Source organism: Streptomyces longwoodensis, from assembly GCF_001514125.1.
Taxonomy (GTDB): domain Bacteria; phylum Actinomycetota; class Actinomycetes; order Streptomycetales; family Streptomycetaceae; genus Streptomyces; species Streptomyces longwoodensis.
In genome coordinates, this window is the sequence record NZ_KQ948556.1 from 228,353 (window position 1) to 272,351 (window position 43,999).

General features: G+C 69.1%; 26 protein-coding genes (1 of these 26 only partly in view). 16 read left to right on the plus strand and 10 right to left on the minus strand.

The annotated features are described in order from the left end of the window. The 4 genes from AQJ30_RS22575 to AQJ30_RS22590 form a co-directional block, all read right to left on the minus strand. Positions 1-283 carry the beginning of an FtsW/RodA/SpoVE family cell cycle protein gene (locus AQJ30_RS22575; protein WP_067237030.1) on the minus strand. 1,082 nt of this gene lie to the left of the window's left edge, so 283 of the gene's 1,365 nt are visible here — the first part of the coding sequence; its start codon is at positions 281-283; its stop codon lies off the left edge, out of view. A gap of 79 nt (positions 284-362) precedes the next feature. Beyond that, positions 363-986, minus strand: a complete 624-nt coding sequence (locus AQJ30_RS22580) for an SH3 domain-containing protein (RefSeq protein WP_342671636.1) — start codon at positions 984-986, stop codon at positions 363-365. A 114-nt stretch (positions 987-1,100) separates the two neighbouring features. Beyond that, the gene (locus AQJ30_RS22585) at positions 1,101-2,282 is read right to left on the minus strand and encodes an ATP-binding protein (protein WP_079084216.1); all 1,182 of its coding nucleotides are present in this window, start codon (positions 2,280-2,282) and stop codon (positions 1,101-1,103) included. 98 nt (positions 2,283-2,380) lie between these two features. Beyond that, complete coding sequence (locus AQJ30_RS22590) at positions 2,381-3,268, minus strand: hypothetical protein (RefSeq protein WP_107119670.1); 888 nt, start codon at positions 3,266-3,268, stop codon at positions 2,381-2,383. A 320-nt stretch (positions 3,269-3,588) separates the two neighbouring features. On the opposite strand from AQJ30_RS22590, the gene AQJ30_RS22595 reads away from it, so the two are divergent. Then, positions 3,589-4,395, plus strand: a complete 807-nt coding sequence (locus AQJ30_RS22595; protein WP_067237337.1) for a nuclease-related domain-containing protein — start codon at positions 3,589-3,591, stop codon at positions 4,393-4,395. Between the two features lie 215 nt (positions 4,396-4,610). On the opposite strand, the gene ligD is transcribed toward AQJ30_RS22595, so the two are convergent. Further along, entirely contained in the window at positions 4,611-5,492 is an 882-nt protein-coding gene (ligD, locus tag AQJ30_RS22600) for a non-homologous end-joining DNA ligase (RefSeq protein WP_067237037.1), read from the minus strand. Between the two features lie 88 nt (positions 5,493-5,580). Here ligD and ku point away from each other — a divergent pair, with 88 nt between their 5' ends. Beyond that, on the plus strand, positions 5,581-6,645 hold the full coding sequence (gene ku / locus AQJ30_RS22605) for a non-homologous end joining protein Ku (RefSeq protein WP_067237040.1): 1,065 nt from the start codon (positions 5,581-5,583) through the stop codon (positions 6,643-6,645). Between the two features lie 106 nt (positions 6,646-6,751). On the opposite strand, the gene AQJ30_RS22610 is transcribed toward ku, so the two are convergent. Then, complete coding sequence (locus AQJ30_RS22610) at positions 6,752-7,522, minus strand: isoprenyl transferase (protein ID WP_371558109.1); 771 nt, start codon at positions 7,520-7,522, stop codon at positions 6,752-6,754. A gap of 274 nt (positions 7,523-7,796) precedes the next feature. Between AQJ30_RS22610 and AQJ30_RS22615 the strand changes: the two genes are divergently transcribed. From AQJ30_RS22615 to AQJ30_RS22635, 5 genes are all read left to right on the plus strand, one after another. Continuing rightward, positions 7,797-10,442, plus strand: coding sequence for a beta propeller repeat protein (locus tag AQJ30_RS22615; protein ID WP_067237043.1), 2,646 nt, complete (start codon positions 7,797-7,799; stop codon positions 10,440-10,442). A 62-nt stretch (positions 10,443-10,504) separates the two neighbouring features. Continuing rightward, a complete protein-coding gene (locus tag AQJ30_RS22620) occupies positions 10,505-10,816 on the plus strand; it encodes a hypothetical protein (RefSeq protein ID WP_067237342.1) in 312 nt (103 codons plus the stop codon). 82 nt (positions 10,817-10,898) lie between these two features. Continuing rightward, entirely contained in the window at positions 10,899-11,417 is a 519-nt protein-coding gene (locus AQJ30_RS22625; RefSeq protein ID WP_425424168.1) for a DUF3761 domain-containing protein, read from the plus strand. Between the two features lie 850 nt (positions 11,418-12,267). Then, positions 12,268-12,960, plus strand: coding sequence for a DUF3800 domain-containing protein (locus AQJ30_RS38030; protein ID WP_107119663.1), 693 nt, complete (start codon positions 12,268-12,270; stop codon positions 12,958-12,960). A gap of 135 nt (positions 12,961-13,095) precedes the next feature. Beyond that, a complete protein-coding gene (locus AQJ30_RS22635) occupies positions 13,096-15,363 on the plus strand; it encodes a hypothetical protein (protein ID WP_079084204.1) in 2,268 nt (755 codons plus the stop codon). Positions 15,364-15,939: 576 nt separating this feature from the next. Here the strand turns inward: AQJ30_RS22635 and AQJ30_RS22640 are convergent. Beyond that, on the minus strand, positions 15,940-17,298 hold the full coding sequence (locus tag AQJ30_RS22640; RefSeq protein ID WP_067237051.1) for an SRA domain-containing endonuclease: 1,359 nt from the start codon (positions 17,296-17,298) through the stop codon (positions 15,940-15,942). Positions 17,299-17,880: 582 nt separating this feature from the next. On the opposite strand from AQJ30_RS22640, the gene pglW reads away from it, so the two are divergent. Next, a complete protein-coding gene (gene pglW / locus AQJ30_RS22645) occupies positions 17,881-22,320 on the plus strand; it encodes a BREX system serine/threonine kinase PglW (protein ID WP_245727018.1) in 4,440 nt (1,479 codons plus the stop codon). A gap of 47 nt (positions 22,321-22,367) precedes the next feature. Here pglW and AQJ30_RS22650 read toward each other — a convergent pair whose 3' ends face one another. From AQJ30_RS22650 to AQJ30_RS22660, 3 genes are read right to left on the minus strand one after another with little or no spacing between them, the layout of a single operon-like run. Beyond that, entirely contained in the window at positions 22,368-23,816 is a 1,449-nt protein-coding gene (locus AQJ30_RS22650; RefSeq protein WP_067237055.1) for a hypothetical protein, read from the minus strand. Next, a complete protein-coding gene (locus tag AQJ30_RS22655) occupies positions 23,813-25,216 on the minus strand; it encodes a ParA family protein (RefSeq protein WP_067237058.1) in 1,404 nt (467 codons plus the stop codon). The genes AQJ30_RS22650 and AQJ30_RS22655 overlap by 4 nt, the downstream gene beginning before the upstream one ends. Continuing rightward, on the minus strand, positions 25,213-25,725 hold the full coding sequence (locus tag AQJ30_RS22660) for a hypothetical protein (RefSeq protein ID WP_159052350.1): 513 nt from the start codon (positions 25,723-25,725) through the stop codon (positions 25,213-25,215). Before AQJ30_RS22660 ends, AQJ30_RS22655 begins: the two co-directional genes overlap by 4 nt. 163 nt (positions 25,726-25,888) lie before the next feature. Here AQJ30_RS22660 and pglX point away from each other — a divergent pair, with 163 nt between their 5' ends. From pglX to AQJ30_RS38460, 8 genes are all read left to right on the plus strand, one after another. Then, positions 25,889-29,641: a BREX-2 system adenine-specific DNA-methyltransferase PglX gene (gene pglX / locus AQJ30_RS22665; RefSeq protein ID WP_067237063.1), complete on the plus strand. Its 3,753-nt coding sequence runs from the start codon at positions 25,889-25,891 to the stop codon at positions 29,639-29,641. A gap of 24 nt (positions 29,642-29,665) precedes the next feature. Beyond that, positions 29,666-29,770 carry a DUF397 domain-containing protein gene (locus tag AQJ30_RS37105; RefSeq protein WP_079084205.1) on the plus strand — a complete coding sequence of 35 codons (105 nt, stop codon included), beginning with the start codon at positions 29,666-29,668 and terminating at the stop codon, positions 29,768-29,770. A 215-nt stretch (positions 29,771-29,985) separates the two neighbouring features. Continuing rightward, positions 29,986-33,963 carry a BREX-2 system ATPase PglY family protein gene (locus AQJ30_RS22670; protein ID WP_067237065.1) on the plus strand — a complete coding sequence of 1,326 codons (3,978 nt, stop codon included), beginning with the start codon at positions 29,986-29,988 and terminating at the stop codon, positions 33,961-33,963. Next, positions 33,963-36,785, plus strand: a complete 2,823-nt coding sequence (gene pglZ / locus AQJ30_RS22675) for a BREX-2 system phosphatase PglZ (protein WP_067237067.1) — start codon at positions 33,963-33,965, stop codon at positions 36,783-36,785. Before AQJ30_RS22670 ends, pglZ begins: the two co-directional genes overlap by 1 nt. Beyond that, entirely contained in the window at positions 36,782-38,113 is a 1,332-nt protein-coding gene (brxD, locus tag AQJ30_RS22680; protein WP_067237070.1) for a BREX system ATP-binding protein BrxD, read from the plus strand. Before pglZ ends, brxD begins: the two co-directional genes overlap by 4 nt. After that, complete coding sequence (locus AQJ30_RS22685) at positions 38,110-40,233, plus strand: DEAD/DEAH box helicase (protein WP_067237073.1); 2,124 nt, start codon at positions 38,110-38,112, stop codon at positions 40,231-40,233. The genes brxD and AQJ30_RS22685 overlap by 4 nt, the downstream gene beginning before the upstream one ends. An 826-nt stretch (positions 40,234-41,059) precedes the next feature. Further along, positions 41,060-41,191: a hypothetical protein gene (locus AQJ30_RS39845; protein ID WP_281200955.1), complete on the plus strand. Its 132-nt coding sequence runs from the start codon at positions 41,060-41,062 to the stop codon at positions 41,189-41,191. An 880-nt stretch (positions 41,192-42,071) separates the two neighbouring features. Beyond that, a complete protein-coding gene (locus tag AQJ30_RS38460) occupies positions 42,072-42,869 on the plus strand; it encodes an SMODS domain-containing nucleotidyltransferase (protein ID WP_159052351.1) in 798 nt (265 codons plus the stop codon). Positions 42,870-43,999: the final 1,130 nt, after the last annotated feature.

The following is a 43,999-nucleotide window of genomic DNA, read 5'->3' on the forward strand; positions in this document are numbered from 1 at the left end:
TGAGCAGCACCCCGATCGGCAGCAGCAGCGGATCGGCGTACGGCGCCCGGAACCGCACCGCGAGGTGCGCCAGCAGCGCGAGCACACCGAGCCCTGCGCCGTAGCCCGCGGCGCCGGGCGGGAGGGCGCCGTCGTGGGCCAGGCCCACCGCGCAGTAGCCGTACACCGACAGCAGGACGGCCAGGACGATGAGCGCGAGTTCGATGCCGCGGCGCCGGGGGAGGCGTGCCGGGCGGGCGGGGGCCCGCTCCGCCACGGCGGTGTCGACTCCGGCTGACATCATGTCCGGAACCTACCCAATTGTTGGTCCTCGTGAGCTTCGCTGGGACGGGGGCTGGGGTGGGGGCTGGGTCAGTCGGGCGTCAGCACGGGCGGGGTTCCCGGTCGACCGTGCGGATGTAACGCGCCGCCCCCCAGGCCCAGGTGCCGTCGGTGAGCAGGTACCACTGCCGGTTCCCGTCGACGCTCTCCCCGCGGGTCTGGCAGAAGATCGACACGGTCTCGCCCTGGCGCGCCAGGCGGATCACCTCGCTGGACCGGGTGGGCGCGCTGCGCAGGAGGAGGCCACCGCGGGCGGTGACGACGCCGCGGGTGAGGCGACCGTCTTGGCCTTGGTTCTGGCCTTGGTTCTGGCCCTGGCCCTGGCCCTGGTTCTGGCCTTGGCCTTCGCCCTGGCCCTGGCCCTGACCTTGACCTTGACCCGGAGTCTGGCCCTGGCCCTGAGTCTGGCTTTGCACCGCCTGGTAGCCCAGGCCCAGGCCTTGGTACTGGTCGCTGTCCTGGCCCTGACCCTGGCTCTGCCCCTGCCCCTGTGTCTGGCCCTGGGAGGTGGAGGTCCCCTGCTGGGAGTTCGCGTTGCCCTGTCCGTCGCCGCCCCAGCCGTCGTCGGCCATGGCGGGGACGACGGAGGCGGAGAGGGCGAGGGCGCCGGCGGCACCCGTTATGGCGAGACGGGCGAGAGCGGACCGCAGGACCATGGCGACCATGGCGTACCTCCAGGAAGGGGGTCGTGACGTGTCAAAAGCTGACTGATCGCCACGTTAGGGGCGGCCGGGGGAGGGTGCCCGCTGGATTGGGCCGATGGATGGCGCCCCGCCGGCTCAGGCCCGCTCTTCCGGCAGGACCAGCGTGGCCACCGCGCCGCCCTCGGGTGCGTTGGTGAAGGTCAGCCGTGCGCCCAGGACCTCCGCCTGCCCCACCGCGATGGTCAGCCCCAGCCCGTGCCCCTTGGCGCCGCCCTCGGTACGGAACCGCTGCGGCCCGTGCGCGACGAGGTACTCCGGGAACCCGTCCCCGTGGTCCCGCACGGTGACCCGCGGCCCGTCCACGGTCAGCACCACCGGGGCGCGCCCGTGCCGGTGCGCGTTCGACACCAGGTTGCCGAGCACGCGCTCCAGGCGCCGCCGGTCCGTCTCCACGCGCGCGTCCCGCACCAGCCGCACTTCGGTGTCCGTGCCGGACGCCCGTACGACCCGTTCGGCCAGCGCGCCCAGGTCCTCGGTGTCCAGCTCCCCGCGCTCGCGCCCGGTGTCGAGCCGGGAGATCTCCAGCAGGTCCTCGGTCAGCGTGCGCAGCGCGGCCACCCGGTCGCGGACCAGCTCGGTCGGCCGTCCCTGCGGCAGCAGTTCGGCGGCCGCGTGCAACCCGGTGAGCGGGGTGCGCAGTTCGTGCGCGACGTCGGCGGTGAAGCGCTGCTCGGCCAGCAGCTTGCCCTGCAGCGAGGCCGCCATCGAGTCCAGCGCCGCGGCGACCGCGGCCACCTCGTCCTGGGGGCGGCTCGCGTCCTTGGTGCGGGGGTCGTCCACGCGCGCGTCCAGGTCGCCGGCGGTGATCCGCCGGGCCACCAGCGCGGTGGCGTGCAGCCGCCGGGTCACCCGGGTCACGGCGAAGGCGCCGACCAGCAGGGTCGCCCCGATCGCCAGCCCCGACGACCAGAGGATGGCGCTGTCCAGGCCCTCGATGGTGCGGGCCTGCTGGCCGTAGTCGACGGCCACGGCGAGCGTGCGTCCGCCGTCGGCGGGACCGGCCGCCCACATCACGGGCTGCCCGCGGTGGTCGGCGACCATGGTGCCGCGCTTCCCGGCCAGCGCCAGCGTGCGCAGCGGCTGGGGCAGACCCTCGGCGTCGACGCCGGCACCGGGCAGCAGCGTGTCGCCCGCCTCGTACGCGGCGGTCGCGTCGGTCAGCCGGGACAGGGCGAGGTCGCGGGCCTGGCCGACGGTCTGGTCGGTGACCTGGACGTGCACGAGCACGCCGAGCAGGGCGGCGAGCGCGCAGCACATCACCGTGATGAAGGCGGCCGACTTCACCGCGAGCGTGCCGGCCCAGCGGGGGAGCGGGGCCGCGCGGCGGGACGTGGACCGGCGGGGAGCGGGTGCCCTCACGGGGTCACCGACGGGGAACGGCTGGTGCTTGGGTCGGCGGTGGAGCTCGGGCCGACGGTGGCGGTCGTCGTCGGGGAGGGGTGCCCGGGGGGTTGGCCGTGGTGGGTGCGGAGCATCTCGTCGTGGGTGAGGAGCATGGCCTTCTGCTCGGGGTCCCAGGTCCACTGGAGCCGGTACTCGTAGTCGGCGAGGTCGGACGGCGAGCGGATGATCACCGACCGCCCGGCCAGCTCGACCGCGCTGACGGCGTCCTCCCAGGCCATGACCCGCAGCAGCCGGTGCTTGTCCACGGTGTAGACGCGGACGGCGGTCAGGTCGGGCGCGTCCCCGGGCAGCAGCCGGAAGCCGAGGGTGAGGTCGACGCGCCCGTCTCCGGTCAGGTCGCGGTAGTAGGGCTGGAGGACGGGGCAGGTGCCGGCGGCGGTGGTGGCCGCGTCCGCGTCCGCGGTGCGGTCCGTGGCCTTGCCGTCCGCGGCTTTCCCGTCCGTGGCCTTCCCGCCCGTGGCGTTCCCGCCCGTGGCGTTCCCGGCCGCGGGCTTGCTGGTGCAGGCGGCCATCCGGGCCGTCGTGTCCCGGTAGATGGCGGTGGGGCCCCGGTAGTCCTTGGGGTGGGCGGCGATCTCGGCGCGCACGATGGCCACGGGGTCGACCTTCCGGAGGTCGTCTCCGGGCACGGTGACGCCCTTGACGACCTCGGTGTCCGCCTCGTCGATGTTCCAGGCGGGGCTGGAGGCCGGGGTGAGCTGCGGCCACAGCCGGGCCGGGCTGGTCGCGGTCGGGGTGGACCCGGCACCGCGCAGTCCGCCCGCGTCACCGCAGGCCACGGCGGCCGAGGCCAGCAGGGCGACGGCGAGGCCGGTCCGGACGGGGCGGCTGACGGACACGGGACTCCTGTGATCGACGACGACGACGGCCCCGTACACCATATTCGGAGGGAAGTCCTATTTGCCCACCGGTGGGCCGAGGGGGCGGCCGGGCGATCGCCGCGACGGTATCAGCAGGATCCGGTGGTCGGCCGTGGGGGCCCGGCGGACCGGGGCGTGTGGCCTGGGCGGGCCGGATGTGCGGGCCGCGGTGGGTGCCCGGCGGACCGGGGTGCAGGCGCCCGGCGGACCGGGGTGTGGGTGCCCGGCCGCCTCCCGGGGCGGCCGCCGTCTTGCTCCGGGAGCACCCACCTGCTCCCATGGTCGTCGGGGTGATGTGCATGAGCGGACTGCGCGTCGTACCGGCCTGGCGCCACGGCCGGGAGCGGCTCTACGTCTGCCGTACGGACGGCAGGAACGTCGCCTGGTACGACCGGGAGGCCGGCCGGGTCAACCTGCTCAGCGACGAACGCCGGGACGAGGTGCTGGAGGCGCTGGGCCCCTTCCTGACCGGCCCGGTCGCCGTCGGCCCGCCCCCGGTGCCGACCCCCGCCGAGCTGGCCCGCCTGTCGCTCCACCCGGACGACGACCTCGCGCCCAACCGCCCGGGCGAGGCCCTGCTGGTCTCCCTCGACCGCGACCCGGCCCACCAGGGACTCCGGCTGCGCGCCGACCCGAGGCGCCGGGCCCTGGAGGCGGAGCAGACCGTAGGGGAGGCCTTGGACCGTCTCGACGGGGCGGGCTGGCACACCTTGCACTCGGTGCCGCTGCCCGGCGGCGACCGCGTCCACCACCTGGCCATCGGCCCGGGCGGCCTGTTCGCCGTCCACGCCCTGTACGCCCGCAAGCAGCGGGTGCTCGTCGCCGACCCGATGGTGTCCCTGGGCCGCCGCGACCCCGAGCCGGTCCTGCGCCGCGCCCGCGCCGCCGCCGACCGCGCCTCCTACGCCCTGACGGCCGAGGTCCACCCGGTCCTGGCCCTGGCCGGCCCGGCGGACGTCCGCGTCACGGCTCCGCCGCGCGAGGTACGGGTCGTACGGGACACGGACCTGGCGGACCTGGCCCGCACGGGCGGGGTCCTGAAACCGGCGGACGTGGAGGCGCTGCACGCGATGGCCCGGGACCGGGGGACGTGGGGGGTCTGCTGAGGGGAGGCTGAGGCTTCTCGGCCGGTCCGGCGCGCGCTGATGCTTTTCAGCCAGTCCGGCGCAGACCCGAGGTTTCTTGGCCCTCCAGCGCGCGTCGCCGCTCTTAGCCCGTCCGGCGTTTGAGGACGAGGCCCGTCCAGGGCCGAAGCGGGGGCCTGGGGGGCGGCAGCCCCCAGCACACCCGCGCGCCGAGGCGCCACCCGCACCCGCCCGACCTACGGCAGCACCCCGGCCCCCTCCGCATCGAACAACGGCGCCAACAGATCCCCGAACTCCGACACCCGGGCCCTCACATCCCCCGCCTGAAAGGCCAGCCCCTCAGGCGCCCCACATCCCTCGACCTCCGCCCACGTGACCGGCGCCGACACGGTCGGCTCGGCCCGCGCCCGCAGGGTGTACGGCGCGGCGGTCGTCTTGCGGCCGGCGTTCTGGCTCCAGTCGACGAACACCTTGCCGGGCCGCAGGCTGCGCGTCATCCGGTGCAGCACGAGCTCGGGCATGGCCCGCTCGGCCTCGACGGCCAGCCGCTTGGCGTAGTCGCTCACCTGGTCGGACGAGGAACCGCGCACGGCGGCCAGCAGGTGCAGCCCCTTGGACCCGGAGGTCTTGGCGTAGGCCACGAGCCCGTCGGCCGCCAGCCGCTCGCGCAGCCAGAGGGCGACCTCGCAGCAGTGCACGATCGTCGCGGGCGGCCCGGGATCGAGGTCGAAGACCAGCCGGTCGGCCTCGTCGGGCGTGGGGGCGAGCCACTGGTGGGTGTGGAACTCGGTGACGAGGTTGGCCGCCCACATCAGGCTGGGCAGGTCCTGGACCAGCACCATCCGGGCCGGCCCCTCCGAACGGCGGACCTCGGCGGTGGCGACCCAGTCGGGCGTGCCCGGCGGCACGTTCTTGGTGAAGAACAGCTGGCCGTCGGGCCCGTCGGGGTAGCGCAGGAAGGAGACGGGCCGCTCGCGCAGGTGGGGCAGCAGGACCTCGGCGACGGTGGCGTAGTAGTGCAGCACCTCGCCCTTGGTGAAGCCGGTCGCGGGATACAGCACCTTGTCCAGGTTGCTGAGCGCCAGCCGTCGCCCCTCCACCTCTGTGATCGGCGTCATACGATGAGAATCACACGAAACCGGTACAAACTGCCCTTCTGTCATCAGGTCGGGTTACCGGACCCGCGGCCCGGAAAGGTGCTGAACGTTGCGATCCATCTGGAACGGCGCCATCTCCTTCGGCCTCGTCAGCATCCCGATCAAGCTGGTGAACGCCACGGAGAGCCACTCGATCTCCTTCCGCCAGATCCACACGGAGGACGGCGGGCGCATCCGCTACCGCAAGTTCTGCGAGGTGGAGGACCGCGAGGTCACCTCGTCGGAGATCGGCAAGGGGTACGAGGACGCGGACGGCACGATCGTGCCCATCACCGATGAGGACCTGGCCCAGCTGCCGATCCCGACGGCGAAGACGATCGAGATCGTGGCGTTCGTGCCGGCCGACCGGATCGACCCGCTCCAGATGGACCAGGCGTACTACCTGGCGGCGGGCGGCGCCCCGGCGGCCAAGCCGTACACGCTGCTGCGCGAGGCGCTCAAGCGGAGCAACAAGGTGGCCATCGCCAAGTACGCGCTGCGCGGCCGGGAGCGCCTCGGGATGCTCCGGGTGGTCGGGGACGCCATCGCGATGCACGGGCTGCTGTGGCCGGACGAGGTGCGCGAGCCCCAGGGGGTGGCCCCGGACGCCGACGTCACGGTCCGCGACAAGGAGCTGGACCTGGCGGACGCCCTGATGGACACCCTCGGCGAGGTGGACCTCGAGGACCTGCACGACGAGTACCGGGAAGCGGTGGAGGAGGTCATCGCGGCGAAGGCGGCCGGTGAGGCCCCGCCGGAGAGCCCGTCCCGCCCGGCCGGCGGCAAGGTCCTGGACCTGATGGCGGCGCTGGAGAACAGCGTCCGCGCCGCCAAGGAGTCCCGCGGCGAGGCCGCCCCGCCCGAGGAGGAGGCCGAGGTCCGCCACCTGCCCCGCAAGACGTCCCGCGCCGCCCCCAAGACCACGGGCGGCAAGAAGTCGACCTCGACCACGAAGAAGACCCAGGCCACCCCGAGGAAGTCCACGTCGAAGACGGCGGAGCCCACGAAGAAGACGACGGCGTCGACGTCCAGATCGACGGCGGCGAAGAAGACCTCGGCCGCCAAGAAGACCACGACGAAGAAGTCCGCCTCCACCACGAAGAAGACGACCCAGCCCCGCAAGCGCTCGGCGTGAAACCCCAGGACTGAGACGAACCGGGGCCAGTCGCCGTGCGACGGCCCCAACTCTCCCCGCCCCGCGCCTCGCTTGACCTGATGACGCCGACGACCGTCAGGACGCCTCAGCGACCGTACCGACGATCCCGGTCCGCGTACGACCGCAGCGCCCGCAGCAGGTCTATCTGCCGGAACGCCGGCCACAGCACGTCGACGAAGTGGACCTCGGCGTAGGCGGACTGCCACAGCAGGAAGCCGGACAGCCGCTGCTCGCCGGACGTGCGGATGATGAAGTCGGTGTCGTGGCCGGCGGGCGAGTACAGGTTGTCGGTGATGTGCTCGAGGTCGAAGTCGGCCGCCAGGTCGCGCGGGTCGCCGCCCTCGCTGATGTGCCGGTCGAAAGCGGACCGCACGGCGTCGACGATCTCGCGGCGCCCGCCGTAGCCGACGGCGACGTCCACGGTCAGCCCACCGCGCCCGGTGGTCCGCGAGGCGGCCTCCTTCAGCACGCGCGCGGTGTCGCCCGGCAGCAGGTCGAGGGCGCCGATGACGGAGACCTCCCACGCCTCCTCGGTGGCGCACACGCGCTGCACGGTCTCCTCGATTATCTCGAGCAGGGGGCCCAGTTCGTCGGCGGGCCGGTGGAGGTTGTCGTCGGAGAGCATCCACAGCGTGACGTGCTGGATGTCGGCGGCGGCGCACCACTGCAGGAAGTCGGTGACCTTGGCGCCGCCGACCCGGTAGCCCTCGCGCACGTCGTCGTGCCCGGCGCCGCGCGCCCAGCGGCGGTTGCCGTCGAGCATGATGGCCACGTGCCGGGGCCGTGGCCGGCCTTCCAGCTTGCGCGTCAGCCGCCGCACATAGATCGCTTCCAAGGCCGAGCGCACGGCTTTCAAGACCACGCCAACATCCCTTCGCGCAACCGCTTTTGTGGCGGCCCACCTTAGCGCCACTTGAGAAACGCTCGAATCGGAGCGGACGCACGTGACCATATGACCACTTTCCCGGCGCATGCCCCTTGGTTCACCGTATGGCAGGTTCCGGTCAAACCTTGTCCAAGGAGCGGACACCCCCGGCCCCGCGTGGTCGGGTCTGCAACGGCAGTCGTGGCACCGCCCGTTCTGCTCGCTCTGCCCGTTGTGCCCGTCCCATCCGTTCCGGGAGGACCAGGTGTCAGCACCGAACCGTACCCGCAAGAGACGATGGCTCACGCTCTGCGCCGTCACCGCATCCGCCGCCTGCGTGGCGCTCCCCGCGGGAGCCGTACCCGGCGGCCACCCCGACCCCTTCGGGCCGCGCACCCTCGACCGCCTGGCCGCCGCACGCGAACAGTCGATCGGCACGGTGAACCCCGGCCTGGCCGCCGAGGACGACGACGGCAACGAGGCGGACGAGATCGCCGAGGGGGCGGACCAGTACGCCGAGGCCCGCACCTCGCCCGGCATCGTCGCGCCGGGGGCGTACGGCGCCGCCTGGCGCGACCTGACCGCCCTGCCCCGCACGAAGGGCAGTTGGCGGCACGTCACCGGCCTGCCGTACGACTCCGACGACCCGCGCTACCGCGACATCGACTCCAACTCCAGCGGCGGCGCGGGCCGGGTGACCGGCCGCATGGCCGCGATGGCGGCGGACGACGACGGCTACCTGTACGCGGGCAGCGCCGGTGGCGGCGTCTGGCGCTCCCGCACCGGCGGCGGCTACTGGCAGCCCCTCAGCGACCGGCTCCCCTCCCAGTCCACGGGCGCGCTCGCGCTGGACGGCGCCGGCCGGCTGTGGCTGGGCACCGGCGAGGCGACCACCAACGCGGACGCCTACCTCGGCAGCGGCGTCTACGTCCTGTCCCACCCGCACCACGGCACGTTCACCACGCGCGACCGCGTCGGCGGCAAGGAGCTGGAGTCCACCACGATCCACCAACTCCGCTTCGGCGGCGGCCGGGTGTGGGCGGCGACCAGCGAGGGCGTGTGGAGCCACTCCACGGCCAAGCTCTCCGGCCCCTGGACGCTGGAGTTCGCGCCCAACCCCGACTACCTGCCGGGCGGCGCGAAGGCGGACGACGAGTCGGCCGCGTACAAGAACCTCACCAACGACATCGCGATCGACCCGAAGGACCCGCACAAGGTCGTGCTCGCGGTCGGCTGGCGCAGCGGCGACGACTACAACGGCTTCTACACCAAGGTGCGCGGCACCTGGACCCGGATCACCAGCGGCATGGGCGACCTGCCCACGGACGCGGAGGGCGTCGGCAACGTCACCTTCGCCCGCTCCGCCGACGGCTCGCGCTACTACGCGATCGACCAGTCGCCGGAACAGCTCAACACCAACCCCGACAGCGCCCTGGAGGGCGTCTTCGTCTCGGCGACCGGCTCCCCGACGGGCCCGTGGACGAAGATCGCGGACCACAAGGCCCTCGCGGCCGGCGGCTCCGCGCTCACCGAGCCGGGTTACATGCCGGGCATCCAGGCCTGGTACAACCAGTTCCTCACCGTCGACCCGAGCGACCCGAAGCACGTCTACGCGGGCCTGGAGGAGGTCTTCGAGACGAGGAACGGCGGCACCACCTGGTCCGCCGTGGGCCCGTACTGGAACTTCGGCTTCCCCTGCTGGAGCATCGACCCGTCCCGCCAGACCGGCGCCTGCCACCAGACGACCCACCCCGACCAGCACGGTGTGGCGATCGGCCGCTACCACGGCCGCAGTTGGCTGTACGTGGGCAACGACGGCGGCGCCTACCGCCGCCCGTTGGACGGCACCCAGGACGCCTCGGGCCACGCCACCGACTGGACGTCCCTGAACGACGGCACGATCGACACCCTCCAGTACTACTCGGTGGGCGTGGGCAAGGACCGCGACAACGGCGGCCTCGCGATCACCGGCGGCCTCCAGGACAACGGCCAGTCCATCCTGCGCGGCCACGACCGCGTCATGGGCTCCAACTTCGGCGGCGACGGCGCCGACACCCTGACGGACCCGCAGAACGGCTGCAACATCGCCCAGGAGTACGTCTACCTGGCGGTCCAGGTGACACAGAACTGCGCGCGAAACGACGGCAGCTGGACCACGGACCCCTCAAAGGCGACGTCCTACAACGTGGCCCCACCGGACAACGCCACCAGCGAGGCCCGCTTCGTGGCCCCCCTGGCCGCGGACACCGCCGACGGCGCGACATGGATCGCGGGCGGCCGCCACGTCTGGGTCCAGACCCACGGCTACGCCATCCGCAGCGGCACGGAGTGGAAGAACGTCCACGACCTGGGCGCCGGCCGCGCGGCGACGGCCGTGGCGGCCTCGAACGGCCGTGTCTACGCGGCCTGGTGCGGCCCCTGCAACAACCAGGGCTTCGCCCGGGGCATCGCCGTGGGCAACGAGGACGGCACGGGCTGGCACGACCTCACCCTCCCGACCGACGCCACGATCCCCAACCGCTACCTCAGCGGCTTCGCCGTGGACCCGAGGAACGCGAACCACGTGATCCTGGCGGTCAACGGCTTCTCCCGCCACTGGACGGAGGGCCCGGGAGCGGGAGTGGGCCACGTCTTCGAGTCGAAGGACGGCGGCACGACGTGGAAGGACATCTCCACGACCCTCCCCGACGTCCCGACGAACGCGGCCCTGCTGACCCCGAACGGCGGCCTGGCGGTGGCCACGGACCTGGGAGTGGTCTACCGGGCCCCGCACCACACGACTTGGCAACGCGCAGGCACGCTCCCGGCCACGGCAGTACTCCAACTCAAACTGAGCCCGAACGGCAAAACCCTGTACGCGGCGACGCACGGCCGGGGGATCTGGTCGGTGGGGGTGGGGGAGCTGGGCTGAACGACTGGCCTTCAGCGGGGATGCAGATCCCGGCTGAAGGCCGGCCGAGGGATCATGACTTCATGGACCTCACCAACCCGTTGCCACTCCTGGACGAGGCGGTGGCAGCCCTGAAGGCCCCCCTCACGGAGGAGGACCGCAGCCAGGGCTGGACGGACGACCTCCGCAGAGAGATCCAGGAGGAAATCTCCCTGAGCCGCTCAGCCCTACGCCGCCACGGCCTGAGCACGGCCCGCTACTTGCGCCCGCGCTGGGAGGAGTGGCTGGACAGGGAGGGCGTGCGGCCGGGGAGGTTGCGGACCTTGGTGGCGGAGGTCCAGGGATGCCTGAAGACGGCGGCAGGCTCGGTCTGGCCGCCGTGGCATCACAACTAAGTCACTTTCTCCACCAGTCCCTCACATGTGATGGACAGGTCCAGATAGTTTCGCCCCTCAAGTACTTCACCAGGGGGGTCCTGTGAGCTACTACCAGCCGCAACCACCGTTCCAGCCACCACCCGTCCCACCGATGCACCGCCCGGCCCCCAAGTGGGCCCGCAAGCGCTTCGTACTGCCGGCCCTGGGTGTGGCGTTCCTCGTCGGAGTCGGCGCGGGGGCCGCCGACAACCAAAAACCGAACGAGACAAAGACGGTCGCCAACACCAAGACCGAACCGACTCCCACCGTCACGGCAACGGTCACCGCAACGGCCACGGTGACCCAGACAGCCGAGCCCACACCGGCACCGACGGTGACCAAGACGGTCAAGGTAAAGGTGACGGTCACGGCCCACGCCCCGACCAGGAGCTCAACGGGCGGCGGCAGTTCAACGTCCGGCGGCTCATCGTCCACCGGCGGCGACTCCAACTCGTCGGACGACTCGAACTCCGCGGGCGGCGGCGCAACGGCCATGTGCAACGACGGCACGTACTCCTACGCAGCCCACCACCAGGGAGCCTGCTCGCACCACGGCGGGGTGGCGATCTTCTACCGCTAGCGAACGCCCGCTGCCGCCCGCACGCGACTCCGGAGGGCGCTTGTGACGTTGACGTTTGTGCTGGTCGCGAGCACTGCACGGCAGTTGCAGACGATTCCCGTCCACGAACAGTCCACAGGAACATGCGCGGGCTCACCCACAGCCTTCGTGGGTCGGCGCGCCATGGCCTACCTGGACACCAACACGTATCTGACCGGAGGGGCCGTCGATGACGCGGAGGGGGCGGCTCTGCCACTGACCCGTCACGGCGGCGACTGGAACTGTATGGACCACCGCCCATACGCGGCCATCTCGGCGGACCGGTCCTGCACCGCAGCCACTGACGCGTTCGGTACCAGACCCTGTTCTCCGGAATGACTCGGCAGCAACTCAACGACCTCACCGAGCCTCTGTCGTCAGACGGCGACGCCAAGGGGTCACCTGCGACGCTCGTAGATCATTCAGGGAGCAGTACTTGGCGAACCTGTCGCCTAAAATGTCAAGATCGGTCAACTCCTGTCAGTGGTACGGGATTTGTACGATGCCCATCTCGTCGGACGGTTATAGTCGCGGTGAGCGTGGTGCAAGGCAGCATCGTGACGTACGGGACCAGGAACAGTCCTGGGGGCTCCTGATTCCTCATGGTTGTGGATCGGGGGCTGTCGCTGGCGCGGATGGTACTCCCCATGGGGTCTGATTCTGGGTCGATGCGGCAACCGCTTCCGAAGCCGTTGACGTACGACGTGGCGCGCGGCATTGAAGCACTCCGCGCCCGCTGCTCTCGAAAGTGACCTTCGTTTCGAGGAGCGCGGAAGGGCCCTCGGCAACGGTGCCGGGGAAAACCCACGCGTGCTTGCGGAGTTGATAGCCTATGGTCGCCGAGTCCAGCGCTGCCCCCCTGCGTCTCTATTTCGTTGACGATGGAGGCAACGCCCGTACGACGGTCTGCTTCGCATCCTTGGGTATCGATCTCGCGCAGGTTGACACCGCGAACCAAAAATGGCGAGATTTTCGCGCCGAGCTGGATGCAGATGCACGGCTGGAGATCCCGGCAGACTCCTCTCTTCACTCGGTGAAACTCGTGGGCGCTCGTGGGCGCCACGTTCACCGTTCACGTAGCACTGACCGTGCGACGCATCGCCGGCACTGCCAGGAAGTCATCCTGCGCGGGCTGCGAACGATCGCCGCGGTACCTGGCGTGCGCGTGCGTGCTGTCTATCGAGAGACGGATAACTACGGGCGCGACCGGCCTGCCCTCTACGCCGCGCTGCTGCGTCAACTTAACGCTGAGCTCGCCAAATCGGGCATCCATGGGGTGGTCATCGTCGATGGCGATGGTACTGAAGGCGCCCTTCGACGGGCCCATCGAGCCCTCTCGGACGAAAGTCGCCACATCATCGGCGACCCGGTGTTCCGGCCTGCACGCAACTTGGGCCTGCTTCAGGGCGCAGACATGTTGGCGTACTCGGCCTACCAGTCCATCGCAAAGCGTCCGTCTCGCGCGTTCATGTGGCACTGGTTCGGTTCCACGTTCCCGGGTGCCCACGGGCCCAGTGCACTGTGAGTTGAGCGAGGCAGAGGCGGGGACTGGGCCCCGAACGAAGCCGGGGCCCAGCCGGGCCGGACCTGGATCCCGCGCGAAGCGGGCCAGGACCGCGAACCTAGTCTTCCACACCGACCACCCAAGAGGAGGCATTCAATGCCTGGATACGAGACTGGCGCACCCATCACTGTTGACTGGCGTAACCAGCAGATCGAGGTATCCACCGTCGACCACGAACTGCCTGATGCGTCCGCCGTGGACGACCGCAACAAGTTGGTCAAGGCCGGCATGAATGCTCAGTTGGCGTCGTTGCCGGAGGATGCATGGCATGCGGTGGCTCGGGCCGCTGTGACGCCTGCGACCGTCGCCCTCCAGCTGCGTGAGGCGCATGATGCCAACGCTAGCTTGCTCTTGGAGGAGCATGTGGATGGCGCGACCCTGCGGTCGGTTCATTCCAGGGTGTGGTTGTCCGAGCTGTTCCCAGCCATTCAGCCGCGGACGGGGCAGGAACTTCTGGCTGTCGACGATCCGCAGGTGCTGGGCATGGCCGAGGATGACAATCCGCAGGCAATCCTCCGATACCGGTACGAAAGCGTCAATCACCTTAAACGCCACGTTCGGCAGACCATCACGGCAACGCTGTACCGGAACTCCTACGAGGAATCTATCCTCTCCAGGCGGGTCACACGCGCCCTGATCGCGCATCCGATCATCTATGACTTTGACGATGGCACGGAGTCAGTTTTCGGCCTTGTCGTACGCGACGGTATCACTCGCTTGGCTAGCGCATGGAAAGTGTTGGCCGGGCCCGATAGTGATCCAGAGGAGGCAGCCAATCTGGCCGTGAATACCCTCCTTGCGCAGTATCAGATTTCTGCTAGCGAGCCAGCCAAGCCGCTCACCCAGCGGATGGCATTGGGGCGGCAGAATAGGCGCAAGCAGCTTCGTGAAGAGTTCAATAAAGAGATCGCCAATGCAGGGGAGGGTAATCCACCGTCCCTGCGGGCCATCCAGATTGCCCAGTCATACCAGGTGCCATCGCATGTAACGGTCGGCGTCCAGGCTCACGAGCGCACTGCCTTGCCAGTGGAGGACGTGTTCGACGACGCCCTACGATCGATCCTCGCGTCCGTTCACGTCGAGTTCAAGCCGTGGGACACTGCCGCCCAAAACGTCGAGGTTGCTGCCCGCGCACTCAAGCGCGTTCTCCACGGTAGCACCGGAAGCACGGTCGAAGATGGGCTGCATGCGGTGTACGAACTGGCCGTCGGCCTCCGGCGAGCTTCGGATACTCCCAATGTGTATGGGAATCATGATATCCCTGGCAACGGATTGTGGCGTGCAGTCCAATTGCTGCACACCCTGACTCGGCCGGCAACCTTCGAGGAGTTGAGGAGCAGGGCCAAGGAGATTAAAGGCGACCGGCGGATGACTGACAAAGGTTACGCCGGGCTGCTCGGCCCTATCGTTGATCACCCCTGGCGGTCCAGTAAGAAGTCAGCAGCACAGCAGGCGCGCAACGCCTGGAGCAATGGAGGTGTCCTCTTCAAGGAAGTGCTGGCGGACGGTTGGGCCCCGATGGTGACCAACGACTTCACTACCCTGATCAAGCCGGCGCTTGAAGGTAGCCGTGAGGCCCGTCTGACACTTGCCTTGGCTGGCGGTACGGCTCTGATTGCCGATAAATTGCTGACCAGGAACGTAGGTTCGTCCGTCAGTCGGACCAGGGCACCCGGCAAAGTTCCATTCCGTGCTGACGTGCACAAGATCGTCGAAGGTCTAGCTCGGAAGGGCAATGAGCTGGGATTGTGGACGCTGGCCTTGGCGGCGCAGCGCTTTGAGGACGGTCGACTCCCTCGAAACTCGGGCACAAGGCAGCAGCTTGGGTTGCCTAACGACCAGGCTCTTGAGGGAGACGACGAGTACCAGCATCTTGTGGTCGATCTAAATGCCCCCGACCACATTCTTCGGGATAATGGCAAGCCAGTCCTGTTGCTGGAGTGGGACGTGGCCGTCGCTTCAGACCCGGAGCGCGCCCGCCAGGTGCTCGAGCCGGCAGAATCTGACGGTGAGGACGGACGGGTAGATGAGGACACGGATGCGAACGGTGGATCTGACGCGTTCAAGCCCTCGACGATTGGGAACGACGACGGACGGCAAGAAGATCCGTCGGACGCGGTTGCGGACACCGAAATGCCAGTAGAGCAGCAAATCCAGGAGGGTCGCCGGGTGCTAACCAACTGCCTGGCAGACGCAAAGACGTCGGTCGACGAGTTGGAGAAGCTGGGCCAGGCGGTGACTTATCCTCCCTTGTTTGGCCCGGCCGAGGCCTGGAATGATCTCAGGGACACTGCCCTTCATGTCCTCAACACACTTCAAAATCATGAAGGAGACTACGTGACCGACAGAGCCGAGGAATACTGAAGCGTGTGACTTGGTCGTAAGCAGCTTCGCTGCAATCGGCTTGTTTGGCGGATACGGGCGACCTTCCGAAGCCTACTGCATGGCGCGTGCATGCTGCATAGCCCACTCAGTGATGCGGAAGTTGCCCAGTTCTGGGACAAAGCTCGGTCTTCCGGGGTGATTCGAGAGCCCCACCCGAGGGTGGCTGGTCTATGAAGCGTGTGTGAGATCGCGGGGCTCCCTTTCTCCACCCACGTGATCTGTGAAAGCTATCGAGGAGGGTGGGAGCCAGAGAGACTGACTCCCACCCGCTTACGCTGGTATCAACTTTGGCTAGACCGCGCTCTCGGGGACCTGACCGGCGATCTCCCCGGCGCGGGAGTCGAACCTGCGCACACGTCCTTCTGGAGAGCCCTGCGACTCGCCGCGCTTTGCCTGGTGACCAAGGCTGCAACTGGTCAGTTGCTAATGAACTGTCCGTAGGTGGCCCACAGCTACAAGAGGGTATGCCACGTCTGTTGCTATGGCAGCTTTGTAGTGCAACTTTCTCGGCCGCGGCAGGGCAGGCGCTCAGCCTCACTTACAAATGCCCCGGGCTCATACCGATGTCGCTACAGCCGAATCGAAGGCGTCAACCTCTCTGCCGGGCCACGCGAGTGTGATGCCCACGCGGCGGCACAGCTCGATCCACCTTGCCTCGCTCGGCTGATACTCGACCCACAACACGGCATGCACCTTTGGTGCTCGCTCGCGGAGCCTGTCGTGGTAGTCGAGAAGCTGCCCCAGCCCGGTGCGCAACTGTCGCGTCTCGTTCGCTGCGGTTAGGGATTTGACCTCGCAGACCGTCAGATTGCCGGCCGAATCGCGCCAGGCAAGATCGAAATCGGGGTCTGTTGCACGTGGTGACAGGGCCTCCAGGCCGTGGGCAGCTACTGCGGCTGCCAACGCATTCTGGAGATGCCTGTGGGCGCGAAGGTTCCGCTCAGTTAGTCCCGAATCGGGAGTTCCCGGCTGTGCTGGCACTGGCTGGACCGATTCATCGGCGGGATGATATCCGGAGCCTACGGGCACGGTGGGTGGCTGCTTGGTGGAACCGACAGGTATGAGGTGGAAGCGGATTACCTGACGTAGAGGGCCTCCACCTGTCTCAGGTGCTCGTGAGTACGAGTAGGGAGAAGCTGGATCCAACGCGAACTCACCCACGTAACGAACGATGCCACGTGACCCCTCGAACAGACGGAGCCTGAGCCCGAGTTGAACGTGGTCGCGGACCGATCTATTACCCAGGCTGTCGAACGTTTGGGGGCCTTTTTGGCCGTCCCCCGTGTAGTGGAACGAGCCATCCTCTGCCCACTCGTCGTAGTAGCCGTGCTGATGACCGGTGTTGGGGTCAGTGAAAATCAGAACGTTGTCATTGCGCGCTGACTTGCAGATACCTCCCTGCCGGCTTCCCCCGTAGCGATCGTGGAGCTCCACACGACGAATGGTGTCCCCGGGGTTGAGATGCCAGGAAATCCGATCAGGCTTGTCCAGTCGTGCTTTGCTGAACGCTTCTTCGAACGCTTCCCACTGGACCTCATTGAGGCGATGTGGATTACCCGCGAAGAGCGTCCGCAGAGTGGTAGTGCCGTCGAAACGGTCGTCTGTCGTGAACTGAGCGCGCGGAACGGGAGCGTCGAGCCACTCGTCGATTTCGAGTGGCACGTACCAGCGAGGTCCCGGATCCTCTTGCCAGTAGTCGTTCGAAGCTGACTCGCGGAAGAATGGCACGCCAGTGATACGCCCACGTCCAACCAACCCCCCTTGGGGGCCGGTGAGCCACATGACAAAGTGATCGTCAGTCGCAAGCTCCGATCGATACCTGGCAACGCTCCATGACTCCAACTCTTCTCCACCGCGCCGGAGCGCGTCGAGGTCGAAGATGTCGGGATTACAGGTTAGGAGCCAGAAAGCCATGGAGGCACCCCCGTATTGACGTTGGCAATCATGCCGGCGCTCAGCACGGGAAGGAGGCTACGGCATGACTGCGACAACCGCTTGTCTGTTGCTCTGATCTGGGTGGTAGCCGATGAAGGTCCGTCCCGGATCGAGGCTATGGCGCTGGCTCACCTCCGCTACCTGCCCCAGTAGGTCCCTGCGTGTTGGGTGGTCCACGGGCATGCCAACGCCAATCCCGGCGCTTGGTCTGGCTTGGCGAACCACGCGGACAGCGCATAAAAGCATCCGGCGTACCACTCCTCAGGAGATGAGGAGAAGCCTTGGAAGGCCAGCTCTCTTACGCCGTGATCCGCAGCGCCATCACCTGATAGTTCTTCTGCAAGCCAGGCATGTTGGCTGCGGTAGCAGGACAGGCGATCGAACCTTGGGGTCCACCGAGCCGCATCGACTCTTTTGTACTGTGCCGGTTTGTACTGTGCCGGGCGACAGCCGGGCCAGTCCCGCTCCCGCTCAGTCTGCTTCCGGCCGGTTCCGCGCACGATAGGCTCGACCAGGCACTTTTGCATCGTGTCCGTGAGGAAAGCCTGGGGAGGCCGGACGGTGACAGCTCAGTCAGGCATGTCGGCACCGAGGCCCGGCGTACCAAAGCCGGGCCTGCCGCGCCCCGCCCGGCAGTGGTTCCAGGAGCGTCCCTCGCCGTACCCGTGGGAGCAGGACGCCCTGGAGCATGTGCGGGGGCTCATGCCCCAGGCCGAGCCCTTTCGCGCCTGGGCCACCTTCTCCTTCACCGCGATGTCCGGCCGCGTCAACGAGTGCGATCTACTGATCGCCGTTCCCGCCGGCCTCTTTCTCATCGAGATCAAGGGGCATCTGGGGCAGCTCCGGAACACCGGGTCGACCTGGAACTTCCAGGGACCTGACCGCATGCGGACCATCAACAATCCCCTGCACCTGACCGACCTGAAGTCCAAGGAGCTGAAGAGCCAGCTCCAGTGGGCGGCCCGCAAACTGGGCCTGTCCGAGCGGGTGGTCCCGCGGGTCGAGCCTGCTGTGTTCCTGTCGTCGCCCGTCCTGGAGAGCCACCTAGACGAGGTTCAGCAGATCAAGGTCTACGGCCGTGACGACGGCGGCAGCGGCCTGAAGCGGATCTGGCAGGACTTCCTCGGCCTGCCCCCGGAGCGTCCCGACCGGCGCATCACGCCGGAGTTCTCGCGGCACACTCTGCCGCAGCTGCTCAAGGCGATCGGGATCCGCCAGTCCACGGCCCATCTCCGCTTCGGCGACGCCTGGAAGATGGAGCCGCACCCGATCGACGCCGGACCCTCCTGGGAGGATCGCCTGGCTACCCGGGACGACGGCCTCGTCCAGGAGGAGGGCCGGGTCCGTATCTATCTGGTGAGCCAGATGGCGACGGAGGCGGCCCGCAAGGGAACCGAACGCGCTGCGCGCCGGGAGTACCAGGTGCTGCAGGGCATCACCCACCGCGGCATCGTCGACGCGCTCGACTACCGAGAGCACCAGGGCGGACCGGCGATCCTCTTCCGCCACCGGCACGGCGATCTCCGACTCGACCAGTACCTGGACACCTACGGCGGCAGGCTCACGCCCGAGATCCGCCTGGACCTGGTCCGGCAGCTCGCCGAGGCGGTCCGCTACGCGCACAACCGCTCGCTCTACCACCGGGCGCTCGCCGCCCGTTCCGTGTGCGTGTCGTTCCGGGCCGACGGGGCGGCTCCCGAGCTGCGGATCACCGACTGGCAGACCGCGGCGCGGGACTTCAACAGCAATGCCACCTTCTTCCGGTCCATCGGCGGCTCCGCCCTTGACGCCGCCCTGATCGAGGATGCGGCCCGCGTCTATCTCGCCCCCGAGTCGGACCAGCCATATGCGGATCCGGCCGACTTGGACATCTTCGGTCTCGGCGCACTGGCCTACCTGATCCTCACCGGCCGCCCGCCGGCTACCCAGCGCAGCGACCTCGCCGAACGGCTCCGCAGCGACGGCGGGCTCCGCCTGTTCGCGGTGGCCGACGGCCTGCCCGACGCACTCGACGACCTGGTCTTCCGGGCGACCCGCTCTGACGTCGACGAGCGCCTCGGCTCGGCCGAGGCGTTCCTGGACCTGCTGGACGTGGCGGAACGCGCCAGCATTTTCCCGGACTCTCCGGCGGCGGCCTGCGTCGACCCGCTCGAAGCGGTGCCCGGTCAGGCGCTCGACGCCGAGTGGACGGTACGCCGTGTCCTGGGCACCGGCGCCACCGCCCGCGCCCTGCTCGTAGAGCGGGCCACGGAGGACGAGGACAGCCGCACCCAGCTCGACGAGCACGTCTTTAAGGTCGCCCTCGACGAGGAGAAGGCGGGGCGGCTGCGCGCTGAGGAACGGGCGCTGCGCAAGGTCGGCGGCGGCTCCGTCGTCCAGTTGCGCGGCGAGGGACTGCGGGAGCTCGGCGGGCGGACCGTCCTGGAGCTGGAGTATGCCGGTGCGCAGTCGCTCGGCGAGCGGCTGCGCGGCAAGGGGCAGCTCAGCTACCACGACCTGGAGCGCTTCGCCGACGACCTGTTCCGCGCCCTGGACCAGCTCGCCGCGCAGGGCGTGCGCCACCGCGACATCAAACCGGACAACTTCGGCATCCAGCGTCGCAAGGACCGCACCCGACAGCTCAAGCTGTTCGACTTCTCCCTGACGGACGCGTCCGACCGGGATGTGAAGGCCGGCACGCGCGGCTACCTCGACCCGTTCCTCGGATCGATGCGCCGCGCCCACTACGACGACCACGCTGAGCGGTACGCCGCCGCCGTCACCCTCCACGAGATGGCGAGCGGCGAGCGTCCGCTGTGGGGCGAGGGGCAGCTCGATCCGCTGACCAACGACTCGGCCGAACTCCACGTCGCAACCGAGCTGTTCGAGCCCGCGCTGCGCGACGGCCTCACCGCCTTCTTCCAGCGTGCGCTGCACCGGGACACCGAGCAGCGCTTCGACACGCTGCGGCAGATGTGGGACGCGTGGCGTGAGGTGTTCCGGGCGGCCGACGAGACAGCGCCCGCCACGACCCCCTCCACCGTCGGCAGCCCCTCCGACGACCCGGTAGCGGCCCGCGACCGGGCCGCCGCGGCGGCCGACCTGACGACGCCGCTGGACGCCGCCGGCCTGTCCCCGCGTGCCGTGTCGGTGGCGGGCGGACTGGGCGCGACGACGGTCGGTCAGCTGCTGGACATCCAGCCGTACGCCATCTCCAAGGCGCGTGGCGCGGGAAACCTCGTCCGCAAGGAACTCAACCGGCGCCGCAGGCAGTGGGCCACCGCGCTGCGCCCGGTAGCGCCGTACGCGCCCCGCAGGCAGGCGCCGGACGACACCGGCCGGAAGCACTCCGCCCTCGGCGACGGCGAGCCCCGCGTCCTGTCGATAGACGACATGGCCGCGCTCCTCGCCCCCGAGCCGGGCCGCAAGGGCTCCCACCGCGCCGACGTCGTACGCCTCACCCTGGGCCTGCCCCCGGACGACGGCGGACTCTCCCCGCTCGGCGCCTGGCCCGTGCAGGCCCGCGTCGCCGACCACTTGGGCATCAAGCAGACCTCCGTCTCCCGGCACCACCGCAATGAGATCAAGAAGTGGGCGGAGGCGGACTGGCTGGACCCGGTCCGCACCGAGCTGACCGAGATCATCCAGTCGGTGGGCCGGGTGATGACCGCCGACGAGGCGGCGGCTGAACTCCGGGCCCGGCACGGCGCGGGGGCGGACACGCCCGAGCGGACGCTCGCCAGGGCCCTGGCTGTCGTCCGGGCCGCGGCCGACGCGGAGACCACCGAACAACCGGACGAGGACCCCGACGGGCAGCACGAGCCCCGGTTCGACGTGCACCGGCGCGGTGAGACCGTCCTGCTCGCCGCTGAATCCCTGCCGGGTGCGGACGACCCCAGCCCGCGGGAGCTGGCGGACTACGCGGCGCTCCTCAGCCAGGCCGCCGAACGACTGGCACGGCAGGACCCGCTGCCCGGCCGCGGCGAGGTCCTGCGCGTCCTGCGCTCCGTGGCCGCGCCCGACGGTCTGGCCCCGCTCGCCGACACCCGTCTGGTGTCCCTCGCCGCCGCGACGGCCCCCGGTGTCGCGGCCACGCCCCGGCTGGAGCTGTATCCGCTTGACCTGAGCCTGGAGCGGGCGCTGCGCATCTCCCAGGCGGGCGCGGGTGTCCGCCGGGACCGGGGGATCACCGTCGCCGAGCTGGTGGCGCGGCTGCGCGCCCGATTCCCGGGCCTGGAGCTGGTGTCGGGTTCCCGGGAACCCACCCATGTGGAACTGCTGGACGCCCTGGAAGGGGCGCGCTTCGACCTCGTCTACGACGACGAGGCGGAGAAGTTTGTCCCCAGGGCGCCGGAGTCGCGGGGCCCGTGGAGCTCCACCGGCGCCCTCACCAGTTACCAGCCGCCCACCCCCGTCACCCGGGCCGACCGGGAGGACCCGCACGGCCCGCTGCGGGAGCGGCTCAGCGCCGTGGCGGAGCGGGGCGGTTTCCTCGCCCTCACGGTCAAGGCGAACGCGTTCGCGGGAGCGGCGGAGACCGTCGCGGCCGCATTCCCGGTCGAGGCCGTGGACCTGTCGGCCGTGTTCCTCACCGCCTTCCGCGCCCTGGCCGCGGAGAAGGGACAGGACTGGCAGAAGGTCCTGCGCGCCGACAGCCTCTCCACTCCCGGCAACATCAAGCCGGGGCTGGCGTCCTTCGTCCGGGTGGTCTGGCTGCGCGTGGAGGAGGCGGTACTGGCCCGCGCCGACGCGCCGCGCACCGTGCTGTTCCTCCACGACGCCGGCCTGGTCGCCCGGTACTGGGACGAGGGCGGTCACGCCTTCCTGGTCCGGCTCCAGAACGCGGCCCGCCGCCCCGCCGACGCGCCGCACGGCCTGTGGCTGCTGTGCACGGTCGAGACACGCGCCCAAGAGCCGAAGCTGGACGGTCGGACGGTGGAGGTGATCGGCGGGGACGGCGAACGGGAGCAACTGGATCGGGAGTTCCTGGACTCGCTGCGCGTGTCGGCTGGCACGGGCTGAGCGGCGGCCGGCCGGCACCGGCCGCCGCACCTATCAAGGTTGATAGTTCAGGACTTACGGGGAACCCCGCCCTTGCGGCCGATGTCGAACGCCAGCCGGTACACGTCGGGGAGGTCGAGCGCGCCGCTGGTGCGTTCGGTCAGGACGCCGAGTTCGACCAGTTCATCTATCAGTCCGATGGGGTCGTCAGCGGCGGCGCGGGGACCACTGTTCTCGTCGTCGTCCTCCCGCATATGGCGCAGGATTTCCGTGAGACCGCCACGCTCCCAGCACTGGCGGACGACGGACGGCTCTATCGGCACCCGCTCGCCCTCGAGCTGTTCGATCGCCGTCGCGGCCCAGCCGATGTCCTCCTTCAGCTCGTCCACCCTGACCCGCGACGCCTCGTGCAGACTCTCCCGGATCGCCTCGTAGTGCAGCGGGTACTGCTGCGTGGCGTACCGCTCCGCCGTCAGGTCCGTGGCCGTGCGCAGCGCGAGCAGCCAGGTCCTTGGGCTCACGCGTCCCTTGCCGTCCTGGAGATGGTTCGGTACCCAGGTGAAGGTGTGGCCCTTGCGCCGGTCGGTCCCCATGTACGGCCCCGCGAGGGCGACGAAAGCCCGTTCCTGGCACTTCTCGTCGGCGATCAGGTCGACCGGGGCGACGAACCGCCCTTCACTCTGTACCAACCACTCGCCGTACTGCGCCCGGAACTTCTCCGCCTCGGCACTCGGATGGTTGCCCAGCCGGTGGAAGAGCAGCCCGTAGAGATTCTCTCGGCTCCATGTCAGGTCGGCCGCGTTAGCCCCCAGCTTCGAGGCGTCCGGAAACGTCTTGGGTGCGCTGTCGTACATGTCCGGGCGTACGAAGATCTTGGCACGCAGGGCCCCCGTGGTCAGCCGCAGTTCCAGTGCCACCTGGAACAGTGCCGACACCAGCCGGTCGGCGGTCTTGCGGTCCGCGTGGAGGTGATCGAGGGCGTCGAAGAGCAGCACGCGTGTCTCGCCGCTGTCCCGCGCCTCCCGGTCGGCTTTGCGTAGTGCGTCCTCGTAAGCGTCCTCGTTCTCCTCGGCCCACCGGATGCGGTCGGCCCAGTCGGGGATGCTCGCGATCTCCGGAATGCCGAGCGCCATCATCACGACAGCACACCAGAAGACCTCGGGATCGGTTCCTTCGCGCAACAGTCGGGCGATCCTACGCTTGCCCGGATATGGGGTGTCGGCGCTGCCCCCGGTGGTGAACCCGGTGGTGACTCTGACCCGCCGCAGCCGCGGCATCATGTACGACCGCGCGGCCACCTCCCGCAGCTCGGGATCGGTCAGTGCCTTCGCCCAGTACGTCTTGCCGGTGCCGCGCGCGCCCCGGACCACCGTCACGTCCGGGTCGAGCGCGAGGCGGTGGCTGGACGGCGTGAACAGCCGCCGCAAGTCGGGGCCGTCCGTGTCCGCGTCGAGCGCGACACCGAGGGCCCTGGTGATCAGGGTGCGGTACTCGTCGGTGGTCGGTGCGGCGGTCATGAGGACTCCGGGGCGGGGTGCGGTGGCAGCAGCAGACGCTCCACCGTAGTCGTGAAGGTCCGGTACGCGGCGTCGACGAACGGCAGCTCGGGCCAGTCGCGGCTGCGCAAGGGGTCCAGCCCCACCAGGTCGTTGCCGAAGAGGATGGGGATGGCGGCGTGCGGCGCGGCGTCGTCCTCCAGCGGAGGGTGGTACAGCTCGTCGCCTTCGTCGTCCGCGCCCTCCTCGTCCGTGTCGAGCTGGTCGTACAGGGTCGAGGCGAACAGTGTCTGGGCGCGGTCGATCAAGGCGGGCAGCCGCTTCGCGTCCCCGGCGGAGTGGAACATGGCCGCCACGATCCGCAGCCGCTCCCGCAGCTCCCGGGCTAGGACCGGACGCCGCTGCCACTGCGTGAACAGCATCTTGTAACCCTCCCAGGTGGAGGGGTTGTCCACCGCGAACAGCAGGGCGAGTCCGCTGAGATGGGTCAGAGTGACCGCCGCGATGTCGTGCATGCCGGCCCTGCTGTCCAGCAGGACGACGTCCGGGGGCCGTGACAGCTCAGTCACCTGGTCCTCGCAGGCGGCGATCGCCTCTTCCAGCCGCGCGGCGAACGGCCGTTCGCGGTCACCTGGGTTGAGCCCGGCGAGGTCGCTGTAGATGCGGTTGAGTTTGGCGAGGTAGTCGTACGGCTCGCCGTTGCGCTCCAGGGGGCGGCCGCCCGCCGGCGCCAGCCACACCTCCCCGTTGCCCTTGACGGGCAGCGCGGAGCTGCGTGCCACCAGTTCCAGCCCGTCGGCGTTGCCGACGCCGCCCTCTATCAGGTGGTCGACGATGCCGTGGCGGGGGATGCCGGCGGGGTCCTCCAGCAGGTTAGACACGCCCGGTGACTCCAAGTCGAGGTCCACCACGAGCACGCAGCGGCCCGTTCCGGCCAGGTACCGGGCGAGGACGGCGGTGGCGGTGGTGCGTCCGACCCCGCCCTTGAAGCCGTACAGCGCCACCCTCCGATCCCGGCGCCCGGGGGCCCCGTCGGAAGGGGTGGGGACGCTGCGGGCCCAGTCGCTGCCGATGACGGTCCGCTCCAGGGAGTGGACGCTGCCCGCGGAGCCCTGCCGGGGGCTGACCGGTACGCGCTCCTCGGCGTCGAAGTACAGCTCGGGCGCGAAGAGCTTGTCGCCGAAGAGGAGGGGTTCCAGTCCCGTGAAGGGGCGCGTGGCAGCGGTGAACGCGTCTCGGAGGGCCACTACGGTGGGGTCGTCGTGGGCGAGGGGGCATCCCCGGTCGTCGATGAGGATGCAGCTTCGGCCGAGCACGTCCCGGGTGACGACGATGTCCATGCCGAACTGTGAGGCGGCCTGCCGGGCGTGGTCGAGGGCGGCCTGCCAGGCGGTGTCGAACCGCGCGCGGGATCGGCTCATGCGCGAGTCCTCGTTCCGAGGATGCCGGCCTGCTCATGGGCGGCGATGAGGGCGTACGCGGCCTCTAGGTGCCGATCGATGTCCGCCTCGGTGATGGCGGTGCCGTCGCAGTAGCGATCCGCGACGTCCCAGCCGGCGAACGGGTTCTCCCAGATGAGCTGCGTGAACAGCGCGCTCGATCCGCCTCCCCCGCGGCGGTGGGCGACGGCCGTGAGGTGTTCCCACAGCTCGGGGAGGTGCCCGTGCTTGTTGGTCCACTGCGGCTTCTTCCGGGAGCGGTCCAGGTACTTCACCTCCGGGTGCTCCGGCTTGTTCGAAGCGTCGAGTCGGGACCCGAAGAAGTCGATCAGGATGGCCTTGACGGCGCATTCCGCCGCCAGCCCGGCCAGATGGTCGGCGGATATCCGCAGGTCCTTGGCGGCGGCCAGCATGGCCGCGCGATAGTGGTTCCTGCTCGCCGTCGCGAACGCGGGCGGCGGCGGTGCCGCGGAGGGTGTCGAGGCCGTCACGACGATCACTTTAACGAGTCGATCAAGACGGCTGCGGGGGCTTTTCCCAGATCGCGACGACCCTGGGCCGCCGGACGGGGGCGCTGGTGCGGCAGGATGGGAGGTCCGGTCCGCGGATGACGCGGTGGGGCGCTGACGCGGTGCAGGGAGAAGGAAGCGAAGAGTGACGGTGACGACTACGGGCACGGACAAGGCGGCCCTACTCAAGGATTTGAAGAAGCTGGTCGTCGCACTGGAGGACGACCTGCGGACCCGCAGCGAGTCCGAGGAGGGGTTCCGCACCCGCCTGGAACGTGAGTGGCGCGAGGCGAAGGAAGAAGGGCGGCGCACCGACCTTTCCTACCCCGCCTGGCGCGACGAGCGAGTCACCCAGGCCGCGGTGGCGTGGGTGCTGGGCTGTGTCTTCGTCCGCTTCTGCGAGGACAACGGCCTAATCGACGAGCCATACCTCGCCGGCCCCGGCGAACGCCTCGCCGAGGCGGAGGCCCGGCACGAGGCCCATTTCCGCACCTACCCGCACCACAACAACCGCGACTGGATCATCGAGGCGTTCCAGCACCTGGCGAGCACCAACGACACCGCCGCCGGCCTCTTCGACGAGCGGCACAACCCGCTGTGGGGGCTGACCCCCAGCTACGAGACGGCGACCGAGCTGCTGATGTTCTGGCGCCGTTGGGACGCGGACGGCGAGATCCGCTACGACTTCACCGACCCCGAGTGGGACACCCACTTCCTCGGCGACCTGTACCAGGACCTGAGCGAGCACGCCCGCAAGACGTACGCGCTGCTTCAGACCCCGGAGTTCGTCGAGGAGTTCATCCTCGACCTGACCCTGGAACCGGCGGTCGCCGACGACGGGCAGGGCTTCGGCCTCAACCCTGTGTGGACCGGCCCCGACGGCCGGGAACGGCGCGGCCTGCGCACCATCGACCCGGCGTGCGGCTCCGGCCACTTCCTGCTCGGCATCTTCCGCCGCCTGCTAGACAAGTGGCGCCAGGCGGAACCTGGCACGGACGATTGGACGCTGGTCCGCCGGGTGCTGGAGTCCGTCCACGGCTGCGACAAGAACCCCTTCGCCGCGAGCATCGCCCGCTTCCGCCTCCTAGTCGCCGCGATGCGCGCGGCGGGCACGCGGAGGCTGGCAGACGCGCCGCCGTTCCCTATCAACGTGGCCGTGGGCGACTCGCTGCTGCACGGCCGGGACGCGGCGGGCATCCAGACCGACCTGGACACGCTGTTCGCGGAGTCGGTGGTGGGGCGCGAGGAGGGGGAGACGTACGCGTACGCCACGGAGGATGTGTGGGAGTACGCGAAGCGGGTGGACCTCCTGGGGCGGGGGTCGTATCACGTGGTGGTGGGGAATCCGCCGTACATCACGGTGAAGGACAAGCAGGAGAAGGAAAACTACAAGAAGAGTTACGACGCATGCGCAGGGCAGTACGCGCTGTCTGTACCTTTCGCACAGCGGCTCTTTGAGCTGGCCGTCAAGGGGGTTGGCGGAGCTACAGGTGGCGGGGGATTCGTCGGCCAGATCACTGCGAACTCGTTCATGAAGCGAGAGTTCGGCAAGACGTTGATCCAGAACTTCTTCCACCAGCGGGTTGAGCTATCGCACGTGATCGATACCTCCGGTGCGTATATTCCTGGCCATGGCACCCCGACCGTGATTCTTGTGGGACGTAATCGAACGCCGAGTGATGCCATGAAGGTGCGGGCTGTCCTTGGGGTGAGAGGGGAGCCTTCTGAGCCCAAGGTTGCGGCAGAGGGGAAAGTTTGGCAGTCGATTGTTAACCTGGTGCATCGCCCGGGGTGCGGATCTGAGTGGGTCACGGTGGAGGATTTGCCACGGAAACGACTCGCCGACTTCCCCTGGTCGTTGAGCGGTGGCGGGGCCGGTGATGTGGTTCAGGCTCTGGTGCGAGGAAGCAGTCGACGCTTGGCTGCTCTCGTGGAAAGTATCGGTTTCTGTGCTGTCACCAGAGAAGACGACGCGTATATGGTCGGTCACGGGTTTGGTCGACGTAATCGCGTAAGTGGCCAATTCGTCCGCCCCCTTCTCGGTGGCTCGGAAGTGCGGGAATGGGGACTCGGTAGCGGCGTCGAATCCATCTTCCCGTACTCCTCCCTTCGGAAAGCGGCTGAGATTGACACGGCGGCTGAGAGGGTTCTTTGGAAGTGCAGGACTCCGCTGAAGCTTCGACGTGCACTGTCCGGCACGCAGGAAGAGCAGGGACTGGAATGGTTCGAGTACTCCAGTTTCTCGCCACGACGCTACTGGGCGGACCTGCTGATTGCCTTCGCGTTCGTCTCTACCCATAACCACTTCTCCTTGCGTCGAGCTGACGAAGCCTTTATTCGAAGTGCTCCGGTGATCAAGCTGCCCGAGGGGGCTGGGGAGGATGAGCACCTGCAGTTGTTGGGGGTGCTCAACTCTTCGGCGACTTGTTTCTGGTTGAAGCAGGTCAGCCACGACAAGGGAAATCGCGGGGAAGGTGGCGGCATCACCAGCTCCGGGTGGGAACGCTTCTACGAGTTCACCGGCACCAAGCTGCAGGAGTTCCCCCTCCCGGCCAAGCTCCCGCTCTCCCTCGGCCGCATTCTTGACGCCCAGGCGCAGAAGCTCGCCGAGTTCGAGCCTTCGGCCGTGGCCGCGACTGTCGTGCCCACGCGAGAGGCGCTGGATGACGCGGAAGCCGCACACGCCAAGGTCCGCCGTCGCATGATCGCCCTGCAAGAGGAGCTGGACTGGCAGGTCTACGGCCTCTACGGGCTGCTCACCGACCGCGAGGTCGCCCGGACCGTGACCCCGTCACCCGACCCCGAGACCATCCCCGAGGTCAAACTCGGCGAGCGCGCCTTCGAGATCGTCCTCGCACGGAAGGTCGAGGCCGGGGAGGTGGAGACCGCGTGGTTCACACGCCACGGCTCGACCCCCGTCACCGAGATTCCCGCCCACTGGCCGGACTGGTACCGCGAGATCGTCCAGGCCCGTATCGACATGATCACCAGCCGTAAGGACATCGCCCTCATCGAGCGCCCCGAGTGCAAGCGGCGCTGGGCTGCCGACTCATGGGAGAAGAAGGAACGCGCCGCGCTGCGAAACTGGCTGCTGGATCGCTGCGAGGACGAGGACCTGTGGTTCGAGGTGCGTGAGGGTATGCGCCACCCCCGGACGCTGACCGTCAACAACCTTGCCGACCGGCTCGGTTCCGACCCCGACTTCACCTCGGTGGCCGCCCTCTATGCGGCGGGCCACTTGAAGAAGCCGGACCTCCCCATCGCGCAGGTCCTCAACGAGGTCATTGACGACGAGCACGTGCCCTACCTCGCCGCGATGCGCTACAAGGACTCCGGCCTGCGCACCCGCCGCGAGTGGGAGAAGGTCTGGGAGAAGCAGCGCGAGGAGGACCGTACCGGCACGCGGCTCGACATCGACCCGCCGACCAAGTACAAGACCTCCGACTTCCTCAAGCAGTCCTACTGGACCCACCGCGGCAAGCTCGACGTCCCCAAGGAACGGTTCATCTCCTACCCGGAGGCGGGTCCGGACAGCGACTCGACGCTGATGCTCGGCTGGGCCGGCTGGGACCACAAAGACCAGGCGCTGGCCCTCACGGATCTGATCGACACGCGTGTTAGGAACGACGCTTGGGGCGCCGACCCCGACCGGCTCGTACCCCTGCTCGCCGGACTGCATGAGGTCATGCCGTGGGTGCACCAGTGGTACAGCGCCTACGACGACGAGTGGGAGGGCTCACCGGCCGAGGACCTGGAGTCGGAGTACCGGAAACTGCTGCGCACGCACGGCGTGAGCGAGGCTCAGATGAAGGACTGGCGGCCGGTACGGAAGACACGTGGGCGGAAGGCCATACCGCGTCGGGAGGTGACCGGACAGCCGGAGCTGGACGACGCGTAGAGCGGGGCAAGGGGGAGAGCCGCTGTGCTCCAGGTACGCGACTCCGAGGACACCCGGATCCAGCCCCTGCGCATGTCCCCCACCGCCTGGTCGGCGTTCACCGCGCACGCGTCCGGCGTCGCCCGCTGAGTCGTCGGTCGGCAGCTGGGGGGCCACAGCGGCGGCGCCGGTGACAACTGCGTGGAGGTGGCCCTGACCCAAGAGGCACCGTGATACCCCACGCCGAAGGTGTCACGATCTCCCCTCCCACTGTCGGACCCACCTGGCAAGATGGACGTCGCGCCAACGCCTGAGGGGGGCGCTGTCCGGGCCGGCCGCCAGCACAGTGAGGGAATGATCGCCTGATGTCGACCACAGAGCTGTTCCTCCTTGATGTCATCGACATCAAGGAGGACGTCCACGCGGGCGATTTCAAGGTCGACCTCTCCCAGGGCTTCCACGAGGCCGACGAGAGGGTGGCGGAGTACGTCGTCACCGAGCAGTTGCAGAAGGCGTTCCGCAAGGCGCTCGGCATCGTTGCGAAGGCCGTCCGCACGGGAGACTCGCACGCCGCCTACCTGCACGGCTCGTTCGGTGCCGGTAAGAGCCACTTCCTCACCGTGCTGCACGCCGTGCTCAACGGCCACGCGGGGGCTCTGAACAAGCGGGGACTGACGGAGGTCGTCGCCGAGCACCGGGACTGGCTGGGCGGCAGCCGGTTCCTGATGATCCCGTACCACCTGGTCGGGTCGACCGACCTGGACTCGGCGCTGCTCGGCGGTTACGTCCATACCGTGCGGGAGCTGCACCCGGAGGCGGCGACCCCCGCCGTCTACCGGTCGGACGCGCTGCTCGCCGACGCGGACCGGCAGCGGAAGTTCCTCGGCGACGACGACAAGTTCCGGCAGTGGCTCGGCGCCGGGGCGGCGGCCACCGCCCCCGGCGGGGGCGGGACGGCCGGTGCGGACGACGAGGACGACCTGCCGGGCATTGACGGGGGAGCCGACCTGGCCGGGACCGGCGGCTGGAGCACCGCCGAGCTGGACCGGGCCTTCGCCGCGCCGCCCGGCAGCGAGGAGCGGGAGCGGCTGGTGTCGGCGCTACTGACCGGGCCCATGGCCGCCTACACGCAGGCCGCCCGTGGCGACGCGCAGTCCTTCATCCCGCTGGAGAACGGCCTGAAGGTTATCTCCCGCCACGCCCAGTCGCTGGGCTACGACGGTGTCGTCCTCTTCCTCGACGAGCTGATCCTCTGGCTCCAGGCGCACATGGGCGACCAGGACTTCGTCCGCGACCAGGTGCAGCGGCTGGTCAAGCTGATCGAGTCCGCCGACAGCGGCCGGCCCGTGCCGATTGTGTCCTTCATCTCCCGCCAGCGCGACCTGTCCCAGCTGATCGGCTCCGACGTGGCGGGCGCCGACGTGCAGAACCTGGAGCAGCAGGTCGAGTACCTCGCCGGCCGGCTGGACGTTGTGGAGCTGGAGGACAGCAACCTCGTCGAGATCATCAAGCACCGCGTGCTCGCCCCGCGGCCGGGCATGGAGCAGGCTCGCGACGACGCCTTCAAGATCGTCGAGTCGTCGCGGGACGAGGTGCGGCAGGTGCTGCTCGACGCGCAGGGGCGCACCGAGGCGAGCTGGGACGACTTCCGCACCCTGTACCCGCTGTCCCCGGCCTTGCTCAACGTCCTGGTCGACCTCTCCGGCGCGCTCCAGCGCGAGCGGACCGGTCTGAAACTGGTGCAGGAGCTGCTGCGGCGTCACCGCGACGACCTGCGGCTCGGCCAGCTCGTCCCGATCGGCGACCTGTGGGACGTGATCGCCGCACGGACCGGTGAGGCGTTCACCGCGAAGCTCCGCAAGGAGTCGGAGATCGCGCACCGCTTCCACGCCCGCGTCCGCGAGCACCTGCTGACCAAGTACGGCTCCGAGGACGACAAGCGGTTCCGGACCGATGACCGGCTCGTCAAGACGCTGCTGCTGGCCTCCCTCGCCCCCAACGTGCCCGCCCTGACACGGCTCACGGGCGGCCGGCTCGCCGCGCTGAACCACGGCACCATCAGGACCCGGGTGGGCGACGCGGGGGCCGTCGCCGTCAAGCGCCTGCAGGAGCTCCAGGCTGAGGGCTTCGACGGCGAGCTGCGGAGCGAGGGCGACCCCGCCGACCCCGTCTTCCACCTGCACCTGTCCGACCTGGACGTTGAGCCGCTGCTGGAGGAGGTGCAGGGCGTCGCCGACCAGGACGGCTACCGCCGCCAGTGGATCAAGGACCAGCTGTGGGCGGCCCTGGGCATCCCCGACACCCAGGCGTTCGTCTGCGAGCGGACCGTCGTCTGGCGCGGCACCAAGCGCACCGTCGAGTTCGTCTTCGGCAACGTCCGCGACCCGCACCTGCCCGATGCCGAGTTCGCGCCGCAGACCGAGGGCAACATCCGCTTCGTCTTCGACTACCCCTTCGACGGTCACACCCACTCGCCGATGGACGACGTGCAGCGGGTGGAGCGGATGAAGCGCGCCGGGAAGACGGCGCCGACGATCGTCTGGCTGCCCCACTTCCTGTCCGAGCAGAAGGCCCGCAACCTCGGACGCCTGCTGAAGATCAACTACCTGCTGGAGCGCGACCGGCTCGACGACCACACGGCGACCCGACCCGCCGAGGAGCGCATCCAGATCCGCAACCAGCTCAAAGCGTCCCGCGACAGCCTGACCACCCAGCTCACCGACGCCCTGCTGCAGCTGTACGGCATCAACAAGGCCGAGCCGGGCACCGCGGGCGCCGAGGTCCCCGAGGGCCACCACCTGATCTCGCTCCAGCCCGGCTTCACCCGCACCAGGCCCGAACCGGCGGTCGGCTTCGAGGAGAACCTCTTCCTGCTCGCCGACGGGCTCCTCAACGCCCGTCACCCCAAGCACCCCGACTTCGACCCGCGCCTCACCCGCAAGGCCGTCACCACCCGCGAGCTGAAGACCACCCTCGAATGGATTACGAGGGCGATGGAGGACGGCTCCCGGCGCGTCGTGGTCAACAGCCAGCACCTTCCCGTCGTCCGCCGGATCGTGCACGCCCTCCAGCTCGGCGAGGTCCACGACGGGCCGCTGAACGTCACCACCGACTGGCGCCTGCGCATCAACAAGAAGGCCGCCGAAAGCCCCGACGCCGGCCCGGAGCTGTCCGTGGAGGACATCCGCGACTGGATCGAGGAGCTCGGCTACACCGGCCTCGACCGCCACGTCAGCAACCTGATCATCGCCACGTACGCCCTGCTCGACGACCGCACCTGGGTCTACCAGACCTCGCCGCTGCCCAAGGCACCGGAGCTGGAGCGGATCGGCCCCGGATACGGGCTGAGGGCCGTGGAACTGCCCACCGAGGACGAGTTCCACACCGCGCTCGGCCGCGCCGGGACGATCTTCGGCAGGACCGTCTCGCGGGTTCTGTTCGCGCGCAATGTCGCCCGGCTCGCCGAAGGCGTGCGCGCGGTCGCGGAGGAGCACCGCATGGCCCTCGGCGAGGTGCGCACCCTTCTGACGGAGCACGCCCACCACCTCGGGCTGACCGGCTCCGACGCGCCCCGCCTGAAGTCCACCAAGGCCGCCGCCGACCTCGTTGCCCGGCTGCTGCGCACCAGCGAACCGGCCGCGTGCGTGCGGGAGCTGGCCGCCGCCGCGTACGACGTGACCGACGAGGAGATCGCAGGCGCCCTGCGGCACGCCCCGGAGGTCGCCGCCGCGATGCGCGGTACCCAGTGGTCCCTGCTGGAGGACGTACGCCGCACCCTCGCCGTACGCCAGGACCGCCTCGGCGAGCGGGCCACCCGCTTCCTGGACGAGGTGCACCGAGCCGCCCGCGAGCACGAGCAGACCGTCTCGCTCGTGCCCGTGCTGGACCGGCTCCCGGACACCGTCATGGCCCTGATGCGCGAGGCCACCCGCCTCGCCCAGCCGGCGCAGCCGGTCACTCCGCCCGTGGCGCCGGTCACGCCGGAGCCGACCGCCGAGGACGTCAGCCTCACCACCCACGGCAAGCCCCCCGTCCCCTCGGCCCCTGTGTCGGACCAGCCCGTCACGCCGGACGACTCCTCCCGCAGCGGGGGTGGCGCGGAGGCCGTCGTCCCGGCGCAGGCCGGTCGCCGGCGCGCCGTCCACCTCGTCGAGCCCACCCAGCTGGAGGTATCGCTGGCCACCACGGTCGCCGAGATCGACGCGGAGATCCGCGCCTACCTCGCCGCCCACCCCGGCACCCGCATTCAGGTCTCCTGGCAGCCAGTCGCCGACACCGGGTCCGGAACCGAAGGCTCCGCCGAAACCGAGGCGGAACCGGGCGGCGAAGGGACCACCGGCTGATGGCCCCGGCCCTGCCCCGGGTAGGCCGCCGTACCGTGGAGGCCCTGCTCGCCGCGAACGCCAAGGACCTGGGCGAGCGCAGCCTCGTGCTCGTCCACGGCCAGTACGCGCCCGGCGCCCCGCCCCGGTTCACCGTCACCCTGGACGGCGAGGCGCGGCGCGTCCACGTACGCGACGAAGCCTCCGTCCTCGGCGTCGTCGCCGCCCTGCACGAGCACCGGAGCGCTGCCGCTTCCTCCGACGTGCTCGTGGTGACCACGGGCGTCGACGACGAGCAGCTCGGATGGGACGTGCGCGGCAGGGCCGTACGGCGCAAGACGCTCACCGTCGAGAACGCCGAGGTCATCCTCCAGCGCTTCGGCGCTACCGCCCTCGACCCGCGGATGTACCGCGAGCGGTGGCTCCTGGAAGCCTTGGTCGAAGCGGAGCCCGCGGAAGACGGCTGGCCGCGCGTCGGCGGAGTGCTGACCCGGGACGCGGCCCTGCGCGCCCTGACCGCCGAACGGCTCGGCCTGCGCGCGGTGCACGGCTCCTCGGGCCAGGACGGGCAGGTCACCCTCGACGCCGACACGCTGCTCGCCTGGTCGCGCACACCCGCTGGACCCCGGCGGTTCGCGGAACTGGGCGCCACAGAGCGTGGGGAACTGAAGAAGTGGCTCGCGGAGGTTGCCGGCCCGGCTGTCCCCGTTCTGCTGTCCCTCGCCGAGGCCGGACTCGGCCACGATGCCCTGCCGCTCGGACTGCTCGGCGCCGCACTGCGGGACCCCGCCGCCCAGCCCGACACCGTGCTCGCCCTCGGCGGACTGTTCGGACAGGTCAAGCCCCGACGGTCGGAACTCGCCGTGTTCACCGACGCCGTGGAGGGGACCCTCACCCGCTGGATCGCCGACGCCCGGACCAGCCAGGACGCTCGCCGACGCGTCGACGCCGTACTGGACCGGGCCGACGAGCTGGCCGACAAGGCGGGCCTCACCCCCGGACTCACCGCGAGCCGTTTCCTCCCCTCCAGCTTCACCGCGCAGCTGCGCCGGACCGTCGCGGAAGCCCGCCGGTCCGCGGCCGCCGGCGAGGCCGCGCTGGCCGACCTCCTCGGCCACGCCCTGGTCGGCCTGCGCCCGGACCCCGTCCAGGCAGCCGAGACGGCCGTACGGGTGGCGCGTTGGCTCAGCGGCCCCGAGCCCGCCGTCACCGGCGTGGCCGCCGCCGTGCGGGCCCATGTCTCCGACTGGGGTTGGGTGGACCGTGCGCTCACCGTGCTGTGGGCGGGCGACCCCGACGGCGACCTGGAGACCGGCCGCGACCTGCGCGCCTTGTACGAACAGGCACGTGAGCGCAGGCAGCGCCTCGATCAGGGGTGCGCCATAAGGCTCGCCGCCTGGGCGGCGCACGCCACCGCCCAGCACCCCGACGGCTGCCTCGTCATCGAGAACGTGCTGGACGCCGTCGTACGCCCGCTGACCGGCCAGGCCGCTCCGCTCCTCCTCGTCCTCGACGGCATGAGCAGTGCGGTCGCCGCGCAGCTCGGCGAGGAGGCGGAACGCGACGGCTGGCGCGAGATCGTGCCGCGCCCGGAGGCAGGCGAGATCCCGGCGCGGCTCGCCGCCGTCTCGATGCTGCCCTCCATCACCCGCGTCAGCCGTGCCTCCCTGCTGGCCGGTGAAGCGGCGGGCGGCGGCCAGTCGGCCGAGACGAGCGGATTCACCGCCTTCTGGAAACGGCGGCGCAAGGCGGCGGCCCTCTTCCACAAGGCCGCCATCGGCGGCGAGGCCGGCCACGCGCTCTCTCACGAACTCATGACCGCCCTCGCCTCGGACGCCGTGGTGGGCGTGGTTCTCAACACCATCGACGAGGCACTGGACAACGGCCGGCACGGCCGCGGTACCACCTGGTCCCTGGCCGACGTCACGCATCTGCGTGAACTGCTCGCCGCCGCCCGCAGCTACGGCCGCCCCGTCGTCCTCGTCGCCGACCACGGGCACGTCCTGGAGCGGGGCGGCCGCACCGACGCCCCGACGCCCGCCGTGGACGGGGCTGAGTCCGCCCGCTGGCGCACCGGCGACGCCGTGGGGGAGGGGGAGATCGCCGTCCACGGCCCGAGGGTGGGCGAGGGCGGGGGAGCGGTGATCCTGCCGTGGCGCGAGGACATCCGCTACACCGGACGGCGCGCCGGATACCACGGCGGAGCCTCCCTGGCCGAAGTCACCGTCCCGGTGCTCGTCCTGCTGCCAGCCGGGGGGGAGGCCCCGAAGGACTGGGTGCCGCTGCCGCGCGAGCTGTCCACGCCGGGCTGGTGGCGGACGCACGTCACCGGTGACGTTCTGCAGCCCGCCGCCGTGCCTGCCGATCAGCCGGCGATGCCCTCGCCCGCGCGACCCACGGCACCCTCCGAGACCGCGCCGGCTGCCGAGGCGCCGCCGTCCGCCCGGACGGAAGCCGCACCGCCGGTAGCCGGGGCGCTGGGCAGCACGGTGGTGAGCAGCGAGGTGTATGCGGCTCAGAAGGAGTACGTCCGCAAGGCGCCCGAGGCGAAGGTGGTGGCCGCGGTCATCGACGCGCTCGTCTCGGCGGGCGGGACGATGTCCCCGGCCGCTCTCGCCGCGGCGATCTCCGCGACCGGGCGGGTGCGCCGCAACATCGAGGGCTTCGTCGCCACGGTGCAGCGGCTGCTGAACGTCGAGGGGTATCCCGTTCTCGGGTTCATCGACGGCGGGCACGCGGTGAAGCTCGACGTGCCGCTCCTGAGCGAGCAGTTCCTGCCGAAGCAGAACGCGCACGAGACGGACGAGGCCGAAGAAGGACAGCGGGGGGAGGAGAAGGCGTGACCGCGCCCGCCTCCGTGAGCGCGGTCCGCCGCCGCGAGGTCATCGACGCCCTGCGGCGCGGCACGGTCCCGCAGTCCGGCCTCGACCTGTTCGCGGTCGGACTGGACCGTTTCGAAACCGCTCTGGGCGACGACCTAGCCACCGTCACCCGCGGCGGTGCCGCCTTCCACGCTGTCCGCGGTGACTACGGCTCAGGCAAGACCTTCTTCGCCCGCTGGCTGGCCGAGCGGGCCAAACGTGCGGGACTCGCCACCGCGGAAGTACAGATTTCCGAGACCGAGACACCGCTGCACCGGCTGGAGACCGTCTACCGCCGACTCACCGAGCGCCTGGCCACCGCCACCCACCAGCCCAGCGCACTTCGCGCGGTCGTCGACTCGTGGTTCTACACCCTGGAGGAGGAGGTCCTCGACGGCTCGGAGATCGACGAGGACAACGAGGAAGCCCTCGCCGCGGCCGTGGACACGCTGATGGAACGCCGGCTCGCCGACGTCGCCCGCACCACACCCGCGTTCGCCGCCGCCCTGCGCGGCTACCGCCGTGCCGTCACCGCCGGGGACGGCGCCACGGCGGAAGCTCTGATCGCCTGGCTCGGCGGCCAGAAGTCCGTGGCCGCCTCCGCCCGCCGGGCCGCCGGAGTACGCGGAGATCTCGACCACTTCGCCGCGCTCGGCTTCCTCCAGGGACTCCTGACCGTGCTGCGCGACTGCGGCCACCCGGGGCTGCTCCTCGTCCTCGACGAGACGGAGACGCTGCAACGCGTCCGCGGCGATGTCCGGGAGAAGGGCCTCAACGCCCTGCGCCAGCTCCTCGACGAGATCGACGCCGGACGCTTCCCCGGTCTCTTCCTCGTCATCACCGGCACCCCCGCGTTCTACGACGGCCAGCAGGGCGTCCAGCGGCTCCCGCCTCTGGCCCAGCGGCTCGCCACTGACTTCACCACAGACGCCCGCTTCGACTCGCCCCGCGCCGTCCAGCTCCGCCTGCCCGGCTTCGACCTCCCGCGCCTGGGGGAACTCGGCCGCAAGGTGCGGGACCTCTACCGGGGCGCGGCCCGCCACCCCGAGCGGGTCACCGCGCGGGTCGACGACGCCTACGTCGGCGAACTCGCCACCGCCGTCACCGGAGGTCTGGGCGGCAACGTCGGCATCGCCCCCCGCGTCTTCCTGCGCAAGCTCGTCGCCGACGTGCTCGACCGTGTCGACGAGTTCGAGGACTTCGACCCACGCAAGCACTACCAGCTCACCATCTCGGCCCGCGAGTTGACGGACACCGAACGCAACGCCGCCGCCGACCGGGCGGATGACATCGAGCTGGAACTGCCGTGACCACCGCCGGCGGCCTGGAACCGGCGCTGGTCCACCACATCGTAAACACGCTGGGCTGGAAGGACCTGCGCCCGCTCCAGAAGGCCGCCGTCGCCCCGCTCACCGCGGGAGACGACGCCCTGCTGCTGGCCCCGACGGCCGGCGGCAAGACCGAAGCCGCCTGCTTCCCCCTGCTGTCCCGGATGCACGCCCAGGGCTGGTCCGGCACATCGGTGCTGTACGTGTGCCCGCTCAAGGCGCTGCTCAACAACCTGCTGCCGCGCGTGGAGACCTACACCGCTTGGCTCGGCCGGACCGCGGCCCTGTGGCACGGCGACACACCGGCCGGCGCGCGGCGGCGCATCCTCGCCTCCCGGCCCGACGTGCTGCTCACCACCCCCGAGTCGCTGGAAGCCATGCTGGTCAGCGTCAACGTCGACCACGCGTCCTTCTTCTCCGGCCTGCGGGCCGTCGTCGTCGATGAGGTCCACGCCTTCGCCGGCGACGACCGCGGCTGGCACCTGCTCGCCGTACTGGAGCGCCTGCAGCGGGTCGTGGGCCGCACTGTGCAGCGCGTCGGCCTCTCCGCGACGGTCGGCAACCCGGAAGCCCTGCTCACGTGGCTCCAGGGATCGGGAGCGGGGCAGCGCCTCGGCCACGTCGTCGCGCCCCACCTGGCCGAGGCACAGCCGATACCGGCTTCCGTGCCACCCGGTGACATCCAGCTCGACTACGTCGGCTCGCTCGACAACGCGGCCACCGTCATCAGCGCCCTCCACCGGGGCGAGAAGCGGCTCGTCTTCTGCGAGTCACGGCGCCTGGTCGAGGAACTGGGTGCCAAGCTGCGGGCCAAGGGCGTGACCACGTTCCTCTCGCACGCCTCTCTCTCCCTAGACGAACGCAGACGCGCGGAGACCGCGTTCGCCGAGGCCCGCGACTGCGTGATCATCGCCACGAGCACGCTGGAACTGGGCATTGACGTTGGTGACCTGGACCGGGTCATCCAGATCGACGCGCCCACCTCTGTCGCCTCCTTCTTGCAGCGCCTGGGCCGCACCGGACGCCGCCCCGGCACGACCCGGAACTGCCTCTTCCTCACCCTCGACCAAGGCGGCCTCCTGGCTGCCGCGGGACTGTTGCTCCAGTGGTCTCGAGGCTGGGTCGAACCGGTCACCGCTCCGCCCGAGCCCCGGCACATCGTCGCCCAGCAGCTGCTCGCCCTCTGCCTCCAGGAACACCGCGTCGGGAGCCGGCTCTGGCAGGAATGGTGGAACGGCCTGGGACCGTTCGGAGGGTCGGCCGAGCCGATCGTCCGCCATCTGGTCGACGCGGGATACCTGGACCAGGAGGGCGGCATGCTGTTCATCGGCCCTGAAGCCGAACGGCGCTTCGGCCACCGCCACTTCATGAACCTCACCGCCGTCTTCACGGCACCGCCGCAGTTCACCGTCCTGCAGGGCCGTACCGAGATCGGCCGCACCGACCCCGCCCTGCTCACCGAGCGGGTCGCCGGCCCCCGCAGGCTCCTCCTCGCCGGCCGCAGCTGGCAGGTCACCTACATCGACTGGCACCGCAAGCGCTGCTTCGTCGAGCCGGTCGACGGCGGCGGAAAGGCCAAGTGGAGCGGCACCGGTTTCGGCCAGGGCACCTCGTTCGAGGTCACCCGGGCCGTACGCGATGTGCTGCTCGGCACGGACCCGCCCGTCGCTCTGACTCAACGTGCCACCACGACGCTCAAGGATGCGCGTGAGGTCTTCCTGGAAAAGGTTCACCCGGGCGGCACGTTGATCGTGCGCGACGAATCGGGACAACTTCGCTGGTGGACCTGGGCGGGTCACCGGGCGAACGCGACGCTGGCCGCCACGGTGGAGGGGATCGCCGTGCCGGCTCAGCGCATCAACGATCACTGGATCCGTCTGCGGGAAGACATCACTCCACCGGTCTGGAAGGAAGTGGTGAGCGAGGCTCCGGACCGGCTTTGCCTCCCCCCTGTCGACGAACGGGCGGTGCGGGGCCTGAAATTCGGGGACGCGCTGCCGCCGCGGCTGGCAGAGGCGACGCTGTCGGCCCGGCTGGCGGACCTGCATTCCGCTACGGCAGTACTCGGGGAACCCGTGCGTTTCGTCGCGGTTCATACGTGAAGCCTCGACCGTAGCTATGTGCCCCCGAGCTGGGTGTGCTCCCGAACGATCGCAAGCAGCCACCCAGTCAGTTACGCCAGTGACCGTCGCATCGCCTTGGAGTCGCGCGTACGTCGCCGTCACCTGCGAAGACGCCGTTCATCGCGGAAGCGAAGGCACCTGGGTGCCCTCATCCGCGAGGGCCCGGGAGACTATCCCACCTGACGTCGGGCCGGACCGGAGCAGCCCCGCTTTAGGAGAGAGGCTGGGTGATCTACGGGCTGAGCTGCGGCTTCGCCGGCCGAGGGAGTGAGCGGCTACTCGACTGCAGGGCACCGGCGTTGACCGTGACTGACCCCTGCATCTGGCACGGTTGTGGCACGAACCTCAGCCGATGACAGTCAGCCACGATGGCGGGTGCGCCGACCGATTAGGCGCGCGTGTGCCTCGCTGTACCTCCACTGGCTGCACCACCCTGCCAGTGCCGTCGCCTAGAGCAAGTCGCGATGGCCAGCACGTGCTGCCAGCGCCTAAGCTCTCAGGTCGGGGAGCGTAACTTCCTTATGCCGCACCATTGCTGACGCTGCCTCACCCGTGCTAACTTGGTCTAGTACCGAGTATCCGACACGGATGGTGGCAGAACGCTGCCGTTACTGATGTCAGAAGCTCCAGGGCGTGAACATTGTCAATCTAATATGTGAGTATGAAATCGTAGCCTGATTTCTTTTTGCGCAATACTTGTGTCGCGCAAATTGAAGTCGGGCTTTTTTTGTTTCCCGCTACCAGGAAGGGTAGAGGCTCCGTCCGGTGTCTCTACAGATTGGAGGCAATTAAAAGTATGAGAGACATGTTCAAGGAGATGGGGCGGACGGTTCGGTTTGCCATTGCCGATGAGCGCCGAACCGCCCGCCTGAAGTCCCTGGTCGTGACGACGGCAATCGTCGTGACCGGGTCCTACCACATCCTCTTCGTCAAGTAACCGCGACCGGAGGACCTGGCAACACTACGGTGGGCTGTGGCTTTCGCGCTACAGCCCACCGTGTGTGGTCGGAGGCAACCGTGCCAGACAGTGGCGGGTTGACCGTCCAGGCGCGTGTGCCTCGCTGCACCCCCTACCGGCCTCCACTATGTTGCTAGCGTCGCTAGTGCCGTTGACAGAGCCACGCTCGTTGCCGTCACACCCGTCCGGCGCTCGATGCGTGACCAACGCCTTACAAGTTCGATCACCGGGCCGTGCGGCCTGCTCCGTGCTCATGACGCTGAGGGTTCCCGGTGCCCCCGTGACTGTTCGAGTCCGTTGCCGTCCGGGGGCGTTGATGTCATCCGCTGATGTCACTTCGCGGAGCGTCGGCGCGTCGCCAGTCGTCGCAGCCTACGGCGGCGCTGTCCCGCTGAGCGCTGCTGAGCTCTCACGATGGCAACTGTCTGCGGATCACTGATCAGGTCGTAGTCGTGCATCAGGAGCGCGTCGTCGTCCTCGGCAAGCAGACACCGCAATGTATCGATGTGACGTTTAGGGCTGGTGAGTAGCCGCTTCGACTCCAGCCAAGCGGCCAGGCCACCGTCGTCTTCTCACACAGAACGACCGTAGCCAGCCGACCTGGCGTCGTCATGCCAGTTCTCCGGGCTTGGGCATGATGCATCCAGTGTGGCAGATCGACGCGGGGAGCCCAGGCCAGAGCGGGGTAGGGGTGGTCACCTGTGGGTGCCGACTGTCAGCGTTGGCCGGCCTCGGACGGCCCAGGACATGCAGGGGGAGGTTCTCCGGAGTAGCCACTCCACGTACGGCCCTAGGGCAAAATGAAGATCCGTCCGCCCTGACACCACCTCCCCCTTGAGGATCCGAGCGCATCGAATACATGAACGCCACCCTGGAGAGAAGCTTCGAACTGTTCACGCAACGCATCAGCCTGAACAAGCAGGAGGTTAGCGAAGCGCTGGAGCGAGCCACTGAAATTTGCCGATTCCTTAGGCAGGCGACCCAGATTCAGTCATGCAAAATAACTGGCTCAATGGCACACTCGACGGCGATTCGGAAGTATTCCGACGTAGACGTCGCTGCCGTCCTGTATCCACTTTCCCTCACAGAGAACACCCCTCAATCCATCACAGCAGGGCTTTTGACGCTCCTTACGCGTCGATACCACACGGCTGCAATCTCAGAAAACACGGTTCGCATCAGCTTCACCAAAGGGCCGGATGTTGATGTGATTCCGGCCATTCCCGCCAGCAATAAGGCGACCTATACGATCCCGTCGCCCGACCGGAAGGCGTGGCATACCTACGACCCGGAAAGACGAAACAAAGAGATCACAGAGAAGACCGCACAACTGGGGGTTGGATTCATTCGACTGATCCGAATTGCGAAATGGTGGAGTGGATGTAATGGCCAGCCTCTCGCCTCCTATGAAATCGAAGATGCAGCAAGCGCAGCATTCACTTTCCCTATGCCTCCGACTTCGTTCGCAATAGTCGATTTTTTCGAACACGTCCGGCATCTACCAAAGAAACTTTACGACGACCAAGACGCTACGATCTCATCCGCGCGAGCCATTGCAGAAAAGGCCCTCGAAAGTGAACAGCAGGGTGACACGCAAAGGGCTCTTTATTACTGGGGGAGTCTGCTAGGTGACCAGTTCCCAAACTTCGTCCCATGAAATCATTGCACTGGCCAACGCGCAGCTCGAAAAGGCAGCGAAGGGCTATAGGAGGAGCAGGTGGCTCCAGGTGGCGACCTTCGCCCTCAGTGTCGTGTCGATTTTCATCGCAAGCCCGCTGACTTACATTCCCGCTCTAATCGCTCTAGGGGTCCAAATCTCGTCCTGGGTTACCCGCAACAAGGCCGGGAAATGCCATTCGGCCGGGGAAGAGGGGAGAATTCGCGGACTCCTGCTGGACGCCCTCGGAACGGTTAGCGAGAGGGTCGACCTCAGCAACTGGTTCGACCGTGTAACCCCGCCTTCTGGAGAGGCATCCCCGACACCTGTGCCGCCAGACTATTTCGCTAGTGACGCCCCTCTTGGGATGAAGCGGCTCTGTGCACACCTCCAGGAAAATGCCTTTTGGGGGAAGCATCTATATAAGTCGGCGGCCGAATATTACGGGCGCATGCTGTGGACTTTCGCGGTTGCCGCTATTGGTGCAATTCTTGTCGCCATCCCAATAACTTCCGACGGAAACAATATCATTCTAGCTCGCTTGATCGTAGTTGCCCTGGCTTCCGGAGCGGCTTTCACGCAACTCACGGAAGTCTTGGCTTGGCGATCGGCTGAAACGAAAAGCGAGACTCTCGACCGACGCCTTGATTCGCTCATGACTCTCCCCGATGGAGAACTTTCTGGCGCTCGAATCGGCACAGTCTTCTCTGCGTATGGCGACTACTGTGTAGCCACTTCGGGGGCGCCACCGGTACCGACTTGGATTTATACGCGACAGCGGGATCGAGTGAACTCACTTTGGGCGAGGAGGAGCACCAGCTGAAGGTCGGCGGAGCGGCTTTGGGCTGGAGCTGCTTTGGGGCGAGTGATCATGGCCCCGTAAGCTTTCGGCGCGTCGGGCAGTCTGTGGACCTGCCCGGTAAAGCACGACGTTGGGGCCATGATCTTAGAGGCTCGCCCCAAAGTGGCTGCCTAAAGCCGTGGAGCCGACCACCCCAGCCACAGAGGGTGTCTCCCCACTTCATGCCCGAAGCCGCCGAGCGCGCCGCCGGGCGCGGCCAGCCGGGGCGGAGACAGGAGGCAGGCCGCGCCGCAGAGGCGGCGCGCGCCCGCGCCGTGCGCGGGCCTTG

Excerpts from the sequence above, each read along its gene's own strand:
- AQJ30_RS22580 (WP_342671636.1), bottom strand. The coding sequence starts at position 986 with ATGGTCGCCATGGTCCTGCGGTCCGCTCTCGCCCGTCTCGCCATAACG.
- AQJ30_RS22585 (WP_079084216.1), bottom strand. The coding sequence starts at position 2,282 with ATGTGCTGCGCGCTCGCCGCCCTGCTCGGCGTGCTCGTGCACGTCCAG.
- AQJ30_RS22595 (WP_067237337.1), top strand. The coding sequence starts at position 3,589 with ATGAGCGGACTGCGCGTCGTACCGGCCTGGCGCCACGGCCGGGAGCGG.
- ligD (WP_067237037.1), bottom strand. The coding sequence starts at position 5,492 with ATGACGCCGATCACAGAGGTGGAGGGGCGACGGCTGGCGCTCAGCAAC.
- AQJ30_RS22620 (WP_067237342.1), top strand. The coding sequence starts at position 10,505 with ATGGACCTCACCAACCCGTTGCCACTCCTGGACGAGGCGGTGGCAGCC.
- AQJ30_RS38030 (WP_107119663.1), top strand. The coding sequence starts at position 12,268 with ATGGTCGCCGAGTCCAGCGCTGCCCCCCTGCGTCTCTATTTCGTTGAC.
- AQJ30_RS22635 (WP_079084204.1), top strand. The coding sequence starts at position 13,096 with ATGCCTGGATACGAGACTGGCGCACCCATCACTGTTGACTGGCGTAAC.
- AQJ30_RS22640 (WP_067237051.1), bottom strand. The coding sequence starts at position 17,298 with ATGGCTTTCTGGCTCCTAACCTGTAATCCCGACATCTTCGACCTCGAC.
- AQJ30_RS22650 (WP_067237055.1), bottom strand. The coding sequence starts at position 23,816 with ATGACCGCCGCACCGACCACCGACGAGTACCGCACCCTGATCACCAGG.
- AQJ30_RS22655 (WP_067237058.1), bottom strand. The coding sequence starts at position 25,216 with ATGAGCCGATCCCGCGCGCGGTTCGACACCGCCTGGCAGGCCGCCCTC.
- AQJ30_RS22670 (WP_067237065.1), top strand. The coding sequence starts at position 29,986 with ATGTCGACCACAGAGCTGTTCCTCCTTGATGTCATCGACATCAAGGAG.
- pglZ (WP_067237067.1), top strand. The coding sequence starts at position 33,963 with ATGGCCCCGGCCCTGCCCCGGGTAGGCCGCCGTACCGTGGAGGCCCTG.
- AQJ30_RS39845 (WP_281200955.1), top strand. The coding sequence starts at position 41,060 with ATGTTCAAGGAGATGGGGCGGACGGTTCGGTTTGCCATTGCCGATGAG.
- AQJ30_RS38460 (WP_159052351.1), top strand. The coding sequence starts at position 42,072 with ATGAACGCCACCCTGGAGAGAAGCTTCGAACTGTTCACGCAACGCATC.